The following is a 55,624-nucleotide window of genomic DNA, read 5'->3' on the forward strand; positions in this document are numbered from 1 at the left end:
CAGCAGCGCCACACCGGCCACCACGGGCGGCAGCACCAGCGGCAGCAGCACCAGCGGACGCACCCAGGGCAGCAGGCGCGCCCGACCCCGGGCCATCAGCACCCCCAGAGGGATCCCGCAGACCAGACACAGCCCGGTGGCCGCCGTAGCCGTCTGGACGCTGAGCAGCAGGGCCTCCCGCGTGGTGGGGGAGGACAGCAGCTCCGGCACGGCCGGCAGGTCGGCTTCGACCAGGAGGGAGAGCACGGGAAGGGTCAGCAGCACGGCGCCGACGACGGCGGGCAGCCACAGCAGGCCGGGGAGAGCGCTCGTGCGTCGCACCATGGAGGGCTCAGTCGAGGCTCGAGGCCTCGGCGGCGGGGGGCGGAAGGAAACCTGCCTCCTCGAACGCGGTGCGCCCGGACTCTCCCACCAGCAGCGTGAACAGCTGCTCGGCGGCCTCCTGCTCCTGAGGCTCGGCGGCGACCGCGGCCCAGATCTGGGTGTCGTTGTGCGGGAAGTCCGGGATCTCGAAGACCTCGACCTCGTCGTCGGCGGCCTCGGCGTCGGTGAGGTAGGCGAAGCCGGCGTCGACCTCGCCCATGCGGACCTTCGTCATCACAGAGGCCACCGAGGTCTCCTCGGTGTCGGCGTGTACGTCCACGCCGAGCTCCTCCTGCATGGTGCGGGCCAGCTCCCCGCAAGGGACGTCCTCGGCGCAGGTCGCGGTGGTCAGCTCGGCGGCGTGGGCGATGAAGTCGTCGAAGCTGTCGATCTCGCCGGGGTTGTCCGCCGGCACCACCAGAGCCAGCCGGTTGGTGGCCAGCGGATAGGCGTCACCGGCGACCGCGCCGTCGTCCACCAGGTCCGCCATGTGGGTGCGCGAGGCCGTGATGACGATGTCGAAGGCGCGTCCCGAGCGGATCTGCGAGACCAGCGTGGAGGTGCCACCGTACTCGGACCTCAGGGTCACGCTGGCGCCGCGGGAGCGCAGGTCCTGGTCCACGCGCCGCAGCGCCGGCTCCACCGACGCCGCAGCGAGCACCGTGACCTCGGTGGTCGGAGTGGCAGGAGGTTCGGCTTCGGTGTCATCGTCGGAGCAGGCGGTGAGCACGAAGGCGGCGATGAAGCACACCAGCAGCGCCAGGGCGATCACTCCGCGCATGCGGTGGAACCAGGAGCCTGGTCGCATCAGTCGAGCTCCCAGCAGGAGTCCACGATGCCGGTGACTCCGCGGTGCTCGGTGCGCAGATCGGTGCGGAAATACTGGCTCCTGTCGGAGGAGTCGCTGCCCTCATGCGGGCCGATGGTGACGGTCTTGGCCCCGACGACGGCGTAGGTGTCGTCGAGGACCTGGACCATGCACTGCACGGTGGCGTCGAAGTCCTTGGTGACCTCATAGTCCACCGAGGCCTCGGTGTCCGAATGGATGATGTACCCGACATCCTTGGAGGTCATCTGCCCCACGGTGTTGCCGACGGTGAAGTACACGGCCACCGCCAGGGCGGCCGCCAGGGCCGCCACGATGAGCCACGTGCGGGTCCGGGCGGTCAGGGGGCGCTTGGCGGTGCCGTAGCGCTCGGCGAGGCTGGGGGAGGCGGGCGTGTGACTCATCGGGATTATTCTAGTGCGTCAGGGAGTTCTGATGCGTGGAGGGGTGAGGGCTCCCGCGCAGATTCGGGCGTCCCCGCTCAGTGCTGAGGACCTGCACCCCGACCACCTGTACCCCGACCACCGACACGGAGACCGACTGTGACCCCGACCCCAGACCATCCGGCTGACACCCTCTCTGCCTCGACGCCCGTGATCCGTCGGGACGCGGCGACGGTGAAGCCGCCGCGCGGACTGCGGGACGCCGTCGACCCACATGCCGAGGCGCCCCATGAGCATGTGCCACGGTCGAAAGGGCTCCGGATGCTGGCGGTGCACGCCCACCCGGATGACGAGTCCTCCAAGGGCGCGGCGATGATGGCCGCTTATGTGGACGCCGGCGCCGAGGTCGTGGTCGCCACGGCCACCGGAGGGGAGCGGGGGGACCTGCTCAACGAGGCGGCCGGGGAGCTGCAGCAGTGCCACCGGGACCTGACCGGCGTGCGTCGGCAGGAGATGCGTGAGGCCGCTGAGGCGCTGGGCATCGACCACGTGTGGTTGGGCTTCGAGGACTCGGGCCTGCCGGAGGGCGACCCGATGCCCCCTCTGCCGGCGGGGTCCTTCGCGACGCTGCCGCTGGAGCAGGCCGCCTACCCGCTGGTCCGGCTCGTCCGCCGTTTCCGCCCCCATGTGATCATCAGCTATGACGAGTCCGGCGGCTACCCGCACCCGGACCACATCATGTCCCACAAGATCTCGGTGGAGGCGTATCACGCCGCCGGAGACGCCCAGCGCTACCCGGATGCGGGCGAGCCGTGGGAGCCGCAGAAGCTCTACTATGACCGGGCCTTCAACCCCGGCCGGTTCCGGGCGATCCACGAGGCCCTCGTGGAGGCCGGCTACGAGTCCCCCTACGGGGAGCGGATCGCTCGCTACGACGACGACGGCGGCATACCCTGGCTGACCAAGCACGAGGTGACCACCCAGGTGCCGGTGGGCGACTACCTGGAGCTGCGCGACCGTGCCCTGCGCGCCCACCGCACGCAGGTGGAGCCGGACGGATTCTTCTTCGCCACGCCCAACGACTTCCTGCGCAAGGTGTGGCCCTACGACGACTATGTGCTCATCGACTCCCGGGTGGAGACGCAGCTGCCCGAGCACGACCTGTTCGCCGGGATCCGCTGACCTGCGCCGTGTGCTTTCGTTTTCTACACGGCGTAGACTTGGCCCTCGGACAAGCGACAGACTTCAGATCAGAGGCGAGAGACTCCCGTGCATCCTTTCCCTGCACTGACGAACTGGTGGCCCGGTGGGGGCGGCGGTGACACGCCTGACCTGCGCCCGGGCCTCGAGGAGTCTGACATCACCCCCGGCATCGAGGGGTTCCTGTTCACCGCGCTGATCGTCGTGCTGCTCATCGTGGTCGTCCGTGATCTGGCCAAGCGCATGCGCCGGATGAAGTACCGCTCCCAGGTGGAGGCGGAGCTGTCCGGGGAGGAGCCCGAGTTCCCCGGGGAGATCGTCCCCGCCGAGATCTCCGAGGCTCAGCAGCGGGCCCGAGACGCCGCGGCCGCCGACCGGTTCGGCACCGCGCAGCCCGCCGAGGACACCCCGGCCGAGGCCGACGACGAGCGTCCGGGCACCGAGACCGCCCGCTGATCCCTAGACTGGCGTCATGACTGACGCCTCATCCTCCCCGGCCCCTGTCACCCTGCCTTACGGAGAATGGCCCTCGACGATCACGGCGGAGCAGCTCGCCGTGGGCGGAAACCGGGTCTCCGCGCCGTCCCTGGTGGGACGGCATCTGTGGTGGACCGAGGGGATCGCGGCCGAGGCCGGGCGGCAGGCGATCGTGAGGACGGCGTCGCCGGTGACGGCCTCCTCCGATGGTGCCGCCGAGACAGTGACGGTGCTGCCGGCCCCCTACAATGCCCGGTCCCGGGTCCATGAGTACGGTGGTTCTTCCTGGCTGGCCTTCGACGACGGCGGCGACGCGCCGCTGATCCTGTTCGTGAACTTCGCCGACCAGCGCATCCACCGCTTCCGGGAGGGGGAGGACCCCACCCCGCTGAGCCCGATCGGAGAGACGGTCGCCTCCGCCGGCGGGCCCTCGCTGCGCTGGGCGCAGCCGATCCACGTGCACGGTCCCGACGGCGACGAGGTCTGGTGGATCTGTGAAGACCACACCCGCGGCTCGGGCATCGAACGGTACGTCGCCAGCGTCCCGCTGGACGGCTCCGCCGCCGACGACGCCGCCCGGGTGCGGCAGGTGACGCCGTCGTCGCGCTTCGTGGCCCACCCGCGCGTCTCGCCCGACGGTGCCCGGATGGCCTGGATCTCCTGGGAGCACCCGCAGATGCCCTGGGACGGCACCCAGCTGCACGTGGGACGGCTGGAGGCCGGCGTCGTCGTCGAGGACACCGTGGCCGACGGCGATACGGAGACCTCCGTGCTGCAGCCCGAATGGCGGGACGCCGAGCGGCTGATCTACCTGTGCGACCGCACGGGATGGTGGAACCCGTGGACCCTCACCGTGGGTGCGGACCCGGAGCCGGTGCTGCCGGCGGGGGAGGCCGCGGCCCAGGAGTTCGCCGGGCCCCTGTGGCAGCTGGGCCAGCGCTGGCTGACGCCGCTGGATGCCGACACCGCCCTGGTGGTCCACGGCACCGCCGTCGACCGCCTGGGCGTCCTGGACATCCCCACCGGGACGGTGACGCAGCTGGACCTGCCGCATACCCTCATCACGGGCGTGGTGCATCGCGAGGACGGGCTGCTGGCCTTCGCCGGGATGTCGCCGCAGCACTTCTCCGGGGTCCACGCCGCCGAGTTGGTGCGTCCTTCCGCGGGCGACGGGGACTGGCGCGTGGACGGTGTGCACACGGTGCGCTCCTCCCGGGACGACGCGCCGGACCCGGGGCTGCTGCCCGTGCCGGAGCCGATCACCGTGACCTCCGAGGAGGGGCAGGACATCCACGCGGTGCTCTATCGTCCGCGGAACACCGGGGCGCAGGCGCCGGAGGGCGAGCGGCCCCCGTTCATCGCCCAGGTCCATGGCGGGCCGACGGGGCAGGCCGCCGTCGGGCTGTCCCTGGCGATCGCCTACTACACCTCCCGCGGCATCGGCGTGGTGGACATCAACTACGGCGGATCCACCGGCTTCGGGCGCGCGTACCGGGAGCGGCTGAAGGGGCAGTGGGGTGTGGTCGACGTCGAGGACACCGCCGCGGTGATGCGCCACCTGGAGAGAGAAGGCATCGCCGACGGGCGGCGGCTCGGCATCGAGGGCGGCAGCGCCGGAGGGTGGACCACGCTGGCCTGCCTGACCCGCACCGACGTGTTCGCCGCCGGGGTCTCCAGCTTCGGAGTGGCCGACGCCGTCGCCCTGGCTCAGGACACCCATGACTTCGAGTCCCGCTACCTGGACGGGCTCATCGGCCGGTACCCGGAGGATGAGCACATCTACGTGGAGCGGGCCCCGCTGAACCATGTGGACTCGCTGTCCTGCCCGGTGCTCCTCCTCCAGGGCGACGAGGACCCGATCGTGCCGCCCAACCAGGCGGAGATGTTCCGTGACGCGCTCGCGGCCAAGGGCATCCCGCACGCCTACCTGCTCTTCGAGGGCGAGCAGCACGGGTTCCGGAAGGCGGAGAACATCATCGCCGCCCTGGAGGCCTCCCTGAGCTTCTACGGCCAGGTCTTCGGCTTCGAGCCTCCGGGCGTGCCGCGCCTGGAGCTCACCCGCTGAGGGTCGGTCGGGGTCTCCCGTCGAGTGGGGAATTTCTCGTGGTGGGAGAGCTGCGTCGCGCGTCGTATCACGAGTTTCTCCCCGACAGATTGCCGCCGCCGGGCCTCACCCTGGCGCACCCCGGGCCCTCAGCGCTCCCCGGACCTGCTGCGCCGCTCGTCTGAATCCATCCCGCAGATCGCTGCGGTCGAACCGCAGCACGAGCCACCCGTCGGCGAAGAACGCATTGTCCCGCACATGATCGGAGCGGTGCTGTTCTGGCGTGTAGTGGGTGGCTCCCTCGTACTGGATGGCGATCCGCCACTCGGGATAGCCCAGGTCCGCACGCGGGGAACCGGGGACCTCGGCGGCGGCCGGCACCTGGAGCTGCGGCTCGGGGAGACCCTCCCGGATGAGGGCCAGTCGGAGAAGGGTCTCCGGGGGAGAGTCTGACCCTTCACGGATCCACCGCAGCGCGGCCCTGGCGCGTCGCAGTCCAGGTGTTCCTGAGGCGACGTCGACGATGTCATCCAGCTGGTCACGTCCGGTGTGAGGCAGGCTGCGGCCTTCGTACCGGAGATACGGGGTGCGCACCAGCTGGTCTCCGAGCACCACCAGCTGCCGGATCGAACAGTCTGCGGCGAGCTCGATCCAGTTCCGGGCCGGTGAGCTCAGCATATGAGCTCCTTCGAGGACGACGTCCTGGTCCCGCACTGCGCACCGGTGTCCGACGACGCCTCGTCTCTGCACCCGCGTGTCGCGGGAGGCATGGCTGCTGAGGTGGACGGCGGTCTCCTGCGCCAGCCGAGGTGGGAGCCACAGGCCTCGCAGTTGGGCCGCCGTCGTATGGGACACCCAGGTTCCGGGAGTGTCTCGGACCAGCGCGGAGGCGGCGATCAGATGGCGGCGATCCGGGGCAGTCTCCTCCACGAGGGTCCGTGTCGCGTAGACCCCCGGCAGCAGCTTCACCACGTCGAGCCGGCGGAGCCTGTCATCGGGGACTCCGAGGGACCGGGCAGTCCTCCGGGTGAAAGCGGAGTGGAGGAGGTCGTCAGGGAGCGGACGTCGTCGGGGCATGCGACGAGTCTGCCGCGACCGGCCGATCACGCGTCGGCGTTTTCCACAGGGTGCGTCAGACGGACTGAGACGGGACGGCCAGGTCTCGCTCGGGTGGGGAATTCCTCGAGGTGCAGAGCCCGCACAGGAGCATGGACCTCGAAGAATTCCCCACCAGCCGAAGGGGCAGGCTCAGCGGGCGGGGTGCGCCGCCTCAGCCTCAGCTCGGTCGACGGCGGCTGCCTCCACCTCGTCCCCGTCCTCCTCGGTGTCGTCGTCGAACGGCACTCCTGTGCGGCGGGCGGAGTAGAGCTCCATGTCGATCAGGCCCTCCCGCTTGGCGACGATCGTGGGCACCAGCGCCTGGCCGGCCACGTTGAGGGCGGTGCGGCCCATGTCCACGATCGGCTCGACGGCCAGCAGCAGGCCCACGCCCTCCAGCGGCAGTCCGAGGGTGGACAGGGTCAGGGTGAGCATGACGGTCGCGCCGGTGGTGCCGGCGGTGGCGGCGGAGCCGATCACCGAGACGAACACGATGAGCACGTACTGGGTGATGGTCAGGTCGAGTCCGAAGAACTGGGCCACGAACAGCGCGGCGATCGCCGGGTAGAGGGCCGCGCAGCCGTCCATCTTGCTCACCGCCCCCAGCGGCACGGCGAACGAGGCGTACGCGCGGGGCACCCCGAGGTTCCGCTCGGTGACCCGCTGGGTCAGCGGCATGGTGCCCACTGAGGAGCGGGAGACGAAGCCCAGCTGCACGGCCGGCCAGACGCCGGTGAAGTACTGCTTGGCCGAGAGGCCGTTGGCCCGCACCAGCACGGGGTAGACCAGGAAGAACACGATGGCCAGACCCACGTACATGCACAGCACGAACACGCCCAGCGAGGACAGCGCGTCCCAGCCGTAGGTGGCCACGGCCCGGGCGATGAGCGCCAGGGTGCCGATCGGCGCCAGCCGGATGATCCACCACAGCACCTTCTGGATGATCGCCAGCACCGACGAGGTCACGTCCAGGAAGGGCTGGGCCTTCCTGCCCAGCAGCATGGCGGCGATGCCGATGGCGATGGAGATGACCAGCACCTGCAGCACGTTGAAGGTCAGCCCGGTGCTGATGGTGCCGTCGTCGGCCAGGGAGGAGTTCGCGGTGAGGCCCATGAAGTTGGCCGGCACGAGGGATTCGAGGAACCCGATCCAGGAGCCCTGGCGTCCGGGCTCCGCGGCGGCGTCGGCGGTGACGCCGGTGTGCTGGCCGGGCTGGCCGATCACGCCGATCGCGATCCCGATGAGCACCGAGATGAACGCGGTGATGGCGAACCACAGCAGCGTCTGGCCGGCGAGCCGTGCGGCGTTGGTGACCTCGCGCAGCTGGGCGATGGAGGTCACCACGGCGGTGAACACCAGCGGCACGACGGCGGCGGTCAGCAGGGACACGTAGATGCCGCCGACCTCGGTGACGGTGGCCGTCAGCCAGTTCGGGTCCTCCTCGGTGCCGCCCATGCCGCGGGCGAGGAACCCGACGGCCAGCCCCAGGATGAGGGCGGCCAGGATCTGGTTGCCGAAGGACGTCATCCAGGCGGGCAGCCGCCTGGCCGGTGGCGAGTCGGACGTCGTCTCTGCGGACTGCGCAGGTGCAGACATGGGGGTGCTCCGTTCCAAGGTCGTTCCGGACTCCGGGTCCGGGGTGGTCTCACGTCAGGCGGCAGGCGTCTGCCGCGGCACGGAGGGAGGAACGGGGCGCTTGTCCGCACTATTCCGCGTATGTCGCCAGGTTACGGAGGCGTGGTGGCGGTCACGGGGACCGCTGAGGACCTCGGGGCGGACCGACGACGGCGGCGGCGCCTCAGCCCAGGCCGGCCTCGGCGAGGAGCCGGCGTCGCCAGGCCTCGGTGGCGGCGATCTCGTTGAAGGTGAACAGGTGGAATCCGGCGATGTGCGCGCGGCTCTCCGGCAGGCCGCGCACCAGGCCCCGCACGAGGCCGTCGGGGCTGTAGCCGGCGGGGGAGAAGAACCTCCACAGCATGGTGCGCTGCTTCTTCAGGAAGTTCGCGGACTGCCCCAGGCCCAGGGAGGCGGAGATCCTCATGAGCTTCTGCCGACTGACGGGCCCGGGCATCCCCGCGTAGACCGGCAGCTCCACGCCGTCGGTCCGCAGCTGGGCGCCCCAGCGGAGGAAGGCGTCGGCGTCGAAGCAGATCTGGGTGAGGATCCTGTGGGCGTAGGGGGCTTTGTCCCGCATGGCCTGACGAACCTGCTCCGCGGACAGGCCGGCGTGCCCCTCGGGGTATCCGCCGATGCCGAGGTCCTTGAACAGGTGCGTGCGGTCCTGGAGGGCTCGCAGGACGTCCAGGGCTTCGGTAAACACACCGGCGGGCTGTCCGGCGTCGCCGGCGATGACGAACAGCCTGTCCACCCCGCCGGCCTCGAGGCGGGTGAGGATCTTGTCGAGCTCCTCGGGGCCGGTGATGAGCCGGGCCGCCAGATGCGGGGCCACGGTGTAGCCGGCCTGCCGCAGGGCGATCGACGTGGCGATGGTGGGTTCCAAACCCTTGCCGCCGGTGGCGGTGACGGTCAGCGGCACCTCGGTGGGCACATGGGCGCGGACCGTTCCCACGGTGGAGGAGAAGGGCATCACCTCGTAGCTGATGCCGGTGGCGAGCCGGGCGAGCACGGCGCGTTCGTCGTCGTTCCGGGTGAGGGGTCGCGCCATCGTCATCTCCTCGTGCGGGTCGGGCCTGGGGACCAGTATGGGGCCCGCGCCAGGTGGGCCGCCATCGACGCGGCCGCAGGCGCTGCGGGAGACTGGCGTCATGGGACATCGTCTGGCTGAGAGCCCTTCTCTGTACCTGCGTCAGCATGCCGAGAATCCGGTGGACTGGCACCCGTGGGGGCCGGAGCCCTTCGAGGAGGCCCGGCGTCGGGATGTGCCGGTGTTCCTCTCCATCGGCTATGCCGCCTGCCACTGGTGCCACGTGATGGCGGGGGAGTCCTTCGCGGACGAGGAGACCGCGGCGGTGCTGAACTCCCGTTTCGTGGCGGTGAAGGTGGACCGGGAGGAGCATCCGGACGTCGATGACGCCTATATGGCCGCCACCCAGACGCTGACCGGCCAGGGCGGGTGGCCGATGAGCGTGTTCACCCTGCCCGACGGGCGGGTCTTCCACGCCGGCACCTACTTCCCGCCGCTGCGGCGCGGCCGTGTGCCGGCCTTCCGGGAGGTGCTCGACGCCGTCCACGCGGCGTGGACGCAGCGCCGTCAGGAGGTGGAGGACTCGGCGGAGAAGATCGCCCAGGCGCTCGGTGCGCAGCGGCGACAGCAGTCGCAGATCGCGCTCAGCCCGGTCCTGGGCGACGAGGACGCCGACGGCGGCACCGCGGCGAGCCTTGAGAGCGCCTCCGACGAGTGGGTCGCGGATGCCCTGGCGACCCTGGCCGGTGAGGAGGACACCGTCCACGGCGGTTTCGGCGCCGCCCCGAAGTTCCCGCCCTCACCGCTGCTGGGGTTCCTGCTGGAGGAGTCCTTCTGGCGTTCTCGCCTCACGCACGAGCAGGACGAGATCGCCGGAGAGCTGGCGGTGCGCACCCTGGAGGCGATGGGTCGCTCCGCCCTGTTCGATCAGCTCGACGGCGGCTTCGCCCGGTATGCCACCGACCGTGCCTGGATGGTGCCGCACTTCGAGAAGATGCTGGCGGACAACGCCCAGCTGCTGGGGCATCTGGCACGGCTGAGCGTGCACCCGGCCGCCTCCGCGGCGCAGCGGCGCCGTGCCGAGCATCGGGCGCGGGCCACCATCGGGTGGCTGCGTCGCCGCATGGTCACTGCCGAAGGCCTGCTGGCATCCTCACTGGACGCGGACACGGTGGATGAGCAGGGCCGTCACGTCGAAGGCGGCACGTACCTGTTCAGCGATGCCGAGATCGTCGACGCCGCCCGTACCGCCGGGCTGGGCATGGACCAGGCTCGCCGGCTGGCCACGCTGAGCCGCGGCGCCCCGCCGGAGGGTGGCCACGTGGACGTCACCACCGGCCGCACCCTGCACTTCTCCGCCCCACTGAGCGCGGAGGACGAGCAGGACTGGGAGGCGGTGGCCGCCGAGCTGCTGCGGCGCCGGGATTCCCGACCCCAGCCGAGTCGGGACGAGAAAGTGGTGGCCTCCTGGAACGCGACGGCGGTCCGCTCCCTGGCCGAGGCCGCGATGCTGTGGGGCGAGGATGAGCCGCTGCACCTCGCCGAGGAGCTGGCCGAGTCGCTGTGGGGCCTGCATGTCCAGCACGGGGGCAGCGGCGTCTCCGGCGTCGCCCGGGTCTCCTACGGGGGTCGCACCGACGGCCGCCCGGGCACGGTGGCGGATCATGCCGAGGTGGCCTCAGCCTGCTTCGCCCTGAGCTCCGCCACGGGCCGGCGGTCCTGGCTGGACCGCGGCGTCGCGGTTCTGCGGGCTACCTTGGCCTCCTTCACCCGCCAGGGGGAGCAGGACTGGGAGGTGCTGGAGAACCTCGACGACGACGGACTGCTCACCGCCGCCCAGGCGGGCCCCAGCCTGGCCGGACCGTTGGACGGCCCCGAGCGGAGTGCGGTGGCCTGCCTGGCGGGCGCGCTGCAGACCGCCGAGGCCCTGGAGGTGCCGCTGGAGCTGCGGGCCACGGACCTGCTGCACCATGTGCGGCTGGTGGCGGCGAAGGCGCCGACGGTGGCGGGGGCGAGCCTGGTGGTGGCGCGCCGGGCCGCGCGGCGCTCGCCGGCGCTGCGGATGTTGGCCGCCGACGTCGACGACGCCCGGCAGGTGCGCCGGACGGCCGCGCTGGCGGGGATCCCGGTGGAGCCGGTGGAGCTGCCTGCGGATGCGCCTGCCGGAGGGCTTCAGCTCAGCGTGTGTCTCAATGCGCCCTCGGCGATGGTGTGTCTTCCGCCGGTGGGGACCGTGGAGGAGGCGTTGGAGGCGATCAGCCCAGCAGGGCGAACATGATGGCGATGTAGTGGCAGATGAACCCGATGAGCGTGCAGGCGTGGAAGAGCTCGTGGAAGCCGAACCACTGCACGGAGATGTTGGGGCGCTTCAGCGCGTAGAACACGGCCCCGGTGATGTAGGCGGCGCCGCCGGCGCAGATGAGGATCGCGGCTACGAGGTCGGCGGCGAAGAAGTCTCCCAGGAAGACGAGCGCGGCGAGCCCGAGGATCACGTAGACGGGGGTGTAGAGCCAGCGCGGCGCCGACGTCCAGAACAGTCGGAAGGCCACGCCGCCCAGTGCTCCGACCCACACGCCGATCATCAGGATGAGGTCCTTCGGGGCAGGCAGCAGCGCCAGGGTCAGGGGCGTGTATGTCCCGGCGATGATGAGCATGATGTTGGTGTGGTCTAGGCGTTTGAGCAGCAGCTTCGTGCGCGGGGACCAGCGGCCCAGGTGGTAGGTGGCGCTGACGGCGAAGAGCAGCAGCCCGGTGATCGCGTAGACCACGGAGGCGGCGCGCAGCGTCCCGGTGGGGGCCAGGGCGATGAGCACGATCCCGGCGGCCAGGGCGAGAGGGACCATGCCGGCGTGGAGCCAGCCGCGCATCTTCGGCTTCAGCGGCATCTCGGAGTCGAACAGGCGATCGACCGGTGCGACTCCGCCGCTGGGCTGCGCGCTGCCGGAGCCGTGTGCGCCGGCGGGCCGGTGGTGGTCGTCGACGCGTGCCCGGCGGGCGTCGAGGTCAGACTGCGGTGCCATGGAACCAGTCTAGTGACCCCAAGTGACCAATGGGTAACTTTGTGTCGAAGGGCTCATCTCGTGGGACAGGACGGCGTGCCGCGGCGCTGCCGAGTCTCAGGGATCTGCCGGTGACCCCTCGTCGAGGACCTCATGCATCAGGATGTGCTTGGCCGCACGGTCGGCCCGGAGCACCAAGCCTGCCATGACCGCCCCGAAGGCGGCGATGCAGGCTCCGGTGTACCACCCCTCCACGCCCGCCGGGAGCGGGCGTCCTGTGCTGTACAGCATGACGCCCACGGTCAGCGAGGCGGCGCTCGTGCCCACCGTGGCCCAGCTCCAGGGGAGCGCCGCCGCATGGGCGGTCTCCCAGGCGTTCTCTGATGCGGTCGTGGCCCAGGTGCGGATCCCGATGAGGTCGTTGCGCGGCCCGGAGCGGCCGGTGAAGCAGGCGACGACGATCAGCAGCGAGCAGTGGAGGAGAGCAGCGGGGGCGATGAGTGCTGTTCCGTCCATAGGGCGATGCTACCGGGTGGGCTCCTGCGGTGACCTGGGATGACGTGGGCGGATGGGCATCGGCGCCCTGCCGATCAGTGCTCCGCTTCCACGGGGACGTCCACCGCCCGCCACGGCTGGGACCACGGGCGTTCGGCATGCTCGCTGCGCCCGGGGACGTCGACGACCACCTCATCCTGGCCGGTCGTCGGCCACAGCACGGTGGCCACCGCCCAGGCGCCGACCTCGGCGTCGGCATCGTGGCCGAATCCCCGATCGCCGGCGATCACCCGCCAGGGGTCGCCGTGCTCGATGATGAACCCGTCCCTGTCGGAGCCTTCGACGTGCTCCGTGCTGCCGAGCTCCAGCGGGAACTGCCGCTCGTCCCCGACAAGAAGCGTCAGCGCGTCCACCTGATGTCCTGGGCTGTAGGGGTTGTCGTGCCCCTCGTGCATGCCCAGGTCCCCGAAGCTCAGTGCCCAGGCCAGCGGGCCGGCGTGCTCCTCGCCGTCGAAGGGTTCGGTCACCTCCACCCGCACACGGCCGACCAGCAGGTCGCCGGCGGGGCGGACCTCTTCCACGGTGACCTCCACCGCACCCCCGTGGGGGCCGCTGACAGTGATCGGCTCATCCGCGGTGCCCACCGGTCCGTCGGTGGGCGGGAGTTCGGTGACGTCGTCGTCGCCGCTCGTGTCGCCGTCGTCGGACTCCTCGGACGGGGAGTCGGCCGCGAGGCCAGGTGTGTAGTGCAGCTCCACCCGCCGGTTGAGGGCCCGACCCTGATCCGAGTCGTTGCTGGCCACCGGTTCGTGGAAGGCTCGGCCGTCGGTGCTGACGGTGAAGTCCTCCAGGTCGGTCAGCTCGCCGAGCCGCTGGTGCACCGCCTCGGCCCGATCCTCGGAGAGCTGCTGATTGTGCTCCAAGGAGCGTACGTCGTCGGTGTGACCGATGATCTCGAGCTCCCCGCCGTCAGCACGCTGGAGCTCTTCGGCGGTGGCCTGCAGGGCGGCGTCCGCGTCGTCGGTGAGCGTGTGCTCGTCGATGTCGAAGAGGATGTCGGAGTCCAGAGTGATCGTGGCCTCGTGGTCGGACTCGCGGATCTGGACGTCGCCGTCGGCGAGCTCCCGGTGGACCTGCAGGTTCCAGGTGGTCTCGTGGACCTCCACCAGCTCGCTCAGCGCATCCTGCACCGGAAGGTAGTCGGAGGTGTCCACCTCGTCGGCGTCGACGACCCCGACGTCTTCGATCAGCCCCAGGTAGGGCAGCAGCACAGCCGTGGCGTCGGTGCCGGGGTCGCGGTGGACCCCTGCCCAGCGGACCGGCCCGTCCCCGGCCCGAGCGCTGGCCTGTTCGACGTCCGCCAGGTGTTCCTCGGAGGTGCCGTCGGTCGCGTAGGCGGGGAAGGACAGCGTCATCGCCTCGGTGTCCACCACGCGCACCTCGTGAGGGTGCACGCCGTAGCGCTCCAGGTGGTACTCGCCGTCGGGGGACGTCACCTCATAGGTGATGAGTCCGTTGAGCAGTCCGTCCTCGTCCTCGCCGGTGGGGACACGGACGAAGGGGTGGACCACGACCCGCAGATCGACCTCCTCCATGGCGTCGAAGTTCCACACGGTCTGCTCCACCACCACCGGCTCCGTGAGGTCCGGCTCCTCGTCCTCCTCGTCGGCGTCGTCGGCGTCGTCAGGATCCTCGTTCGGTTCCTCGTTCGGTTCCTCGTTCGGTTCCGCGGTCGGCTCCTCGGTCGGCTCCGCTGGCGGCGGGGTGCTCTCGGGGCCGCAGCCCAGGGCCAGCAGGACGACGCCGACGACGGCGGCATGCCGCAGCGATCCGCCGCGGGACCGGGCAGACCTGGGCACCGGTTTCTCACGGTCACGGGGGTGGTCACTGCGCTGTGCCATGGGGATCAGCTGCTTCCGTCTGGTCGTCAGTCGTGAGTTCACTATCGCAAATACTCCACGGGGTGTCAACGGATCAGCCGTACTGGGCGGTACCGTGGTGGAGCACGAGACGGCGCTGACCGATGGAGGCCGCATGGGGCTGAGGAATCTGGCCTACAGCATGTACGAGTCACGGCTCAGCCGCGCCCTGCCCAGGGACAGGATGCCTCAGCACATCGGAGTGGTGGTGGACGGCAATCGCCGCTGGGCCAAGCTGGCCGGCACGCCGACCGCCGACGGGCATCTCGCCGGGGCCAACAAGATCGTGGAGTTCATCGACTGGTGCGCCGATCTGGGGATCCCGACGGTGACTCTGTACATGCTCTCCACCGACAACATGAACCGTTCCGCCGACGAGCTCGACCAGCTCATGGAGATCATCGGCGACACGCTGGACCGTCTCGCCGAGAGTCGCCCCGGCGGCCGTCCGGTCAGGGTCCACCCGGTGGGGGCTCTGGAGATGCTGCCCGAGCCGCTGGCCGCCCGGCTGCGTCAGCTGGGCGAGCGCAACGCCGCGGCAGCGGAGCCGGTGTCGGAGGCCTCCGGAGGCAGGGGCGACGACACCGATGCCGGCACCGGCACTGAGGCCGAGACTGTCACGACCCGCACCGGCAGCATCCGACGCATCGTGCGGCGGAGCCGGGAGCAGGCCCCGGTGGTGCATGTCAACGTCGCCGTCGGGTACGGGGGCCGACAGGAGATCGTGGATGCGGTCAAGGACCTGCTGCGTGATGCCGAGGCCGCGGGGCGGGGGCTCTCCGAGGTGGCTGAGGATCTGACGCCCGGATCCATCTCTCAGTGGCTGTATACCCGCGGGCAGCCTGATCCGGAGCTGATCATCCGCACCTCGGGGGAGCAGCGGCTCAGCGGCTTCCTGATGTGGCAGTCCGCCTATTCCGAGTTCTACTTCTGCGAGGCCCTGTGGCCGGACTTTCGCCGCGTGGACTTCGTCCGCGCCCTGCGTGACTACGCCCAGCGACAGCGCCGGTTCGGCAGCTGAGGGCCCGGCCGTGACGACGCCGTCGCACAGCGTTCACCGAATCGTCATGTGACACTCCGCACAGCTGACGCGCTCAGGCCCCACCCAGCCCCTAGTCTGGGGACTGTCAGGTATCTGACCGGGAAGGCCCACACATATGCCGAGTGGCAGCAGGGGTCGGTCCGGCCCCTGGTGGGGGTCGAACCGCAGCCAACGTCCGACCATCGATGCGGGAACACCTGAGGTTCCGTCGACGTGGACGTCCACGCTCCTGGTGAGCGCCGTGGACGACCGCACGGCGGGGCCTCTTCTCGTTTCCGGACTGGAGTAACCGTGGCCGTCACCACTGAAGTCCCAGCACCTGCCGAGCACTCGGCCGACTCTGTCGCCCAGGAGGTCGCCCAGAAGTCCTATGTGCTCGACACCTCGGTCCTGATCTCGGACCCGAAGGCGATCCTGCGGTTCGCCGAGCATGAGGTGATCATCCCCGTCGTCGTGATCTCCGAGTTGGAGAGCAAACGTCATGACTCCGATCTGGGCTACTATGCCCGGTCCGCTCTGCGGCTCCTGGACGACCTGCGCGTCGCCCACGGGGCGCTGAACCAGGCGATTCCGCTCAACGAGGAGGGCGGGCACCTGATCGTGGAGCTCAACCACATCTCCCTGGACGTCCTGCCCCACGGGTTCCGCGGCACGGACAACGACTCCCGCATCCTCGCGGTGGCGAAGAGCTTCGCCGATGAGGGCCGGGACGTCACCGTGGTCTCCAAGGACCTGCCGATGCGGGTCAAGGCCTCGGCCATGGGGCTCGAGGCCGATGAGTATCGGAACGAATGGGTGACCGACTCGGGATGGACCGGGCTGGCGGAGATCGCCGCCACCGAGCAGCAGGTCTCCGAGCTCTACGCCGGGGAGCGGATCGACCTCGAAGAGGCCTCCGACCTCCCGGCGAACACCGGGCTGATCATCTCCTCCGGCAGCGGCTCGGCGCTGGGCCGTGTCAAGGCCTCGGCCGGTGAGCCGTTGGCGGACGAGCCGCGGGCCACGCATGTGGAGGTCGTCCGCGGGGACCAGGAGGTCTTCGGCCTCCACGGCCGTTCCGCCGAGCAGCGGTTGGCCATCGACATGCTCATGGACCCGGAGGTCGGGATCGTCTCGATGGGGGGTCGCGCGGGGACGGGGAAGTCCGCGCTGGCCCTGTGCGCCGGATTGGAAGCGGTCCTGGAGCGCCGCGAGCACAGGAAGATCATCGTGTTCCGGCCGCTCTACGCCGTCGGCGGCCAGGAGCTGGGCTACCTGCCCGGCACCGAGGCGGAGAAGATGAACCCCTGGGGCCAGGCCGTCTACGACACCCTCGGAGCGCTGGTCAGTGAGAACGTCCTCGAGGAGGTGACCCACCGGGGCATGCTGGAGGTGCTGCCACTGACCCACATCCGGGGGCGATCACTCCATGATGCCTGGGTGATCGTGGACGAGGCCCAGTCGCTGGAGAAGAACGTGCTGCTCACCGTGATGAGCCGCATGGGCCAGAACTCCAAGATCGTGCTGACCCACGACGTCGCCCAGCGCGACAACCTGCGGGTGGGCCGGCACGACGGCGTCGCCGCCGTCGTCGAGCTGCTGAAGGGCAACCCGCTGTTCGGCCACGTCACCCTCACTCGGTCGGAGCGCTCACGGATCGCCGCGCTGGTCACCGAGGTGTTGGAGACTCCCTGAGAGGCGAACCCTCCCTCATCCGGATCAGGCCCGGGCCGCACGGTCGGCTCGGGCCTGCTTCGTGAAGAAGAACGCCACGACGACGCCGGCGACCGCCCCGGCCAGGTGTCCTTCCCAGGACACCCCCTGGCCTGAGGTGATCGGGAGCATGCCCAGTATCAGGGAGATGCCCTGGAAGAACAGCACGAACAGGGCGCAGACGACGGCGAGCACTCGGCGGGTCATCAGCCCATAGGCCACCAGGAACGCGGCGAACCCGTAGATGACCCCGGAGGCGCCCACCTGCAGCGGTGTGATGCAGGCGTCGAAGCCGTCGGGGTGGTTGCAGATCCAGTTGCTCGCCGGGCGTCCGATCAGCCAGAGCAGGGAGCCGGAGATCAGCCAGATGCTGGTCATCACCAGCAGGAAGCGCCGCACCAGCAGGGCGATGAGGCCGCCCAGCAGCAGCCAGGACATCGTGTTGCCCATGACATGTCCGAAGCCGCTGTGCAGCAGGGGAGTGAAGAGGATGCCGGAGAGCCCGTCCAGGGTCCGGGGCCGCAGCCCGAAACTGCGATTGAACCAGTCGCCGGCCGCGATGCTGATCAGCCAGACCGCCCACATCGCCAGCACCGGGACCACCACGGGCGCGAACGTGCGCACCAGGTGCCGCCGGGCGTCCTGCCACAGGGTGCCCCAAGAGTCGCGGCCCTGCGGCTCGCCCGCCGGTCCCCTCGACGCGGAGATGTCCCTCATGCTGCCTCGCTCCCTGAGCTCGCTGCCGGTCCCGTCACCGTCCTGACCTGGTCTCCATTGTAGGGAGCGAGGGTGACGGAAAGTCTCCTCGCTCAGCCCTCGGGCGTCGGTGCCGGCAGTTCCTCAAGTTCTCCTGGGTTCTCTGTCGCTGCTGCGGCAAGTTCTTCAGATGAGTACACCTCGTCGCCGCGGGCCTCGTCGGGTCGGGATCGGTACTGGGGTGCAGGCGGGGTCCATGTCCGTTGCCGTTGGTGGATCATCGCGTAGAACTCGTCGAGCGCCACCATGACCGAGTTGATGAAGGAATCCTTGCCCTTCGTGGTCTTCTGCAGGCCCAGGTGGCTCATGCGAGAGACGGTGAAGCTCGTGATCTCAGGGAAGTCAGCAGGGAGCGCCTCCTTGGGATCGTGTCGAAACTCCTCCAGGGGTGCCGCATGACGTCGGCGAGCTCCATGGGCTTCCACGACGACGTCTGACAGGTCGCCATCGAGCGGGCGGAGGAGCCAGTTGATCCTGGTGACGTTCCTGGCGTGTCCCGACGCCGGGAATGTCGTCGAGATGTGAACCTGTCGGGCTCTCAGGTCGCAACGGATGTCCACGTCGCTGATAGTCCCAGGAATACGGATCGTGGCGGAGAAACTAGCCTCATTCTCAAGCTCTGATGCCAGTTGGGCTGCCCGGGCGTTCAGATCGTCGCGCAGTTTCCGAGGCAGTCGCGGAGCGACGTCGACTCCCAGGCGCTGTCCGAGCTTGAGGCAGCTGTAGCGGATGAGTCCGTCGAAACGTGTGGCGACATCAAGTACCTCGGAATCGTTGCGACGGATGAGTCCTGTCTTCACACACTCCGTCACGCCGGTCCAGGAGGGGCCCATATCGGTGAACTCGAGTGCTCCGGAGTTCTCATGTTCGAGGTAATGGATGAGCTCGCCGAGAATCCACTGCTGTTCATTGTCTTCGATTCCACGGACTTCCCGCTCCATGATGGCGATAGAGATGAGTCGGACCCAGGAGAAATGGAAGACAGGAACAGCCCTGAGCTTTCTACCGTCGAGAGACAGCGGGTGTGCTCCCTGGATGGGCGGGATCTCGTTGGAGATGGTGATGACGGCGTCGAACCCGTTCTCCTTGGCCACTTCCATATAGCTTTCGACCTGGCCCTTCTCGAGAGGGTTCGCCTGGGTCTTGACCTCGACGAGAGCAGTCCAGACCGTCGTCCCCCGTGTGACGCGGATCAGTCCGTCGGGTCGCGGTGTCCGTTTGGACTTCTTGTCCTCGAAAGCGACTTCGACGAAACACTCGACGTTGGCGCGCACCCGGCCCAGCGGTGCTCCGCACTGCTTCAGCACGGCATGGGAGAAGCTGGGAACGATGCTCAACACAGCGAGCAAGGCTGAGGTGGCTCTGACTTCTTGATCGGTTGATCCCTTGATTCCGGATGTGGGAATCAGTCGTGCTTCACGCCATGCTTCGCCCATGATGGACCCCTCAGACAATTCAGTTCGTCTCACGGAGATAGTGATTCAGGGTACAGGCTTGACGATGTGGTGGACAGGGGTACGGAGGGCGCTCACGCGTCGAACGCTGTCCTGGGTTCAGACTGTCCCACGGAGGCCACCAGCTCGGTGGCGAGGTTCCGCAGCTTGACGTTCCGATTATTGGAAGCTCTCTGCAGGATCGTGAACGCTTCTCCCTGGCTGCACCGGTTCTGGGCCATGATCACGCCCACCGCTACGTCGATGACGGTCCTGGACTCCATCGCCCGGCGACGGTCTGCGGCCTCCTCGGCCTCTCGGGCGATCCTGACCGCCACGGACAAAGCTCGAGAGGCCAGCGCGGCGTGGTCACGGGCGCGCTCGACGTCTGCGTCTCCGAATCCGGACGGCTCCGGCGTGTAGAAGTTCATGGCCGCGGCCCCGGCCCCCTGCAAGGTGAGCGGCACGGCGAGGATGCTGCGGAGGCCCGTCTGACGCACAGCCTCCATGTAGGCGGGCCAGCGGGTCTCGTAGCGGACGTCCGGGACCCGGATGAGGGTCTCAGTACGCTGAGCGTCGAGGCAGGGCCCTTCGTCGAAACCCGCCTGGGTCTCATCGAGCGTCTTCGCGTGAGGGCTGCTCCACCCCACCACCACATTGCGACGATCCCGCTTCAACAGGACTCCGCATTCGGTGGCTCCCGGGACACCGACTTCGACGGCGGACAGGCGCGCCAGGTCGTGGAGGAAGCCGGACATATCGTCGTTCTCGGCCAGCAGGTCGTAGAGCCTCTCCGCCGGGGAGGCGGGGCGGTCGTCCGGTGTCATCGCAGGTCCTCTCGGCGTGGGGGTCCTTCCCGCGGGCGTCGGCGCAGATCCGCCCAATATAGGCCACGATGCGGCCAGCGGGAGCGTCTGACGGCCGGATACCCCTCGGCGGCCGACAGACCCTTCCAAAGAATGCATTCCCTATGATTCAGTGGTAGTCGGGTCTAGCAGCAGGCCCGTCTTCTGCACCGTCCGAGGAGTGGATGATGCACAGCCCTCTTGACATCGATGTCGCTCCCGACAGCCTGCGCGGGGCCCTGAGGGTCAGGGTCCGTGGAGCATTGACGGCGCGGACCGCGCCGCGGCTGATCACCTTCCTGGAGCGCCGTGCCCACCTGCCCGACAGTCCCGAGCTGGTCGTGAGCCTCTGCGGTCTCGACGAGGTCGACCCCGACGCCCGGAACCAGGTCATGGACCATGTGGCCGAGCACAACGCACGCGCTGACGTGCCCACGATCAGCCTGGACCTTCCGCTGCCCGACGACGCTCCCGCGCAGTGGGACGAGTCCTCGCCTGCGACGGAGTCGACCGGACGCCAGGGCACCACCGTGCGGGAGGTCATGGTGCCGATCGGTGCGACGATCTCCTGCACCCAGACGCTGCGGGAGGCCGCCGACCGGATGCCCGAGCAGGGATGCCTGGTGGTCCTGGGGCTGGCGCACCAGCCGCAGGGCGTGATTCCCCGCGACCGTCTCCACCGACTGAGACAGTCTGAAGCTCCGCAGTGGCGGCACAAGCTCTGCGCCTCCGCAGAGGAGGCCTTCGTCGGGGAGGTCTCGGTGGACTCGGCCCCGCCTCCCGACGGCGTCGCCGGACCGCTGGTGGTGCTCGACGGGGACGAGCCCGTCGGCGTCGTGTACGTCGAGACGGCCCGGGTGTCGGGATCACCGACGGGACGAGCTCGATGACGACCAGCTGCTGCCGATATGTGACGGCCCGGCGGAGCGGCCCACTGGTCTGACAGGACGGACCGTCCACAGGCCGGCGGTGACCGGTTCCACCGGCGAAGGGATCCTCCGTAGGCTGGAGAGGTGATCCTCTTCATCGGTGACCTCATGACCTCGGGGTCTGGTGCGGAATTCCTCGCCGGGGCGCTGCTGCTCCTGGGAGGTGCCATCTTCGCGGTGTGCGCGGTGGCGCTGAGCTTCATCGACCTGACCGAGCACCGCCTCCCGAACCGCATCCTCTACCCGTGGGCGGGGGTGACCACCGGGATCCTGATCTTGGTGGCCCTGCTGCTCGGTGATCTTCCCGGGCTGCTGCGCGGCGTGGCGGCAGGGCTGCTCTGGGGGTTCGTGTTCCTCCTGGTCCGACTCGTCCACCCGCCGTCCATCGGCATGGGGGATGTCAAGCTCGCAGTCGTGCTGGGCCTCTACACGGGCTTCCTCGGCTGGGTGACCGTCGCCGCCGCCGTCGTGCTCTCCTTCGTCCTGGCCGGGGTGGTGGCCATCATCCTGCTGATCACCCGCCAGGCCGATCGGCGGACCAGGATCGCCTTCGGCCCGTTCCTGATCATCGGCACGGCGCTGGCGCTGATCGGCAGCTGAGCGGCTACGCTGGCAGCCGATGGCACCCACACCTGACTTCATCCGTGACCTGCGTACCCACATCGGCACCGCTGATCTGTGGATCCCTGCCGTCCGGGGTGTGGTCGTGCGCCGGCACGACGGCGGCGCCCCGCTGCAGGAGCCGGAGGTGCTGCTGGTGAAGCGCAGCGACAACGGCGCGTGGACCGTCACCTCCGGGATCCTGGAGCCTGGCGAGCAGCCCGGCGAGGGCGCGGTCCGGGAGATCGAGGAGGAGACGGCGGTCGTCGCCCGTCCGGTGCGAGTGGCCGGGGTCTTCGCCACGCACCTGGTGCAGTACGGCAACGGCGACCGCTGCCGCTACCTGGACACCGTCCTGGAGATGGAGCCGGTCTCGGGCGATCCGCGGGTCAACGACGACGAGTCGGTGGAGGTCGGCTGGTACCCGGTCTCCGCCCTGCCGGAACCGCTGGCCGAGGATCAGCGGATGGTCATCGGGTGGGCGCTCGACGACGGCGCCCCGGCCCGGCTCCTCACCGGCTGAGCTCGGCGAAGACCTTCCCCGGATTCAGGATCCCGGCGGGGTCGAAGAGCTCCTTGATCTGCCGCTGCAGGGCGAACTGGTCGGCGCCGAGCTCGTCGACGAGCCACCGGCGCTTCAGCAGTCCCACACCATGCTCCCCGGTCAGCGTGCCGCCCATGGCCAGCGCCATCTCGAAGATCCGTCCGGCGGCCTCCCAGATCCGCTCCGGCACACGGTGGCCCTCGAAGGAGAACGTGGGGTGCAGGTTGCCGTCGCCGGCGTGGGCGGCGGTGGGGATGAGCACCCCGCAGTCCTGCTCGATGCGACGGATCTCGGCGAAGGCGTCCGCCATGCGGTCCAGCGGCACGGCCACGTCCTCGATCAACGGAGTGCCGCGGGCCTCCAGCGCCGGGAACATCTGCCGGCGCAGCCCGAAGAGACGCTGCGCCTCCGCCTGGTCGCGCGCCACCTGGACATGGCCCCCATGGGACTGCAGGATCGTCGCGCAGGCCTGCAGCTCGGCCGCGGCGGACTCTCCGTCGCACTGCAGCAGCAGGAACGCCTTGCCGCCCTGCGAGGGGTCCTCACCGGTGAAGGAGGTCAGGGCGTCCAGGCAGGGCCGATCCAACAGCTCCATGGCGGCCGGGATGTGACCCGCGTGGACCAGTGCCGAGGAGGCGGCCGCGGCGTCGACGATGCTGCTGAAGGTCGCCGTCAGGGTCGGGGTCTCCCCGCTCACCGCCGGACGCAGCTTCAGCGTGGCCTCCACGATGATCCCCAGCGTCCCCTCCGATCCGATCATCAGGGCGGTGAGGTCGTAGCCCGTGACGCCTTTGACGGTGCGGTGCCCGACGTCGAGCCGGCGCCCGTCGGCCAGCACCACGGTCAGTCCCAGCACGGACTCCCGGGTCACGCCGTATTTGGCGCACAGCAGACCGCCGGCGTTCATCGCGATGTTGCCGCCCACGGTGGAGATGTCCTTGCTGGCCGGGTCCGGGGACCACCAGAGACCGTGGGCGGCCAGCTGCTCGTCCAGTCGCCCGTTGATCACTCCGGCCTGCACGACGGCCAGCCGGTTCTGCGGGGAGATCTCCAGGACACGGTCCATCCGTTCCAGGCTCAGCACGATCTCCCCGTCCCCGGCGGTGGCGCCGCCGGCCAGTCCAGTGCCCGCTCCGCGGGTGACCACGGGTGTGGCGTGGCCGCTGGCGGTGCGGCACACCTGCTGGACGTCTTCGACGCTCTCGGCGTGGACCGCCGCCAGCGGCAGCCCCTCACCCACATGGCCGGACCGATCCGTGGACAGCGCCCGCAGGGCCGCCGGATCGGTGGTGACCCGTCCGGGCAGTGCGGCCTCGAGCTCGGCGACGACGGCTGCGGACATGACAGGGCCTCCTGGAGGGGCGAGTGGGGATCGGCGCGGTGGGGATCAGCCCGGCTGGGTCATGGACTTCACGTCGAGGGCCTCGTCCAGCTGCGCCTCGGTGAGCTCGCCGCGCTCCAGGTAGCCCAGCTCCACCACGGCCTCCCGGACCGTCACCTTGTTCTTGACCGCATGCTTGGCGATCTCGGCGGCGGCCTCGTAGCCGATGTGCTTGTTCAGCGGGGTGACCACCGAGGGGGAGGCGCCGGCGAGGAACGCACAGCGATCCTCGTTGGCGGTGAGCCCGGAGATCATCTTGTCCGCCATCACGTAGGAGGTGTTCTTCAGCAGGCGGATCGACTCCAGCAGGTTCGCCGCCATCACCGGGATGCCGACGTTGAGCTCGAAGGCCCCGTTGGTGGACGACAGCGCCACCGTGGTGTCGTTGCCGATCACCTGGGCGCACACCTGGATGGCGGACTCACAGATGACCGGGTTCACCTTGCCCGGCATGATCGAGGATCCCGGCTGCAGGTCCGGGATGGCGATCTCGCCGAGCCCGGTGTTGGGGCCCGAACCCATCCAGCGCAGGTCGTTGTTGATCTTGATCAGCGAGTAGGCGATGTTGCGCAGCTGACCGGAGGCCTCCACGAGCCCGTCCCGGTTCGCCTGCGCCTCGAAGTGGTCGCGAGCCTCGGTCAGGGGCAGGCCGGTGTCCTCGGCCAGGTGGGCGATGGCCTTCTCCGCGAAGCCCAGGGGGGTGTTGATGCCGGTGCCTACGGCGGTGCCGCCCAACGGGACCTCGGCCACGCGCGGCAGGGAGGACTCGATGCGCTCGATGCCGTAGCGGACCTGCGCCGCGTAGCCGGCGAACTCCTGGCCCAGGGTCACCGGGGTGGCATCCATCAGGTGGGTGCGGCCGGACTTCACGACGTCGGCGAACTCGGCGGCTTTGGCCTCCAGGGCCTCGGCCAGGTAGGCCAGGGCGGGCTTGAGGTCATTGATCAGCGCACCGGTGGCGGCCACGTGCACCGAGGTGGGGAAGACGTCATTCGAGGACTGCGAGGCGTTGACGTGGTCGTTGGGGTGGACCTCCTTGTCCGAGCCCTTCTCCTGCAGCGCCTGGTTGGCCAGGGTGGCCAGCACCTCGTTGGTGTTCATGTTGGAGGAGGTGCCGGAGCCGGTCTGGAACACGTCCACCGGGAAGTGCTCGTCCAGCTCACCGGAGGCCACCTTCTCGGCGGCGCCGGCGATGGCCTCGGCGAGCTCGCCGTCGAGCACGCCCAGCTCCTGGTTGGCCAGGGCGGCGGCCTTCTTCACTCGGGCCAGCGCCTCGATGTGGGCGCGCTCCAGGGTGCGTCCGGAGATGGGGAAGTTCTCCACGGCGCGCTGGGTCTGGGCCCGGTACAGCGCGTGGGCGGGCACCTTCACCTCTCCCATGGTGTCGCGCTCGATGCGATATTCGGTCTCAGCAGCAGAGTTCTGGGTCATGGGCCCATTCTATGGACGCCGGTGAGGCTCCGCGTCGAGCCGTCGCACTGTGAAGCGCGTCGTGTGATGCGCTCAGACTTCGCCGATGGTGCCGACCAGGTCCGCGCGTCCCTCGGCCAGCCGGTAGGTCACACCGATCACCGCGGTGCGGCCGTCCTGGACGGCCTCGTAGATGGCGCGGGAGTGCTCGGTGATCCGCGAGACCGTCTGCTTCACGTGCTCCTCCACGGTCTCGTTGACCGTGGTCAGTCCCTGGCGCTGGGCGGCCAGCACGGACGGCGTGATGCGCTCCACCAGGCTGCGCACGAATCCGGTGGGGGTGGTGGCCGAGGCGGCGGACTCCATGGCGGCGGTGACGGCGCCGCAGGAGTCATGGCCGAGCACCACGATCAGCGGGACCTCCAGCACGTCCACGCTGTACTCCAGGGACCCCAGAACCGCGTCGTCGATCACTTGGCCGGCGGTGCGGACCACGAACACGTCGCCCAGTCCGACGTCGAAGATGATCTCTGCGGCCAGCCGGGAGTCCGAGCAGCCGAAGATCACGGCCATCGGGTGCTGCCCGTCGGTCAACGAGCTGCGGCGGGCCGCGTTCTGGTTGGGGTGGGCGACCTCCCCGGAGACGAACCGGGCGTTGCCGGCCTGCAGGCGCTCCCAGACGTCGGCGGGGCTGGGGGTGGGGGAAGCACTGGCGGCGTCGGTCATGGTTCTCCTCTTGGGGTGGCTGAGGTGCTGGGCGGCAGGTGTTCTCAGACGAGGGTAGGGCGGATCACTGGTCTGTGTCGGAGTCCTCACCGTCGGCTTCGTCCCGCGGGTCTTCGCCCAGGGACGCCACCACGGCCTCCAGCGCGCGGTCGAACTCCTCCTCGGAGGCGTCGCCGCCGATGACCACAGTGGTGCCGTCGACGTCGTTCTCCTCCTCGGTGAGGACATAATAGGTGCGGTCACGGTCGCCGTCACGGACCTCGAACTCCAGGCCGTCCACGGTGTGTGTGCCGGCGGGGGACGCCTGCCGGGTCTCCTCGGCGATCCAGGTGGGATTGCCCTGGGCGGTCTGGGCGAAGCCGATGAAGTCCACTGCGTCGGTGGTGTAGCCGACCTCCCAGACGGGCACGCCGTGCTCCGGACGGGTCTCCCAGCGGGCGTAGTTCGCGGACCATCCCTCCGGCACCTCAGGGGCCAGGGGAGCGAAGGTGGCGACGTCGGCCACGTAGGCGGCCTCCTGGTGGACGTCCTCGTCCCGCTGGTAGGGCTCCACGTCCGGCTCCGGGTTCATCATGTAGAACGCGGCGACCGCCCCGACCGTCACGGCCATGGTGATGACCATCGCGATCATCGGCTGCGAGATCCGCTTCGACTGGGCGGGGGTCAGCTGGGGCTTGGGCGGGGTCGGGGCCTGGTCCTGTTCGCGTTCTGTCACCCGTCCATTGTCCCAAAGTTCTGCCGGTGCTCCGTCCACCTGTCCTTCAATGACGGGGCGGCAGCTCCTCGGCCAGCAGGGCATAGCCGACGCCGTCCCGCCACCCGAGGTCCCGGTGCAGCGACTCCCGGACCGTGGAGGTCTCGCGGCGCATGCCCAGGGCCTCCATGAGCCGCCAGGAGCCGGTGTTCTCGGCGAAGCAGCCGGCCTGCATCCTGCGGACACCCAGGTCAGCGACCAGCTCCATGAGAGCCCGTACCGCCTCCCGGGCGTATCCATGGGCCTGGTGCTGCGGAGCGAGGGTCCAGTCCAGTTCGACCTGCGTGCCCTGAGCGTGATCGGCGGCCTCCTGCTGGGCCCATCCGTCCTGCAGCCGCGCCCCCACATCGCCTACCAGCCCACCGTCGCTGCGGCGTCGCACGGTGAACTTGGAGCCCTGGGGCAGCCACCGGTCGCAGAGCTGCTCCGGGGCCTCGTACCGGCGGGACATCCAGTGGGTGGTCTCCGGCAGGCGCCAGTACTCCCAGACCTCGTCGAGGTCGGCGGCCGTGAACGGGCTCAGGGTCAGCCGCTCGGTGAGCACAGGGAACGCCGTGCCTCGGGCCGCGCAGAGCTCGTGGAAGGTGCGCTGAGAGGTCGTGTCCGCGGTCATAGGTGTCAGCCTAGCGCCGTACAGTGGTGCTGATGAGTCAGGATCAGCCCGACGACGCAGCACCCGCACCTGTGGGCAGGACCGGCCTGCAGTGGGGCACCTATCTGCGCAACACGCTGCTCGTCCTGGTGCTGCTGCTGATGCTCTGGCTGGCCTTCAACGTGCGGCTGCCGTCCGTGGACGAGCTGCGTGCGGACATGGAGAGCCTCGGCTGGGCGGCCTGGATCGTGTTCGTGCTGCTGTACGCGATCGTGGCCATGACTCCCATCCCGGTGACGATCATGGCGGTCACCGGAGGGCTGCTGTTCGGCATCGTGGAGGGCAGCGCCCTCTCGGTCATCGGCGTGTTCATCGGCTGCTGGGGCGCCTACTGGCTGGCCCGGGCGCTCGGACGCGCCACCGTGGTGAAGATGCTGGGCACCCACGCCGACACCGTGGAGCGGCATCTGGCCGACGCCGGGTTCCAAGCGGTGGCCACGCTGCGGCTCATGCCCGGCCTGCCGTACTGGCCGGTCAACTACGGCTCCGGCGCGTTCGGAGTCTCTCAGCGGGACTTCCTGGTGGCGGGGCTGATCTCCACCGTCCCGGGGCAGGTGTCCCTGGTCGCCGTCGGCGCGTTCATCTCCGAGCCGGGCGTGGTCCCGGCTGCGGTGGTGCTGTGCGCCTGGGCGGTGGTGGTCACCATGACCATCTGGGCGCTGCGCGCCTGGAAGGGCACCTCATCGCGCCCGCTGCCGGGTGACCGGTTCCGCCGACGCAGCTGAGGCCGCCTCGGCCCGGCGCACGACCTGCTCGGCGTGGCGGATCAGCGGCAGGTCCACCATCGCCCCGCGGAACCGGAAGGCGCCGCCGTGGTGGGGCACCTGCGCCAGGAGGGCGCGGGCGTGCTCCAGCTCCTCGGCCGTGGGCGCGTAGGCCTGCCGGATCAGCGGCACCTGGGACGGGTGGATGCAGGCCTTGGCCGCCCAGCCGCTGGCCACCGCGTCGGCGGCCTCCTCCGCCAGGCCCGTGACGTCGTCGATGTCCGCATAGATCGCGTCGATCCCGGCGGCGCCGTGGGTGGCGGCGGCGAGCAGCACCTGGGCGCGGGCCTGCCGGGCCACGTCCCGGTAGCGGCCGTCCGCGCGCCGGGAGGAGCTGCCTCCGAGGGAGGCGATGAGGTCTTCGGCGCCCCACATCACCGCCACCACCTGCGGGTGGGAGGCGATCTGCTCGGCCCGGGTGGCGCCTGCGGCGGTCTCGCACAGCGGGATCAGTCCGACCCCGGGCAGCGCCTCAGCGGCTGCGGCCACGTCCTGCGCGGACTCGGTCTTGGCGAGCATCACCAGCTCCACCGGGCTGCCGGCCAGCAGAGCGACGTCGGCGTGGAAGTCTCCGGTGTCAGCAGGGCTGATCCGCACCACCGTCCGGGCCCGCAGGTCCGCGCCCCCCGGGCCGGCCAGCGTATCCAGGTGCGCACGCAGGTGATCTCGAGCCGCGGGCTTGTCCGGCTCGGCGACGGCGTCCTCCAGGTCGAGGATCACCGCATCGGCCCGCTCGGCGGCCTTGGCGTAGCGTTCGGGACGATCGGCCGGGCAGAACAGCAGGGTGGGCCCGGCGGTGAACACCCGACCGCTGACCTCACGACGGCGGCTCATGCGGATCCTCCTGAGGTGCCTTCTGCTGTGCCGGACCGGTGGGCCTCCTCGGAGACCCAGAGCATCACGGAGCGGACGCATTCGGCCACCACGGTGCCCTCCTGGTTGCGGCCTCGATGCCGGATCCGGGCGATGCCCTGCCCGGGACGGGAGCCGGAGGGGCGCGTGTCCAGGATCTCCGACTCCGAGTACAGGGTGTCGCCGTGGAACAGCGGATGCGGGAACGAGACGGCCTCGAAGCCGAGGTTCGCCACGATGGTGCCCTGCGTCAGCTGCGCCACGGACGCGCCGACCAGCGTGGACAGGGTGAACATCGAGTTCACCAGGGGCCGGCCGAAGGGCTGCTGGGCGGCCCAGTGGGCGTCCAGGTGCAGGGACTGGGTGTTCATGGTCAGGGTGGTGAACCCGACGTTGTCCGCTTCGGTGACGGTGCGTCCCGGTGCGTGCCGGTACACCGCCCCGACCTCGATCTCGTCCAGGTAGAGCCCTCGCTGCTGGATGATCCGCTGCTCGCTCATGCGTCCAGCCCCAGGCTCCGGGCGATCAGCATCAGCTGCACCTCGGTGGTGCCCTCCCCGATCTCCAGGATCTTGGAGTCCCGGTAGTGCCGGGCGACGACGGACTCGTTGATGAACCCGTAGCCGCCGAACACCTGAGTGGCGTCGCGGGCGTTGTCCATGGCGGCCTCCCCGGCGATGAGCTTGGCGATGGCGGCCTCGGTCTTGAAGGGACGGCCCTCCAGCATGCGGGCCGCGGCGTCGTAGTAGGCCAGCCGGGCCGAGTGCGCCCGGGCCTGCATGCGGGCGATCTTGAAGGAGATCGCCTGGTTGGTGCCGATCGCGGCGCCGAAGGTCTCCCGTTCCTTGGCGTAGCGCGCCGCCTCGTCCACACAGCCCTGGGCCGCGCCGGTGGCCAGGGCGGCGATCGCGATCCGGCCCTCGTCCAGGATCCCCAGGAAGTTCGCGTAGCCGCGGCCGCGCTCGCCGAGCAGGTTCTCCTGCGGCACGCGGACCCCGGACAGGGTCAGCGGATGCGTGTCCGAGGCGTTCCAACCGACCTTGTCATAGGCGGGCTCTGCGGTGAACCCGGGAGTGTCGGTGGGCACCAGGATCGTGGAGATCTCCTTCTTGGTCCGGCCGTCGGGCAGCTGCTGCTCCCCGGTGACGGCGGTGACGGTGACCAGGGAGGTGATCGTGGTGCCGGAGTTGGTGATGAACTCCTTGGTGCCGTCGATGACCCACTCGTCGCCGTCGAGGACCGCCCGGGTGCGGGTGCCTCCGGCGTCGGAGCCCGCCTCGGACTCGGTGAGCCCGAACCCGGCCAGCCGTCGCCCGCTGGTCAGCTCCGGCAGCCAGCGCTGCTTCTGCGCCTCGGTGCCGAACCGGTGGATGGGCATGGCCCCCAGAGAGACGCCGGCCTCCAGGGTGATCGCTACCGACTGGTCCACCTTCGCCAGCTCCTCCAGCGCGAGGCACAGCGCGAAGTAGTCGCCGCCCTGCCCGCCGTGCTCCTCGGGGAACGGCAGTCCAAACAGCCCCATCTCACCCATCTGGGCGATCACCTCGTAGGGGAAGGAATGGTCGGCGTCGTGCGCCGCAGAGACGGGGGCGACCACCTCCTGGGTGAAGTCGCGGACGGCCTCCTTCAGGGCCTGATGCTCCTCGCTGAGCACATGGTCCATACGTAGATCCACTTCTCACTCCTCCTTCGTCACGGTCGCCAGCACCTGGCCGAGCGACACCTGCTCCCCGGCGGCGACGGCGAGGTTCGCCGTCCCGTCGAACGGGGCGAGCAGCCGATGCTCCATCTTCATGGCCTCGATCGTCACCAGCGGGTCCCCGGCGCGGACCGTGTCGCCGCTGGTCACGGCGACGGCGATCACGGTGCCGGGCAGCGGGGCGGTCACCTCGGGGGCGGCCTCGGTGAGCTCCGCCTCCCGCTGGGCGAGTGCGGTCAGGGTCTGGGTGGTCCGGTCGGCCACGGTCAGCCGTGCCGTGACCCCGTCGGCCCAGGCCCAGACGACGACCCCGGCGTCGGAGCGGTCTCCGCGGGCCAGGGCGACCGGCCTGCTGCGCCCGTGCCGGGTGAGCAGGTGGGTGCCCGGTCCGCCGTCGGGCGTGGCGGGGCCGTCCAGGGATGCTGTGCCGTCGAGGGGGACGGTGGTGGTCAGGGTGTGGCCGTCGGCACCGGCGTGGGTGACCAGCACCGAGGGCACGGCCTGCTCGGCGGCGCGCCAGCCGTCGCAGGCCCATCCTTCGCCAGGAACCGGCCGGGGCTGGGCGACCAGCAGGGCGGCGGCGGTGAGCAGATCGTCGTCCGGTCGGGGGAGTGCAAGGTCCGGCAGTCGCCGCGCGATCAGGGTGGTGTCCAGGCGTCCGGCCCGGACGTCGTCATCGTCGAGCAGGCCCCGCAGATAGGCCAGGTTGGTCTCCACTCCGAGGATGACCGTCTGTCCGAGCGCCCGGTGCAGACGGGACAGGGCCTGGGCCCGGTCCGCGGCGTGGGCGATGACCTTGGCCAGCATGGGGTCATAGTCGATGCCGACGGCCTGTCCGGCCCGCAGTCCGGTGTCCACACGGACCCCCTCGCCGGAGGGCTCGTGGAGTCGCAGCAGCGTCCCGGTGGCCGGGAGGAACCCGGCCTCGGGCTGCTCGGCGTACACCCGGGCTTCGACGGCGTGCCCGGTCAGCCTCACGTCCTCCTGGGTCAGCGCCAGGGGCTGACCGGCGGCGATCCGGATCTGCTGCTCCACCAGGTCCACCCCGGTGATCTCCTCGGTGACGGGGTGCTCCACCTGCAGCCGGGTGTTCATCTCCATGAAGAAGAACGTCCCGGGGTCCTCGTCGGAGACGAGGAACTCGACCGTGCCGGCCCCGCGGTAGTCCACGCTCCGGGCGGCCTGGCACGCCGCCTCGCCCAGCCGGGCCCGGATCTGCTCACCGTCCTCGGTGTCCAGCAGCAGGGGGGAGGGTGCCTCTTCGATCACCTTCTGATGACGGCGCTGCAGGGAGCATTCGCGTTCGCCCAGGTGGATGACGTCGCCGTGGGAGTCGGCGAGGACCTGGACCTCGATGTGCCGGGGGCTGCGGATCAGCTGCTCGATCATCAGCGAGTCGTCGCCGAAGGCCGCCTGGGCCACGCGGCGGGCCGCCGGCAGGGCCTCGGCCAGCTCCTCGGGGCGCTCCACGACCTGCATGCCTTTGCCGCCGCCGCCCGCCGAGGGCTTGATCAGCACCGGGTAGGTCATCCCGGCGGCGGCCTCGACCAGGGCGTCGTCGTCGAGGCCCGGGGCGGACACGCCGTCGACCAGCGGCACCCCGGCCGCGGCCACATGCTCCTTGGCCCGGATCTTGTCCCCCATGATCTCCAGCGCCTGCGCCCCGGGGCCGATGAAGACGACTCCGGCGGCCTCGCAGGCCCGCGCGAAGGAAGCGTTCTCGGAGAGGAAGCCGTAGCCGGGGTGGATGGCCTCGGCCCCGGTGGTGCGGGCGGCCTCGATCACGGCGTCGACGTCCAGATAAGAGGCGGAGGCCGCGGCGGGGCCGAGGCAGACCGAACGGTCAGCCATCCGCACGTGGGCGGCGTCGACGTCGGCCTCGGAATGCACGGCCACCGCGGTGATGCCCAGGCGATGCAGGGTGGAGATCACCCGACAGGCGATCTCTCCGCGGTTGGCCACCAGGACGGTGGTGAAGAGCTGGTCCATGCTGGCCTCCTACATCCTGAACAGGCCGAAGCCCGACGCCGGCAGCGGGGTCCGCGAGCAGACCTCCAGCGCCATGGAGAGCACCCGGCGGGTGTCGGCGGGGTCGATGATGCCGTCGTCCCAGAGCCGGGCGGTGGAATAGTACGGCTGTCCCTGGTCCTCGTAGGTCTGTCGGATCGGCGCCTTGAACGCGTCCTCCTCCTCGGGGCTCCAAGTCTCGCCTGCGGCCTCGAGCTGGTCGCGCTTCACGGTGGCCAGCACGGAAGCGGCCTGCTCGCCGCCCATCACGGAGATCCGCGCATTGGGCCACATGAACAGGAACCGGGGCGAGTAGGCGCGCCCGCACATGGAGTAGTTCCCGGCCCCGAACGAGCCCCCGATAACCACCGTGATCTTCGGGACCCGGGTGGTGGCCACGGCGGTGACCATCTTGGCGCCGTGCTTCGCGATTCCTCCGGCCTCGTAGTCACGGCCGACCATGAACCCGGAGATGTTCTGCAGGAACAGCAGAGGAATGCCCCGCTGGTCGCACAGCTCGATGAAGTGCGCGCCCTTCAGGGAGGACTCGGAGAACAGGATCCCGTTGTTCGCCACGATGCCGACGGGGTGCCCGTCCACGTGGGCGAATCCGGTGACCAAGGTGGTGCCGTAGTCGCGTTTGAACTCGTGGAAGGCGCCGTCGTCGACGATCCGGGCGATCACCTCGTGGACGTCGTAGGGCTGATTGACGTCCTGGGGAATGATGCCGTCCAGGTCACCCACGTCCAGCCGCGGGGGGCGGACCTCGGAGGCAGGCTCCCAGGCCCGCGGCGCGGGAGCGGGGAGGGTGGCGACGATGTCGCGGAGGATCTGGAGAGCGTGGTCGTCGTCCTCGGCGATGTGGTCCGCCACGCCGGACTCGGCGGTGTGGACCTTCGCGCCCCCGAGCTCCTCGGGCGTGACGACCTCTCCGGTGGCCGCCTTCACCAGCGGAGGCCCGCCCAGAAAGATGGTGCCCTGGTTCCGCACGATCACTGACTCGTCGCTCATGGCGGGCACATAGGCCCCGCCGGCGGTGCAGGAGCCCATGACCGCGGCGATCTGCGGGATGCCCTGCGCGGAGAGCTGGGCCTGGTGGTAGAAGATGCGGCCGAAGTGGTCCTCATCCGGGAACACCTCGTCCTGCAGCGGCAGATACGCCCCGCCCGAGTCCACCAGGTAGAGGCACGGCAGCCGGTTCTCCTGGGCGATCCGCTGAGCCCGCAGGTGCTTCTTCACCGTGACGGGGAAGTAGGTGCCGCCTTTGACGGTGGAATCGTTGCACACCACCATCACGGGCCGACCGTGGACCAGCCCGATGCCGGTGATGATTCCGGCGCCGGGGGAGGCGTCGTCGTACATGCCGTGGGCGGCCAGTGCGCCGATCTCCAGGAACGGGCTGCCGGCGTCGAGCAGCCGGTCCACGCGCTCGCGGGGGAGCAGTTTGCCGCGCTGCTGATGCCGACGTCGTGACGCCTCGGAGCCGCCGAGAGCGGTGCGACGCAGGGTCTGGTGCAGCTGGTCGCGCAGTTCGCGGTTCCGGCGGGCGTTGGCCGCGAAGGTCTCGTCCCGGGGGTCCACGGCGGTGGAGAGGGTGTGCGAGATGCCCCGTGGCTCCACGTCTTCCTCCTGGTGTCCTGCAGTTGGGTGTCCAGCAGTTCGGTGTCCAGCAGATCCGGTGCCGGTCAGGTCCGACGTCCGGTAGATTTGGGTGAACGACGGTTCACTGAAAACGACTCTAGTGGCGGTGATCACATGATGTCCATCCCGGACGGCGGGTTGGGCGGGGCGTCGGACCCGCCGCGGACCCGCCGCCAGCAGGAGAAGGATCGACGGCGGCGCGATCTGCTCGAGGCGGCGGGCCGGCTGTTCGGCACCCGGGGCTTCGCCTCAGTGGCGCTGGATGACATCGGCAGTGAGGCAGGGGTGACCGGGCAGGCGATCTACCGGCATTTCAAGGGCAAGCGGGACATGCTGGGCCAGCTGCTGCTCGAGGTCAGTCAGGAGCTGCTGGAGGGAGGCAGAGCGCTGGGGGCGGATGCGGGTGACCCCGAGGGGCGGCTCCGGCGACTCATCGCCTTCCAGGTGCGCTTCGCATTGCGCAGCCCGGAGGTCATCCGGGTTCAGGAGCAGGAGCTGGGGCGGCTGGCGGACGGCGATCGCCGGCGGATCCGTCGCATGCAGCGTGAGTACATGGACATCTGGGTGGATGCCGTCGGTGCCCTCCATCCTGCGGCGGGATCGGAGGAGTTGGGCCTCCGCGTCCACGGACTCTTCGGCCTGATCAACTCCACCGCGCACTCGCTGAAGCATGTCCACGGCCGGGCGCCTTCGGCCGAGACGCTGGAGATCGGAGCCCGCGCGCTCGAGGTGATGGCGCAGGCCGCTGCGGAGGTGGAGATGCCGCGCTGAGCGGCGGCGTCAGACGTGTTGTGACATCCGCCACTGTCCTGCTAGCTTCGAGTTTGTCGGCATTCACTGAAATCCACGAAGCGGAGAGCAGATGAGCCCGAGCCATGACACCTCTGAGCATCACCGCCACGGTGTAGCGCAGCGGACCGGTGTGCTGAGGTCCGCCCACGACGTCGGCCCGGCCGAGCCGCCGCTGCTGGAGTCCACGATCGGCGCGAACCTCCGCGAGACGACGCAGCGATTCGCCGAGCGGGAGGCGCTGGTGGATCTGTCCGCTGAGAGGCGCTGGACATACGCCGAGTTCCGGCGCGACGTCCGACGGCTGGCCACAGGACTGCACCGGGCAGGCGTCCGGACGGGCCAGCGGGTCGGGATCTGGAGCCCCAACCGCTGGGAATGGACGCTGACCCAGTACGCCACCGCTGAGCTCGGCGCGATCTTGGTGACCATCAATCCGTCCTACCGTCAGCACGAGCTGACATATGTGCTCCAGCAGGCCGGCATCACCGCCGCTGTCGCCTCCGATGAGTTCCGGGGTCAGGACTATCCGGGCATGTTGGCCAGCGCGGAGGAGGAGCTCGGCGCATTGGAGCTCAGCGTCATCATGGGGTCCCCGGAGTGGGAGTAGCTGCTGGCGGCGGAGCCGGACGATGAGCTGCTCGACGCCGTCGCGGCGGAGCTGACGCCCGATGACCCGATCAACATCCAGTACACCTCTGGCACCACCGGCTTCCCCAAGGGTGCCACGCTGAGCCACCGCAACATCCTCAACAACGGCTTCTTCGTGGGGGAGATCTGCCGATACACCGAACTGGACCGAATCTGCATCCCCGTGCCCTTCTACCACTGCTTCGGCATGGTCATGGGCAACCTGGGCGCCACCACCCATGGCGCGACGATGGTCATCCCTGCCCCGGCGTTCGACGCCCGGAGGACGCTGCAGGCGGTGCAGGACGAACGGTGCACGAGCCTCTATGGGGTGCCGACGATGTTCATCGCCGAACTCGGCCTGGAGGACCTGGGAGGCTTCGACCTGAGCAGCCTGCGCACCGGCATCATGGCTGGCTCACCGTGCCCGGAGGAGATCATGCGCCAGGTCATCGACGTGATGCACATGGAGGAGGTCACCATCTGCTACGGGATGACCGAGACCTCCCCGGTCTCTCTGCAGACCCGGACGGATGACGAGCTGGAGCGTCGGGTGGGGACCGTGGGCCGAGTGGTGCCCCATGCGGAGGTCAAAGTGGTGGATCCCGTCACGGGGGAGACTCTGCCCGTGGACAGCGACGGGGAGCTCTGCACCCGTGGGTATCTCGTGATGCAGGGCTACTGGGACCAGCCGGAGAAGACCGCCGAGGTCGTGGATCCCCACGGGTGGATGCGCACAGGAGATATGGCGCGCATGGATGCGGAAGGGTACGTGCAGATCACCGGACGGATGAAGGACATGGTGATCCGAGGCGGGGAGAACATCTACCCTCGCGAGATCGAGGAGTTCCTCTACACCCACCCCGACATCGTGGACGCCCAGGTCATCGGTGTGCCCGACGAACGGTACGGGGAGGAGCTGATGGCCTGGGTGCGGCTGCGCGACGGGGCCGCACGGCTCACCGCGGCAGCTCTGCGTGAGTTCTGTGACGGACGCTTGGCGCGCTACAAGATTCCCCGGTATGTGACGGTGGTGGACGAGTTCCCCACCACCGTGACCGGGAAGGTGCGGAAGGTGCAGATGCGGGAAGAAGCCCTCGACCTGCTCGCCACCCCTGGAGCGGTCGACGACGCGCGCGCCGGCTGAGGGCGGCACCTGGGTGGGTGCCGTCCTCAGCTGGTGATCCGTGCCGGTGTGGTGTGGGTGGTGGCGCGGTGTGTCAGTGAACCGCCCTGGGTTCTGTTCCGGTCTTTATGCGGGTGCCCGGGCGGGCTCGTGTGATTGATAGTAGGCGGCCTCGGCCTCTGCTGGGGTGCCCGTCTCTGCCGCCCCTGCCGGGACGCTCTACCCGGCTGCCCTCTCGCGGGGGTCCTTCCCCGGCTCCTCCTGGTGTTGCTCAGTCTTCCGGCACCCTCTGACACATCCCGGAGGAGCGGGACCAGCCGGCCAAAACGCACGGTCAGGTCCGACTCCCGGCGCCGGCCCGCCACTGAGCCCGGCCAGGCATCCGAACCCCGCCCGGACGACGCGTCTCACATGCGCACCAGAGTCTCGTCAGCAGATCCTTACACGTCATACGCGTGGGAACCCGCTGGTAACCGCGGTCCCGGTCACACCCCCGCGATATCATCGAGGCACCGACAGCAACGGGCGGCGATGAGGCCGTCCACGGCGAGACGAACAGGTGGCTGACGACGTGTCCAACGTGTCCGAGACTGAAACGACGACCCCCGCACCGAGCGCCGGGAGCCAGCAGAGCTACTCGCACCTCTCGCCGCGGCTGGCGGTGGGGGACTCTGAGCCGGATCGCAACCTCGCCCTCGAACTCGTCCGCGTGACCGAGGCGGCCGCCATCGCGGGCGGCGCCTGGGTCGGCCGAGGTGACAAGAACGGTGCCGACGGTGCCGCTGTCGACGCCATGCGCTCCCTGCTCGACACCGTGAACCTCAACGGAGTGGTGGTCATCGGAGAGGGAGAGAAGGACGAAGCCCCGATGCTCTTCAACGGTGAGCGGGTCGGCAACGGCGCCGGTCCCGAAGCCGACGTCGCCGTGGACCCCATCGACGGCACCCGTCTGACGGCACTGGGCTACAACAACGCGCTGGCCGTTCTGGCGGTCGCGGAGCGCGGCTCCATGTTCGACCCCTCCGCGGTGTTCTACATGGACAAGCTCGTCACGGGCCCCGAGGCGGCCGACGTGGTGGACCTCCGCCTGCCCGTGAAGCAGAACCTGCACCTCATCGCCAAGGCCAAGGGCAAGAGGATCAACCAGCTCAACGTGTGCGTGCTGGATCGGCCCCGCCACGCGAAGCTCGTGGAGGAGATCCGGGACGCCGGCGCCCGCACCCGCTTCATCATGGACGGCGACGTCGCCGGCGGCATCGCCGCAGCCCGAGAAGGCTCGGGTGTGGATGCGCTCATGGGGATCGGCGGCACGCCGGAGGGCATCGTGACCGCCTGCGCGATCCGCGCGATCGGCGGCGTGATCCAGGGGCGCCTGGCTCCGACCGACGAAGCCGAGCGGGAGGCCGCCGCCGCGGCCGGCCACGACGTCGACGACATCCTCACCACTGATCAGCTCGTCACCTCGGACAACTGCTACTTCGCCGCCACGGGGATCACCGACGGCGATCTGCTCCGGGGGGTCCGCTACGAGGGGGATCGGGTCACCACCCAGTCCATCGTCATGCGCGCCAAGTCCGGGACGGTTCGCACCGTGGAGGCGGAGCACCAGGCTCGGAAATGGGAGTCCTACACCCGCGCGTGATGACGGCGCCCCTCGCGGTCCTCCACGCCCCTGGTCAGCCAGCCCTTCCGGCTCCGTCCGTCATGTACTAGCGTGACCCGCGTCATGAAGCGCCGACGGACTCCGTGAGTGGTCACCGCCGGCGCCCTGGGGTTCTTTGAGGCGCCTGGAGACGGGCGGAGAGGGGCGAACTGTGGTCGGACGTCGGAGGTTCGGAGCGGGAGCAGCACTCGGGCTGGGAGCGTTGCTCCTGACCACGGCGGGGTCCGGCGTCGCGTCGGCCCAGGGGTCGCCGCCCGTGGATGACGTGATGGGCAACGCCCACGAACGGGCCCGGAGTGTGGTGGAGGCACTTGAGGTTCCGGCAGCGGACAGGATTGCGGCCACCGAGTACTGGACGCCTCGGCGCATGGCGCAGGCGCGTCCGCCCGTGCCGCATGTGGCGGAGAACGCTCAGGCCCGGATCCGCGATGTCTTCTCCGGCGCGCACTCCGGGACCCCGCGGACGGTCTCGTCGGCTGCGCCGTCGCCGCTGGTGGTGGCGGCAGGATCGCAGAGCAGCCTCGGTGACCCCTCGTCCGTTCCACACGTGGGCAAGGTCTTCTTCTCGACGCCGTCTGGGGACAAGGTCTGCTCGGCCAACCTGGTGGCATCCGAGAACCGCTCCACCGTGGCGACCGCCGGGCACTGCCTGCACGACGGCGCCGGGGGAGGCTTCGCGGAGAGGTTCGTGTTCGCCCCGGCCTATGACGAGGGTGAGTCGGAGCATGGAGTCTGGGCGGCGACCGAGCTGGTGGCCTCCCAGCAGTGGGTGCAGACCAGCGACCTGGAGCACGACTATGCCTTCGCCGTGGTCGAGGAGAAGAACGGCAGGACCGTCCAGGACGAGGTCGGCGCGTCCTCTCCCATCACGTTCAACGAGTCCCGTGGGCTCGACTACATCGCTTACGGGTATCCCGCTGCGGCGCCGTATGACGGGCAGACGCTGCGCCGGTGCGAGGGAACGGCCAGCGATGACCCCGCCGGCCGCAGCACCCAAGGCATCGACTGCGACATGACCGGCGGGGCCTCCGGCGGTCCATGGTTCCTCTCAGGGGGCGAGCAGAACTCTGTGAACTCGTATAAGTACGACGCCGACCCCGACTCCATGTATGGACCGTACTTCGGTGACGGGGCTGAGCAGCTCTACGACCACGCCTCGTCGAAGTGACGGCGGCTCCCACCTCCTGCCGGGGCGCTCGATGCATTCTGCAGGGCTCTGACCTGGAGTGATGATTCCTGACGCCGCATCCGCGGTGTCAGGGCCCTGCTCATGTGACTGTGGAGTTACTTTCTTCCCGCAACCTCTTCACAGATGTGAATCACGTTGCTACCGTGTCGTAGGTCACGGCCAGAGATCCGGCCGTGATGATTCCATGACACTCCTGAAAGGGGAGAACAAGCATGAGCATCAGGCGAATCATGAGCCTGGGCGGTGTCCTCGGACTGAGCGCTGCCGCACTGGTGACGGCGACCCCCGTCGCGGCAGACTCCACGACATACCCGGGGCAGGGGGCGGGCCCGGACCAGGCAGAGGTCGAGGCCGTGCCGGACGCAGAGCAGGAGGCCGCGGAAGAGTACTGGACTCCTGAGCGCATGGCCGAGGCCGAGCCGGTGGAGACGGAGCTCATCGACGAGATCGACGGGGCCAGCCTGCAAGACGTCTTCAGTGACATCGAAGCGGCGAACCCGCGCACGGTGTCCCCGCACCGCAGCCAGTTGCAGAACCCGGCCGACAGCCCGCATATCGGCAAGGTCTTCTTCTCCACCAACCAGGGCGACTTCGTCTGCTCCGCCAACATCGTGGCCTCGGCGAACCAGTCCACGGTGGCCACCGCGGGGCACTGCCTGCACGACGGAAACGGCGGCCAGTTCGCGCGCAACTTCGTCTTCGCCCCTGCCTACGACTACGGCGAGTCCGAGCACGGCGTGTGGGCCGCAGAAGAGCTGGTGACCTCCGCCGAGTGGGCGAACCGCGGCGACTTCGAGCATGACTACGCCTTCGCGGTCCTCGAGACCAAGGGCGGCACCACCGTGCAGCAGCAGGTGGGGGCGGCGTCGCCGATCGCCTTCAACCAGCCGCGTGGCCAGTACTACAGCGCCTACGGCTACCCGGCCGCCGCGCCCTTCAACGGCCAGGAGCTCCACAGCTGCCACGGCACCGCCACGAACGACCCGATGGGCAGCAGCACTCAGGGCATCCCGTGCAACATGACCGGCGGCTCCTCCGGCGGCCCCTGGTTCCTCGGTCAGGGGACCGGCGGGGCCCAGAACTCTGTGAACTCCTACGGGTACACCTTCCTGCCGGACGTGATGTTCGGGCCGTACTTCGGCTCCGGGGCAGAGCAGCTCTATGACTACGCCTCCACGCGCTGAGGACGGCGTATCATCGGGGCTCAGGCCCTGAGGAGAGGATGACACGATGACGACCGTCGAGGGACACCTCAGCTCATCACCCGGCGACGACGCCGAGGAGGAGGCGCCCTCGGCGGTCGTCTCACATCGCCCGGAGCAGGACCCGGAGCAGGTCCGCGCCTACTGGACCGAGAAGCGACGCCGGGCCGCCCGCCCCCGACCGATGACGCTCCAGGGTGACAGGAAGAAGGACGACGGGGAGTCCACGGATCAGAGCGCCGACGACGGCACTGCACCGGGTGAGGCGACGAACACCTCCGACTGACCCTCGGAGGTCAGCACAGCTCGCTCGCCAGCGGTCAGGAGGACGGACTCGCCGGCGCCCACTGCGATCTCTGAAGCGTCGCTCCGAAGCAGGACCTCGCCGCGGAGGCACAGCACGACGGCGGGACCGTCCTGGGGAGCCCAGGTCGCGGTGTCGCCGTCGTCCAGCTCCAGACGGTCCAGTCGGAACTCCTCGCACGGCGGGGCGTAGCGGTGCCACCGCTCCGAGATCGGTTCGGGCGTGCACCACGGAAGCGGCAGCACGGCAGGGGTCGTGACCGCCAGCAGCTCATCGACGTCCACCGGCTTGGCGGTGAGCCCGCCGCGCAGCACGTTGTCGGAGCTGGCCATGATCTCCACCGCCACTCCGTGCAGGTAGGCGTGCAGGTTTCCGGCGGGCAGGTACAGGGCCTCACCGGGGGAGAGGTCCACCCGGTTCAGCAGCAGGGTGACGATCACCCCGGGGTCGCCCGGGAAGGCGCCGCCGGCGCGCCGGAGCGTGTCCACCGCCCCGTCGCAGAGCGCAGAGCCAGGGCGCACGGACTCCAGGGCGGGCACCACGAGGTCTGCGGCCTGCGCGAAGCCGCCGTGCGCGTCCCGCAGGATCAGCTCCAGGGCCTCTGCCAGGCGCTCGGCCTCCAACAGAGTCCGCAGCTGATTCAGCGCCTCGTCCACTCGTGCGGTGTCCGCCGGGCCCTCCGATCCCGTGCCCGCGGTGCGGAGCAGGTCCGCCACGGCGGCGACGTCGGCGGCGGCCTCGGGGCCGGGCCGGAATCCGCACAGGGCCGAGAAGTGCTCGACCGCCACCACCAGCTCAGGCTTGTGGTGGGCGTCCACATAGCGGCGACTTGGGGAGTCCAGCGGAACCCCGGCGGCCTCCTCCGCCGCGTAGCCGGCCCGGGCCCGTTCGGCGGTGGGGTGGGTCTGGATGGACAGGGGCTGTTCTGCCGCCAGCACCTTGAACAGGAAGGGGAGCTCCGGGAGGTCACCGAGCATCTCCGGACGGTGTGCCGGGAGATGGTCGAGGCTGATCCGGGCGCCGTCGAGGAGCACCTCGGACGGCGCGGCCGGGTGGGCGCCCATCCACAGTTCGGCCTGCGGCCCGTCGGCGGGCATGCCGAAGAGCCGCGGGAAGGCGGTGGCGGAGCCCCAGGCGTAGTGCCGCACGGGGTTGGTCATCCTGAGCATCGCGAGAACATTACCAGCGGGGAGGCCATGATCCGTCCGATTCCGGGCCTCGTCCAGGGAACTGTGGTCAACCTCCCAGGAAGCCGCCCGGCGCGGCCGCCCCTGTCCTCAGCGCAGCGGCGTGCACTCGTAGTTGCTGGACGCCGCCTGCTCCAGGACTCCCGTCTGTCCGGCGTCCTGCAGGTCGCGCAGGTACTCCGCCGTCAGCGGGGAGCCGTCCGGTTGGGTCGGCATCTCGACCTCGTTGTCCTCGATGGACGGTTCGTCGTCCTCCGCGGCGTCGCGGGTCTCCACCGACGCCGGCACCGTGCCTGAGGCGGAGGCGCCGCCGCTCGGAGATCCGGTCCCGGGGGAGAACGTCACCGTGCCCACGGTGGTGCCGACGGCTCCGAGGGAGCCGAACCAGCCGCCGTCGTCCTCTTCGTTCTCGATCAGTTCGTCCACCCGCTGGTGGATCTGGTCGAAGTCAGGGTAGGTGGAGAACTGCTCCCCGGCGGTGCCGAAGTCGGGGGCGCCCAACACCAGGCGCTGCGGCTCGCGCTCCTTGGCGTCCACCGCGAGGTCGAGGAAGGAGCCGAGCTGGTGCTGCGGCAGGTTGGTCTCCACCACCTGCTCGCCGGCGTCCATGATCTCGGTGAACCGGGTCAGCAGGGTCTGCGGATTGAACTGGGCGATCATCGCCTGTTGGATGCACTGCTGGCGCTGGATGCGGTTGTAGTCCGAGGAGAAGGTCCGGGACCGGGCGTAGGCCAGGGCGTCCTTGCCGCTGAACGTGTATTCGCCCGGGCCCCACCAGTTGTCGCCCCAGGTGCCGTCCGGACGCGGGCCCCGGTAGGGGACCCAGCCGCCGGAGTCGACGGTGACCCCACCCATCGCGTCGATGAGCTGGGCGAAACCGTCCATGTCCACCATCACGTAGCCCTTGACCTCGAGGTCCAGGATGCCCGAGGCGGCGTCCATCATGGCCTCGGCGCCCGGGTCCTCGGCGTCGGGGTAGAGGTCCTGGTGCTGGTTCATCACATCCGTGTACAGGAAGTTGATGATGCATTCGTTGCCGCAGCTGTACCCGTCCGGATACACATCCCACAGCGGGGAGTCGTCGCTGAACTGCGCGTTCTGGAAGTTCCGCGGGATCGAGATGAGGATGGACTCGCCGGTGCGTTCGTTGACGCTGACCACGTGGATGGAGTCCGGGCGCAGGCCCTGGCGCCCCTCCCCGGCGTCGGCGCCGAGGAGCAGGAAGTTGTAGCGGCCGTCGACGGCGTCGATGGCCGGGCCGGAGCCGAAGATCCCGGAGAACGACTCGCGCGACTGGTTCACCAGATGCGCCCCGTACCCCAGCGAGCCGGAGGTCACCACCATCAGCACCACCGTGGCGACGGTGACGATCGGTTTCAGACCGGGAGCCAGGGTGGACAGGCGGAGCAGCCGGAAGGTGTCGATCCACAGCACGGCCCACCCGACGGCCAGCGCGACCAGCAGCACGGCGACCAGCCACATCACGAAGGGCCGCGTCATCAGGCCCAGCAGCAGTCCGCGCAGGGTGAAGAACATCACGACGCCGACCAGCACCACCGCCCACACGCTCACCGTGACGGCCAGCGCCTTGCGCCCGAAGCCGCGGTGCCCGGCTGCGATCTGCGCCGCGCCCGGGACGACCAGCGTCAGCGCGAGCAGCAGCACCGCCCGACGGGTGCGGTCGGTGACGGAACCGTTCTCCGGCCGCCGGACGACGTCCGGCTCGGTGGAGAAGCGGTGATAGGTGATGGTGGGGTCGCTCATCGCTCAGGAATGGGTGTGACGACGGCGGTACGTGGGCAGCTCGGCGGCCTCGTCGCGCAGGGCGGCGCCCTTCGCGTGGGCCTGTGCGGCGAGGTCGGCGGCGAACTCGACCAGCTGCTCCCGAAGTCGGGCGGCCAGTTCACCGTCCCCGGCGGCCAGGGTGCGCGCCGCCAGCAGACCGGCGTTGCGGGCGCCTCCCACGGAGACTGTGGCGACCGGGACGCCGGCGGGCATCTGGACGATCGACAGCAGCGAATCCATGCCGTCGAGATGCTTCAGCGGTACGGGGACCCCGATGACAGGAAGCGGGGTGACGGAGGCGAGCATGCCGGGCAGGTGCGCCGCACCCCCCGCTCCGGCGATGATCACCCGCAGGCCGCGCTGGTGGGCGGTGCGGCCGTAGTCGATCATCTCCTCGGCCATCCGGTGGGCGGAGACGACGTCGGCCTCGAATGGGATGCCGAACTCGTCGAGCGCCTCGGCGGCGGCCTTCATGGTGGGCCAGTCGGAGTTCGAACCCATCACGAGTCCGACCAGGGCGGTGGTGTCCTCGGCCATCGGTGCCGGTCCCTTCGTCAGGTGGTTCAGCGGTGGTCAGCGGTGGTCGTCAGTCGTCAGTGGTCGTCCCGGTGATGAGCGCGGCGGCGTGCAGCGCCCGGCTCTGCGCCCGGTCGAGCTCCGCGGCGGCGACGGCGACCTCCCCGGGCTCGGGGGCGAGCACCACATTGACGTGCCCGACCTTGCGGCCGGGGCGCGGCTCCTTGCCGTAGAGGTGGATCTTGGCCTCGGGGGCGTGCCGGCCGGCCTCGGGGACCCCGGCGTGCAGGTCTGAGGCGGAGGCGCCGAAGAGATTCTTCATCACAGTGCGGCCGCCCGGGCCGCCGATCGGGGCGGTGGAGCCCAGCGGGAGGCCGAGCACGGCCCGCAGGTGCTGCTCGAACTGACCGGTGACGGCGCCGTCCATGGACCAGTGCCCGGAGTTGTGGGGGCGCATGGCCAGCTCGTTGACGTAGACGCCGGCCCGCTCGCCGTCGGCGATCTCGAAGAGCTCGACGGCCAGCATCCCGGTCACGCCGAGCTTCTCCGCGATGAGTCGGGCGATGCTGGCCGCGTCCTCCATGTGGGTGGGGTGGGAGCGCGGGGCCGGGGCGACGACGATGTCACAGACGCCGTCGGTCTGGGTGGACTCCACCACCGGGTAGGCGCGGATCTCTCCGACGGCTGAGCGCGCCACCTGGGCGGAGAGCTCTCGGGTGAAAGGGATCTTCTCCTCGGCGAGCAGCCCGGTGCCCTGCTCCGCGGCGCGGTCGAACCAGTCCTGGGCGGCGGACGCTGAGGCGGAGGAGTCGATGATGCGCACACCCTTGCCGTCGTAGCCGCCGCGGGGGGTCTTCAGCACGACCGGCCAGCCGGTGTCGTCGCCGAAGTCGCGCAGCTCCGCGACAGTGTGCACCGCGGCCCAGTGCGGATTGGGCAGGCCGAGCTGCTCGACGGCGCGGCGCATGGCCAGTTTGTCCTGGGCGTAGAGCAGCGCCTCGGGTCCCGGATGCAGCGGGGTGCCCTGGGCGGTGAGGGCGTCGAGCACCTCGGCGGGCACATGTTCGTGGTCGAACGTGACGACGTCGACGTCGGCGGCGAAGGCCGTCACGTCCTCCACGCTGCGATAGTCGCCCAGTGTGGTGCGGGGGATGACCTGGGCGGCGGAGGCCTCGGCGCTGCCCGCCAGCAGGCGCAGCTCGACGCCGAGCTCGACGGCGGCCGGCGCCATCATGCGGGCCAGCTGCCCGTCGCCGAGGACGCCGACGCGGGGTGCGTCGCCGCGGGCCGCGGCGGACAGGTGGGGCGCGGTGTCAGGGGTGGGGGCTTCGGCTGCAGTCACAGTCCCTCATTATGGAGCATCGGGGGCGCGGCGTCGGTGATGGGACACGCACGCAAGGATCGCGGGGCCGCCGAGCAGGGGCCCGCTCGGCGTCGTGATTCTCCTCATACCGGGGGCATCCGCCAGGAAGCTCGCAGGGGACGTCCAGACGAGTCCGTACACTGGACGTCGGCAGGACGCCGCGGCCTCAGGGTCTGCCGGCCTGCCGTGTTCCCCCGTTTCCGCTGATGGAGTCTCCCCGGTCCATGATCTCCCGTCTCTATGTCCGCATCCGTGACCTGTTCCTCGCCGTGTGGCGGGAGGTCGCGAAGTTCGGCGTCGTCGGCGGTGTGGCCTTCGTGATCGACTCCGCTGTGTTCCTGTGGCTGCTCAGCGGCCCTCTCGACGACTCGCAGCTCAAGGCGAAGGTCGTCGCCGGGGCTGTGGCCACCCTGTTCTCCTGGGTGGCCAACCGGTACTGGACCTTCCGGCACAGCCGCACCCGGGGCAAGATGCGGGAGCTGGTGATGTTCCTGCTGATGAACGCGATCGGGCTGGGCATCCAGACCGGCTGCGTGGGGGTGAGCAAGTATCTCCTCGGGATGGACTCCGTCACTCAGGTGTTCATCGCCGGGAACGTCATCGGGCTCGTGCTGGCCACAGCATTCCGTTTCTTCGCCTATAAGTTCTGGGTGTTCACCGGGGAGCCGGCGGAGCGTGAGGCCGGTCCGCACATGATCTCCGACCGGGAGCTGCTCACCGGCGAGATCCCGGTGGTCACCGGCTCGCACCGCACCACCGGCGAGGGCCTCAGCCGACCCCCTCGTTCCTGAGGATCGTCTCCCACTGCTGCGCGGGGATGCCCTCGGGGCCCGGCTGCACCAGCACGGCGGTGCGTCCCTGCGCCCACGCGCCGAGCAGCGCCGTCTCCGCGTCGTCGTCCCAGCGCACCGGGGTCCAGGTGCTCCAGCCCGCCGCGGCGTCGGCGACGTCGTGCAGCCCCTCCGCCGTGGAGCACAGCAGGTCCCGGGGCTCGCTCGGCACAGGCGGCAGCGCCACCTCCGGGAGTGCGCTCAGGAGCTGGTCCGGATGCTGGCGCACCTCAGCGGAGACGTCGAGCACCCACCCTGGCAGTGACGTGCCGACGGCGTCGGCGTAGGAGTCGTCCAGCAGGCCGGGGGACAGGGCGGCCAGCTCGGCGTCCCCCAGCGCCTCGGTGTCCGTCCAGTCCTCGGGGCGATCGGTGATGACCAACGCCGGTTCGCCGCCCGGGGAGCCCAACGTCACCCGACAGCCGAGGGCGCCGGCGGCGAGGACGGCGGCGCAGGCCTTCCAGTGGGGCGCGCAGTGGATCAGCACGTCGGTGCCGTCGTCGAGCTCGACCTCCTCGCGCAGCAGACCGACGAGCTTGACCGCCCAGTTCTGCAGCACCCGTCCAGAGAGCTCCACCCGGTCCCCGTCGGGGCCGTACCAGACGACAGAGGGTCGCGGGCGGCCCCCCAGAAGCTCGAACAGCGCTGGGAAGTCCCTGGGCGCTTCGTGTGAAAAGGTGCTCAAGCTGAGCGGAGCCATGGAGTCCTCCTGTTCCGCCACACCGATCCCACAGTGGTCTTTGTGCGGCGTGTCGGGCGTCATGACGCGGATCGAGGCCTGTGGAGAGCGGCCTCACACCACTTGACGGATGGTTACTTACGCCAGTGTAATTAGGGGGTGACGGCGGCCCCGCCGCATGGTCGTCACAGACACCGTCACATAATTGTCCCGCACACCACTGACACGGATCACAGGGGAGGCCCTCCATGGGGAACGCACAGCGGCTGAGCGACGAGCAGCACGAGCAGTCTCGCGCCGCCCAGCGACCCGCTCTGGACGTCCCCGCCGACTGGTTCGTGGATCCGGCCGATCCACAGGCCGCGGAGCGTCTGGAGCACGGCAAGGCCCTCGAGGATCAGGCCACGGCTTTCCTCGCCGCCCATGAGGAGGCGGAGAAGCAGTCCGAGGACGAGTCCCGCTCGGCACGGACCGTCGAGGCCCCGGTGGCGCTCAGTGAGGCTCCTTCCCGCCGCACTGACCGCGAGCCGGAGGTCGAGGCGCCGCGCACCGAGACCTGGATCGGCCTGCCCTCCCTCATCCCCGCCGAGCAGATCGAAGGCGAGCTGGCCTGGCAGGTGGACGCCCTCTGCGCCCAGACGGACCCGGAGGCGTTCTTCCCGGAGAAGGGCGGCTCCACCCGGGATGCGAAGAAGGTCTGCGCCGCCTGCCACGTCAAGCAGGAGTGCCTGGACTACGCCCTGGCCAATGACGAGCGCTTCGGCATCTGGGGAGGTCTCTCCGAGCGCGAACGCCGCAAGCTGCGGAAGCGAGCGATCTGATCGCCGCCACCCTGAGCCCGCGCATCGCCGCTGTCGTCCTGCACGGCGGCGGCGATTCCTCGTCTGAGGCCGGAGAGTCCCCGCAGGCACTGCAGGAGGCCATTGAGTCCCAGACGCGCGCGCCCGACCACGTGGTGGAGCTCTCCGCCGCAGGCTTCCGAGGACCTCAGGACCTCTCCCGATCCCTGCGCTCCCACCTGATCCGTGACCGGGCCACGGCGGCCCGCACCACCGGCCCCGGACCCGGCGGAAGCCGGGTGACCTCTCTGTGGCGGCAGCTGGAGCGTCGGCTGCCCGAGGGATTCTCCGACGCGGCCGACTGGCTGTGGATCCTCCCCGAGGACGCCGCCCCGGAGCCTGGAACTCTCGCGGCGCTCGAGGAGCGGCTGTTCACGGTCACCGACGAGGAGACCCACCCGGACATCCAGGTCGTCGGCGCCAAGCAGCTGGATCCGGGTGATCGCCTGGTGGACGTGGGGCTGTGGTCCGCCCGCTCCGGGGAGGTCATCCCGCTCAACGAGCCGAAGGAGCTCGACCAGGGCCAGTACGACGGCCGCGACGCCGTGCCCGCGGTGGCCGCCCACGGCATGCTGGTGCGCGCCTCGCTCTTCGGCGCCCTCGGCGGCTTCGACCCGACGCTCCCGGCCGACTACGCGGCGGCCCAGTTCTGCCGCCGCGCCCGCGAGACCGGGGTGCATGTCGTCGTCGCTCCGGACGCCCGGATCAGGCGGCTGGATCCTCCGCCGCGGACGGAGGTCCACCGTCTGGGCGGCATGCTGCATCTGCCGAGTCCTGCGCGGCGGGCCCAGGTCCGCCGACGGCTCGCCGAGGCGCCGGCGGCCGCCGTGCCGCTGCTGTGGCTGGGCCAGTGGCTGGCCGCCGTGCTGCGCGCCGTCGTCCTCACCGCGGTGAAGGCGCCGGATGCGGCCGTCGCCCAGCTGGCCGCCACGGTGGTCGCTCTGCTCGACCCCGCAACGATCCTCCATTCCCGGCGGTTCATCCGCCAGGGACGCCGGGCCGCAGGAGCGCCCCCGGCGTCGCAGCGGCGTCGGGTCGAGGGTGCCGCACGCCTGGATGCGGCCGCGCTGCGCGCCCATCGGCGGCGGCTGCCCACCGCGGAGACCGTCGCCCCGCAGCATTCGGGCTACGGCCTGGCGGGGGCACGGACCGCCGATGAGGACGACCATGACGCGCTGCTCGGCCAGGACTCCGCCCACGGCGAGTTCGATCAGATGCCGACCCGACGCTCCGGCGACCGACTGGGCCTGTTCCTCATGCTGCTGGGCCTGACCGGGATCTCCCTGCTGGTCTTCCGTGATCTGCTCACCGCCGAGGCGCTGACCGGTGGCGCGGCGTTGCCGGTGACGCCGTCCACGGCCGAGATCGCCGCGTCCACGGTCAGCCTCATCGCCCCGGAGGGTCTGGGCGCCCTGGCCGGCGCGGATCCTTTCGCTCTGGTCCTGCTGATCCTGTCTCTGCTCACCGGCGGCCACGCCTCCCTGGTGCTGGTGTGGCTGACGGTGCTGGCCCTGCCGCTGGCGGGGCTGACCGCCTGGCTGGCCTCGCGGCTGGTCACCGATCGGGCCACCGTACGGGTGGTCGCGGCGCTGCTCTGGGTGGGGGTGCCGAGCCTGCACATCGCGCTCGGTGAGGGCCGGGTGGGTGTCGTGCTGGTCCACGTGCTGCTGCCGCTGGTGCTGCTCGCAGCCGTCCGGGCTCTGGACCTGGACCCTTCCGGCCGCGGCTCCGGGCTGTACGCCGCCTCCTGGGAGCACGCGGCGGCCGCCGCGCTGCTGCTGGCCGTGGTCACCGCGGCGGCGCCGGTCCTGCTGGTGCTGGCGGTGCTGGTCTGCGTGGTGGGCGCGCTGGTGCTGCGCCGTCGGGGCCGGGTGCTGTGGCTGATGCCGCTGCCCTCGCTGGCTCTGGCCGCGCCGATGCTCGGCTCCGCCCTGCTGACCCGCCAGAACGTCGTGGCGGTGCTGCTCTCCGATCCGACCCGCCCGATCAGCGCCGCGGATGCGCCCCTGTGGCAGCAGCTGCTCGGCCACTCTCGACCCTTCGATCCGCTCGCCGGCCTGCAGGGGAGCGCCATCCCGGAGCTGTTCACCGGAGACCTGTGGAGCCTGCGGCTGGCGCTGATCGTCGGCGCTCCGCTGCTGCTGGTCGCCCTGCTGGGGATCGTCACCGCCACCGCGCGGAGCACCCATGCCCTCGTCGCGGGCGGGGTGCTGCTGGGCGCACTGGGGCTCTCTGCGGCGGCGTCCAGGCTGGCCGTCGCGGACGACGGCGTGGCCCTGATCTCCGCCGACGTCGGACCGCTGGTCACGGTGATGGCCTTCTGCCTGCTGATCGCCGCGGTCGGGTCCCTGGACCGGCTGCCGCGTGCGTTGCCCCGCTGGGGCGCCACGGCGGCCCCGGTGGCCGCCACACTGCTGGTCCTGGCGGTGGTGGCGTCCTTGGGCTCCTGGGCGGTGCCGCGGGCCCTTCCGTCGGCGCATCTGACCGGCGAGGCGCTGACCCCGGTGAGCCAGGACCTCGTGCAGATCGCCCCGGGGCAGGTGCGGCAGGTGCCCGCCACCGCGGCCGACCAGGGCACCGGGCCGGCGCAGCAGCGCACCTTGGTGCTCGACGCCGGCAGCGAGGGCGTGGTCGGCGAGCTCGTCTCCGGCCAGGGACGCATGCTGGACGCCCAACGCGCCGTGGTGACCGCCGGGGGTGTGCCGGACCGCCAGCTCAGTGCCGGGGACCGTCGGCTGGGGCAGCTGGTCGCCTCGCTGGTGACCCCCGGCTCCGGGGAAGTGGGTCCCCTGATGGAGGAGCTCGGGGTCGGGCATGTGCTGATCCGTTCCGTGGAGGACTCACCGTTGGTGGACGCCGTGGACACCGCCTCCGGCCTGATCGCAGTCGGCCCCACCGACCGTGGGCTGCTCTGGCGGGCCGAAGTCCCGGAGGACCGGGAGGTCCTCACCACGGAGGAGGTGGAGGGTGCCTCCACCTCCTGGGCCCGACTGGTGGACCAGTACGGGCAGACGGTCGCCCTGCTGCCTTCTCAGGGAGGACAGGTGGAGGTTGACCTCGAGGGACTCCGCGACGCTGAGGGTCAGCCCCTGGCGGCGGAGGAGGATCTGATGCTGCGGATGGCCACGGCGCAGGCCTCGGGCTGGACCGCACAGCTCAACGGGAAGGACCTGGAGCCGGCACCGGGCGGCACGTGGGCGCAGAGCTTCCACCTGCCTGCCGGAGAGGCCTCCGGTGTGCTGACCGCCTCGCATTCGAGTCCGTACCGGTGGCCGATGCTCGGCCTGGTGGGAGGGTTCCTGCTGCTGGTGGTGCTGATCGCCGTGCCGCTGCCCCGCGGGGCCCGACTGCTCCCGGTGGCCGGCGATGAGGAGCTCGCACGGATGGCCGGACGGCACACGGCCGGGCGATCCGCAGATGGACAACCTGCAGACGGACGAGGGGAGCGGCCATGAACGCGCGGACGGTCCGTCGCCACCTCCGTCAGGCGAAGAGACAACGCCGCCGCGAGGAGGCAGAGCAGCGTCGCCAGGCCGCCGGGCGCAGCCCCCGACCTCCCGGGTCGGGAGCGCGGGTGCTCGCCGTCGTCGTCGCGGCGGGCGTGGCAGGGATCGCGGTGGGATCGGCGGTGCAGGACCCGCGCGGGGAGACGTGGGAGCCGGCGCCGGTGGATGCGGCTGCGTTCCCGGCTGCGGGATCGGGCACGGCCCACGTCTGCCCGCCGATGCCGGGGCTGGCCGCCTCGCTGACCACCGACGGGCTGCTGCAGTACCGGCAGCGCGACGACTCCGCGCTCGGTCGCTTCCAAGCCCTGGTGCTCGCCGCCGACGACGCCGGCACCTTCCCGGCGGCCGCGTGGGCACAGCTGGGCGAGCGGTATCGGGTGAATACCACCGAGCTGACCGAAGCGGAGGAGACGGTCACCGGCGACGTGGTCTATGAGGTCCTCGGCGCGATGACCCGCACACCGTTCCTGGAGATCGAGGCGCTGCCCGAGGGAGCCTCCGGCGCCGCCGCCGCCCGGTACACCTACGCCGCCGACACCGGACCAGTGACCGGTCTGGCCACCCGGGACTGCACGGTCCCGCAGCGCTCCCACTGGTTCTTCGGCCCTGAGCTCGGCGCTGGGGCCACCGCCCTGCTGACCTTGGCCAATCCGTACGACCGGCCCGCCACCGTCGAGGTGGTCGGCTATGACACCGACGGGCACCGGGGCTCCTCGGGGACCCGGACTCTGGTGGTGCCGGGGGAGACGGTGCGCACCGTGAACCTCGCCGCCCTGGCGGGCACGGACGCCGAGCTGGGGATCTCCGTGGAGTCCTCCGGAGCCCCCGTGACCGCCCAGGTGCAGTCCTCGCGGGCGGTGGGCCTGACCGGTCAAGGGGTGGACTTCCTGCCGGGGATCTCCGCACCGGACACCGAGCACGTGATGCCGGGGGTCCCGGTGCCCGAGTCCACCGAGGAGGACCCCGCCGCTCGGCCCGCGGAGCTGTGGATCCACTCCGCCGGACAGTCCCGGACCACCCTGGAGCTGCAGGTCTACGGCGACGACGGCGTGGAGCTGCTGGACAACCCGGCCGTGTTCACCGTGGAGCCCGGCGAGGTGGACGCGGTCCCGCTGCAGGGGCTGGAGGCCGGGGTCTACGACGTCGTCCTCCGATCCGATGAGCCCACGTATGCGGCGGTGTCCAGCCACGTCGTGGCCGGAGGAGATAGCGACTCCGCGACGGACTTCTCCTGGCAGGCCTCCGCGGTGCCGCTGACCGAAGGCTCCGGGACGCTCATCCCGGATGTGGGTGAGTCCTCGCTGCGGCTCACCAGCCTGCAGGCGGAGGGCCAGGTGACCTATCGGCTGGTGGAGGCGGACGGCACATTCTCCGCGGCGGAAGAGGTGACCGTGCCTGCGGAGGGGGCATTGACCCTCGAGCCGGAGGACCTCGGCGACGCCGTCGCCGTCGTCGTGGAGGAGACTGCTCCGGGGCTGTATGCGGCGCTGACCACCCAGGATGAGGGAGGGCTCGCGCTGAGCACCGTAGACCTGCTGCGGGACCCGGACCGGACCGTGCCGGTGCGGCTGCGGCAGTGAGCGGCCCTGGGAGAGACCCGGAGGGTCCGTTTCCGCCGGTGCGCCTCCCGGTCGTTGTCCGTGACGTCGGCTAGGGTGGTGCACCGTGGATTCCTCGCGACGATGCACTCGAAGCGGCTGTGGGCGACCGGCGGTCGCCACGCTGACCTACAGCTATCAAGACTCCACGATCGTGGTGGGGCCGATGAGCGTGTACTCCGAGCCCCACACCTATGACCTGTGCAGCCACCACGCAGACACGGTGAACCCGCCGCGCGGCTGGGAAGTGGTGCGCTTGGACTACCCGTCGACGCCCGCGGAGCCGCCGGACGACCTGCTCGCCCTGGCGGATGCGGTCCGCCACCGTGACGACGACGCCGGCGCGCGTGCGGCCGGCCGGGCCACCTCCGGCGAGGACACCGGCTCCCACGCCCCGGGCACGCTGCCGACTCGGGAGAGCCGCACGCGCCTGGAACCGCCTACACCGGAGGCGGCCCTCACTCGGGGTCATCTGCGTCTGCTCAGGGACTGAGGTCCGCAGGGTCCCCCGAGCCCAGCGAGGCTGAGGCAGTTCGATTGACGTGCATGATCCGCACGTGGACACGCTCCGGTTCCACTTCCAGCGTCGCCGTGGCCGTTCGGACCACGGCGTCTGCCACCTCCGAGGCAGGACGTGTCCCGTCGGTGTGGCAGTCGATGTAGACCTCGCGGACGCCACCCCGGGAGACGACGTCGATCCCGGTGGCCCGCTCGTCAGTGTCCGGGCGCAGCAGTGACCGGGTCGCCGAGGCGAGGATCTGCCGAAACCCTGGCACCACCTGGGCGGCACCCGGAATCTGTTCCACCGCGGCCACGAGCCGCTGCTCAGCAGACAGATGATCTTCAGACGTCATGGATGTCCTCCACCTGGATGTCCAGCGATGTCAGATGGGAGCCGACCAACTCACCCACTGCCTGGGCGATGCGGCGCCGGAGCATGGCGTCGACGGCGGGCACGGAGATGTCATGCTGAATGGTCACCGAGACCTGCACGCTCAGAGCCGAAGGCCCGGGCGAGCCATCGGCGTCGTCCCCGGAGTCGTCGACGTCGACCCGCACACGACGGGCGACGAGGCCGGGCTCCTGGTCAGCAGCATCGCGGATGATCTTCCGGATCGTCGCGGTGAGCATCTCGAAGCGGTGGCCTGATGGGGTGGACAGTTCGGTCGTGGGTCCGAGCACCGATTCCCGCTGCACGATGTCCATGACGCGATTCCGCAGGGAGTCCAGCGTGCCGGTGATGTCGGAGTCGTCTTCGCGGAACTCGTCGATGACGCCCTGAAGCCGGTCATAGCTGGCGCCGAGGGCTGCCTCGTCGAGTCCGGGGTCGTCGGCGTCATGGCGTGGACGGTCGGTCATGCCCATCCCTCCATTCCCCTGACGATCGTCGCTCGGGCCCGGTGGATCCGGCCCCGGACGCTGCCTTCGGTGCTGTCCATCACCTGCGCGATCTCGGCATAGGACTGACCATGGACCTCGTACAGCAGCCACGCCAGCCGTTGCTCCGCGGGCAACGTGGTCAGCACCCTCTCCAAGTGGCGCACGGCCGCCCCGCGCTCCGCCGTCTCCTCCAGTGACGGGGCGGTGGCGACGACATCCGCGAAGTCGGCCGGATCCGCGGCCGCAGTGCGCTGCCGTTCCCTGCGGCGGATGACGTCGATGCAGGCGTTGCTGGTCAGCCGATAGATCCAGGTTCTGAACCGGTCGGTGTCCTCCAGGGTATCGAGTCGGCGCCAGACTGTCAGGAAGGTGTCCTGCACGATGTCCTCGGCCTCGGAGCGATCCCGCAGCATCCGCACCGCCAGACGCAGCAGGGGTGCCTCGTAGGCGTCCAGAAGCTGCTCGAAGGCAGCGACATCGCCGTCCTGCGCCCGTGCGACCACCGTGGGCTCGTCGACGAGCGCCGGAGGTTGGGGCGCCTGCCTGCTTCTCATGCGCATATGTTACCCCTGAGTCAGGCGTTGTGGGACGGCAGGGGTGCGGAGACGGCAACGGAAGAAATCTAAGAAATCTTCGCCAAAGACCGTGAGGATTCGCCCAGGCGGACGTCTCCACTGCTGTCAACGTCTCGCAGAACAGGCGGCGAGACCGCACACGAAGGAGAACCGCATGGCAGAGAACCGTCAGAGCGCCACCCCATCCGCCGTTGCTCAGAACAATTCGGGCAGCACGGGGAAGGCAGTGCAGGCTTCCCGGCCGGAGCAGCCCGCTGACAGCCCACTGGTCACCGCCTACGGCACCAC

The 55,624-nt window shown here is 70.2% G+C and carries 51 protein-coding genes and 1 pseudogene (2 of these 52 cut by a window edge); 22 read left to right on the forward strand and 30 right to left on the reverse strand.

Annotated elements, in window-relative coordinates; all coding sequences use genetic code 11:
- The 3 genes in view from Q7C18_RS14860 to Q7C18_RS14870 are tightly spaced (at most 7 nt apart) and all read right to left on the reverse strand, a layout consistent with a single transcriptional unit that may run on beyond the window.
- A protein-coding gene (locus Q7C18_RS14860) for an ABC transporter permease (protein ID WP_311026027.1) crosses the window boundary here: on the reverse strand, positions 1–324 show its beginning. The gene continues 477 nt to the left of window position 1, outside the view; the window shows 324 of its 801 coding nt (coding positions 1–324); it begins with the start codon at positions 322–324; its stop codon lies off the left edge, out of view.
- Between the two features lie 7 nt (positions 325–331).
- Positions 332–1,171 carry a molybdate ABC transporter substrate-binding protein gene (gene modA, locus Q7C18_RS14865; protein ID WP_311026028.1) on the reverse strand — a complete coding sequence of 280 codons (840 nt, stop codon included), beginning with the start codon at positions 1,169–1,171 and terminating at the stop codon, positions 332–334.
- Positions 1,171–1,593 carry a DUF4307 domain-containing protein gene (locus Q7C18_RS14870; protein WP_070160023.1) on the reverse strand — a complete coding sequence of 141 codons (423 nt, stop codon included), beginning with the start codon at positions 1,591–1,593 and terminating at the stop codon, positions 1,171–1,173. Before Q7C18_RS14870 ends, modA begins: the two co-directional genes overlap by 1 nt.
- A 300-nt stretch (positions 1,594–1,893) precedes the next feature.
- Between Q7C18_RS14870 and mca the strand changes: the two genes are divergently transcribed.
- The 3 genes from mca (at position 1,894) to Q7C18_RS14885 (ending at position 5,314) form a co-directional block, all read left to right on the forward strand.
- The gene (gene mca / locus Q7C18_RS14875; RefSeq protein ID WP_311026074.1) at positions 1,894–2,754 is read left to right on the forward strand and encodes a mycothiol conjugate amidase Mca; all 861 of its coding nucleotides are present in this window, start codon (positions 1,894–1,896) and stop codon (positions 2,752–2,754) included.
- An 87-nt stretch (positions 2,755–2,841) separates the two neighbouring features.
- Positions 2,842–3,228, forward strand: a complete 387-nt coding sequence (locus tag Q7C18_RS14880) for a hypothetical protein (protein ID WP_070160025.1) — start codon at positions 2,842–2,844, stop codon at positions 3,226–3,228.
- Between the two features lie 16 nt (positions 3,229–3,244).
- Entirely contained in the window at positions 3,245–5,314 is a 2,070-nt protein-coding gene (locus Q7C18_RS14885) for a prolyl oligopeptidase family serine peptidase (protein WP_311026029.1), read from the forward strand.
- Positions 5,315–5,419: 105 nt separating this feature from the next.
- Here Q7C18_RS14885 and Q7C18_RS14890 read toward each other — a convergent pair whose 3' ends face one another.
- The 3 genes from Q7C18_RS14890 to Q7C18_RS14900 form a co-directional block, all read right to left on the reverse strand.
- Positions 5,420–6,370 carry a hypothetical protein gene (locus tag Q7C18_RS14890; protein ID WP_311026030.1) on the reverse strand — a complete coding sequence of 317 codons (951 nt, stop codon included), beginning with the start codon at positions 6,368–6,370 and terminating at the stop codon, positions 5,420–5,422.
- Between the two features lie 171 nt (positions 6,371–6,541).
- A complete protein-coding gene (locus Q7C18_RS14895) occupies positions 6,542–7,987 on the reverse strand; it encodes a dicarboxylate/amino acid:cation symporter (protein WP_311026031.1) in 1,446 nt (481 codons plus the stop codon).
- A 202-nt stretch (positions 7,988–8,189) separates the two neighbouring features.
- Positions 8,190–9,056: a methylenetetrahydrofolate reductase gene (locus tag Q7C18_RS14900; RefSeq protein ID WP_311026032.1), complete on the reverse strand. Its 867-nt coding sequence runs from the start codon at positions 9,054–9,056 to the stop codon at positions 8,190–8,192.
- A gap of 100 nt (positions 9,057–9,156) precedes the next feature.
- Between Q7C18_RS14900 and Q7C18_RS14905 the strand changes: the two genes are divergently transcribed.
- Positions 9,157–11,313 (forward strand): DUF255 domain-containing protein, encoded by a 2,157-nt coding sequence (locus Q7C18_RS14905; RefSeq protein WP_311026033.1) that lies wholly within the window; start codon positions 9,157–9,159, stop codon positions 11,311–11,313.
- Here the strand turns inward: Q7C18_RS14905 and Q7C18_RS14910 are convergent.
- The 3 genes from Q7C18_RS14910 to Q7C18_RS14920 form a co-directional block, all read right to left on the reverse strand.
- A complete protein-coding gene (locus Q7C18_RS14910) occupies positions 11,291–11,920 on the reverse strand; it encodes a hemolysin III family protein (protein ID WP_311026075.1) in 630 nt (209 codons plus the stop codon). The genes Q7C18_RS14905 and Q7C18_RS14910 overlap by 23 nt on opposite strands.
- Before the next feature lie 231 nt (positions 11,921–12,151).
- Positions 12,152–12,550: an SdpI family protein gene (locus tag Q7C18_RS14915; protein WP_311026034.1), complete on the reverse strand. Its 399-nt coding sequence runs from the start codon at positions 12,548–12,550 to the stop codon at positions 12,152–12,154.
- Between the two features lie 74 nt (positions 12,551–12,624).
- Positions 12,625–14,430, reverse strand: a complete 1,806-nt coding sequence (locus tag Q7C18_RS14920; protein WP_311026035.1) for an OmpA family protein — start codon at positions 14,428–14,430, stop codon at positions 12,625–12,627.
- A gap of 133 nt (positions 14,431–14,563) precedes the next feature.
- On the opposite strand from Q7C18_RS14920, the gene uppS reads away from it, so the two are divergent.
- Together uppS and Q7C18_RS14930 are read left to right on the forward strand one after the other, a co-directional pair.
- Entirely contained in the window at positions 14,564–15,469 is a 906-nt protein-coding gene (gene uppS, locus Q7C18_RS14925) for a polyprenyl diphosphate synthase (RefSeq protein WP_311026036.1), read from the forward strand.
- A 393-nt stretch (positions 15,470–15,862) separates the two neighbouring features.
- Positions 15,863–17,164 (forward strand): PhoH family protein, encoded by a 1,302-nt coding sequence (locus Q7C18_RS14930; RefSeq protein ID WP_311026076.1) that lies wholly within the window; start codon positions 15,863–15,865, stop codon positions 17,162–17,164.
- A 24-nt stretch (positions 17,165–17,188) separates the two neighbouring features.
- Here the strand turns inward: Q7C18_RS14930 and Q7C18_RS14935 are convergent, their stop codons facing one another.
- The 3 genes from Q7C18_RS14935 to Q7C18_RS14945 all read right to left on the reverse strand — a co-directional run bounded on the left by Q7C18_RS14935 (position 17,189) and on the right by Q7C18_RS14945 (position 20,198).
- Positions 17,189–17,899, reverse strand: coding sequence for a rhomboid family intramembrane serine protease (locus Q7C18_RS14935; protein ID WP_083277691.1), 711 nt, complete (start codon positions 17,897–17,899; stop codon positions 17,189–17,191).
- Positions 17,900–17,991: 92 nt separating this feature from the next.
- Positions 17,992–19,374, reverse strand: a complete 1,383-nt coding sequence (locus Q7C18_RS14940) for a hypothetical protein (RefSeq protein WP_311026037.1) — start codon at positions 19,372–19,374, stop codon at positions 17,992–17,994.
- 92 nt (positions 19,375–19,466) lie between these two features.
- Positions 19,467–20,198 carry a GAF and ANTAR domain-containing protein gene (locus Q7C18_RS14945; protein ID WP_311026038.1) on the reverse strand — a complete coding sequence of 244 codons (732 nt, stop codon included), beginning with the start codon at positions 20,196–20,198 and terminating at the stop codon, positions 19,467–19,469.
- A 203-nt stretch (positions 20,199–20,401) separates the two neighbouring features.
- Here Q7C18_RS14945 and Q7C18_RS14950 point away from each other — a divergent pair, with 203 nt between their 5' ends.
- The 3 genes from Q7C18_RS14950 to Q7C18_RS14960 all read left to right on the forward strand — a co-directional run bounded on the left by Q7C18_RS14950 (position 20,402) and on the right by Q7C18_RS14960 (position 22,268).
- A complete protein-coding gene (locus Q7C18_RS14950; protein ID WP_311026039.1) occupies positions 20,402–21,106 on the forward strand; it encodes a hypothetical protein in 705 nt (234 codons plus the stop codon).
- Positions 21,107–21,229: 123 nt separating this feature from the next.
- Positions 21,230–21,745, forward strand: a complete 516-nt coding sequence (locus Q7C18_RS14955; RefSeq protein ID WP_237090101.1) for an A24 family peptidase — start codon at positions 21,230–21,232, stop codon at positions 21,743–21,745.
- A 19-nt stretch (positions 21,746–21,764) separates the two neighbouring features.
- Positions 21,765–22,268, forward strand: coding sequence for an NUDIX domain-containing protein (locus Q7C18_RS14960; protein WP_070161620.1), 504 nt, complete (start codon positions 21,765–21,767; stop codon positions 22,266–22,268).
- On the opposite strand, the gene Q7C18_RS14965 is transcribed toward Q7C18_RS14960, so the two are convergent.
- The 5 genes from Q7C18_RS14965 to Q7C18_RS14985 form a co-directional block, all read right to left on the reverse strand.
- Positions 22,258–23,631 carry an FAD-linked oxidase C-terminal domain-containing protein gene (locus Q7C18_RS14965; RefSeq protein ID WP_311026040.1) on the reverse strand — a complete coding sequence of 458 codons (1,374 nt, stop codon included), beginning with the start codon at positions 23,629–23,631 and terminating at the stop codon, positions 22,258–22,260. The genes Q7C18_RS14960 and Q7C18_RS14965 overlap by 11 nt on opposite strands.
- 45 nt (positions 23,632–23,676) lie before the next feature.
- Positions 23,677–25,101 carry a class II fumarate hydratase gene (locus tag Q7C18_RS14970; RefSeq protein WP_311026041.1) on the reverse strand — a complete coding sequence of 475 codons (1,425 nt, stop codon included), beginning with the start codon at positions 25,099–25,101 and terminating at the stop codon, positions 23,677–23,679.
- 72 nt (positions 25,102–25,173) lie between these two features.
- Positions 25,174–25,806: a carbonic anhydrase gene (locus Q7C18_RS14975; RefSeq protein ID WP_311026042.1), complete on the reverse strand. Its 633-nt coding sequence runs from the start codon at positions 25,804–25,806 to the stop codon at positions 25,174–25,176.
- A 64-nt stretch (positions 25,807–25,870) separates the two neighbouring features.
- A complete protein-coding gene (locus tag Q7C18_RS14980) occupies positions 25,871–26,521 on the reverse strand; it encodes a DUF4245 domain-containing protein (RefSeq protein WP_311026043.1) in 651 nt (216 codons plus the stop codon).
- 46 nt (positions 26,522–26,567) lie between these two features.
- Positions 26,568–27,173, reverse strand: coding sequence for a GNAT family N-acetyltransferase (locus tag Q7C18_RS14985; protein ID WP_311026044.1), 606 nt, complete (start codon positions 27,171–27,173; stop codon positions 26,568–26,570).
- A 32-nt stretch (positions 27,174–27,205) separates the two neighbouring features.
- Here Q7C18_RS14985 and Q7C18_RS14990 point away from each other — a divergent pair, with 32 nt between their 5' ends.
- The gene (locus Q7C18_RS14990; protein WP_311026045.1) at positions 27,206–27,937 is read left to right on the forward strand and encodes a TVP38/TMEM64 family protein; all 732 of its coding nucleotides are present in this window, start codon (positions 27,206–27,208) and stop codon (positions 27,935–27,937) included.
- Here Q7C18_RS14990 and Q7C18_RS14995 read toward each other — a convergent pair.
- The 5 genes from Q7C18_RS14995 to Q7C18_RS15015 are packed head-to-tail and all read right to left on the reverse strand — an operon-like array spanning position 27,893 to position 34,154.
- Positions 27,893–28,810, reverse strand: a complete 918-nt coding sequence (locus Q7C18_RS14995; RefSeq protein ID WP_311026046.1) for a CoA ester lyase — start codon at positions 28,808–28,810, stop codon at positions 27,893–27,895. The genes Q7C18_RS14990 and Q7C18_RS14995 overlap by 45 nt on opposite strands.
- Positions 28,807–29,328 (reverse strand): MaoC family dehydratase, encoded by a 522-nt coding sequence (locus Q7C18_RS15000; RefSeq protein ID WP_311026047.1) that lies wholly within the window; start codon positions 29,326–29,328, stop codon positions 28,807–28,809. The genes Q7C18_RS14995 and Q7C18_RS15000 overlap by 4 nt, the downstream gene beginning before the upstream one ends.
- Complete coding sequence (locus tag Q7C18_RS15005; RefSeq protein WP_311026077.1) at positions 29,325–30,491, reverse strand: acyl-CoA dehydrogenase family protein; 1,167 nt, start codon at positions 30,489–30,491, stop codon at positions 29,325–29,327. Before Q7C18_RS15005 ends, Q7C18_RS15000 begins: the two co-directional genes overlap by 4 nt.
- A gap of 15 nt (positions 30,492–30,506) precedes the next feature.
- The gene (locus Q7C18_RS15010) at positions 30,507–32,516 is read right to left on the reverse strand and encodes a biotin carboxylase N-terminal domain-containing protein (RefSeq protein ID WP_311026048.1); all 2,010 of its coding nucleotides are present in this window, start codon (positions 32,514–32,516) and stop codon (positions 30,507–30,509) included.
- A 9-nt stretch (positions 32,517–32,525) separates the two neighbouring features.
- Positions 32,526–34,154 carry a carboxyl transferase domain-containing protein gene (locus tag Q7C18_RS15015; RefSeq protein WP_396954380.1) on the reverse strand — a complete coding sequence of 543 codons (1,629 nt, stop codon included), beginning with the start codon at positions 34,152–34,154 and terminating at the stop codon, positions 32,526–32,528.
- A gap of 135 nt (positions 34,155–34,289) precedes the next feature.
- On the opposite strand from Q7C18_RS15015, the gene Q7C18_RS15020 reads away from it, so the two are divergent.
- The 6 genes and pseudogenes from Q7C18_RS15020 (at position 34,290) to Q7C18_RS15045 (ending at position 41,060) form a co-directional block, all read left to right on the forward strand.
- Positions 34,290–34,946, forward strand: coding sequence for a TetR/AcrR family transcriptional regulator (locus tag Q7C18_RS15020; protein ID WP_311026049.1), 657 nt, complete (start codon positions 34,290–34,292; stop codon positions 34,944–34,946).
- A 91-nt stretch (positions 34,947–35,037) separates the two neighbouring features.
- A pseudogene (locus Q7C18_RS15025) lies at positions 35,038–36,741 on the forward strand (AMP-binding protein).
- A 559-nt stretch (positions 36,742–37,300) separates the two neighbouring features.
- Positions 37,301–38,362 carry a class II fructose-bisphosphatase gene (gene glpX, locus Q7C18_RS15030; RefSeq protein WP_311026050.1) on the forward strand — a complete coding sequence of 354 codons (1,062 nt, stop codon included), beginning with the start codon at positions 37,301–37,303 and terminating at the stop codon, positions 38,360–38,362.
- A gap of 289 nt (positions 38,363–38,651) precedes the next feature.
- A complete protein-coding gene (locus Q7C18_RS15035; RefSeq protein WP_311026051.1) occupies positions 38,652–39,551 on the forward strand; it encodes a trypsin-like peptidase domain-containing protein in 900 nt (299 codons plus the stop codon).
- A gap of 233 nt (positions 39,552–39,784) precedes the next feature.
- Positions 39,785–40,756, forward strand: coding sequence for a trypsin-like serine protease (locus Q7C18_RS15040; RefSeq protein ID WP_311026052.1), 972 nt, complete (start codon positions 39,785–39,787; stop codon positions 40,754–40,756).
- A gap of 46 nt (positions 40,757–40,802) precedes the next feature.
- Positions 40,803–41,060 (forward strand): hypothetical protein, encoded by a 258-nt coding sequence (locus tag Q7C18_RS15045; protein WP_311026053.1) that lies wholly within the window; start codon positions 40,803–40,805, stop codon positions 41,058–41,060.
- Here the strand turns inward: Q7C18_RS15045 and manA are convergent.
- From manA to Q7C18_RS15065, 4 genes are all read right to left on the reverse strand, one after another.
- Positions 41,006–42,247, reverse strand: a complete 1,242-nt coding sequence (manA, locus tag Q7C18_RS15050) for a mannose-6-phosphate isomerase, class I (RefSeq protein ID WP_311026054.1) — start codon at positions 42,245–42,247, stop codon at positions 41,006–41,008. The genes Q7C18_RS15045 and manA overlap by 55 nt on opposite strands.
- A gap of 108 nt (positions 42,248–42,355) precedes the next feature.
- On the reverse strand, positions 42,356–44,029 hold the full coding sequence (locus Q7C18_RS15055; RefSeq protein ID WP_311026055.1) for an LCP family protein: 1,674 nt from the start codon (positions 44,027–44,029) through the stop codon (positions 42,356–42,358).
- A 3-nt stretch (positions 44,030–44,032) separates the two neighbouring features.
- Complete coding sequence (purE, locus tag Q7C18_RS15060; RefSeq protein WP_070162487.1) at positions 44,033–44,587, reverse strand: 5-(carboxyamino)imidazole ribonucleotide mutase; 555 nt, start codon at positions 44,585–44,587, stop codon at positions 44,033–44,035.
- A gap of 49 nt (positions 44,588–44,636) precedes the next feature.
- A complete protein-coding gene (locus Q7C18_RS15065) occupies positions 44,637–45,800 on the reverse strand; it encodes a 5-(carboxyamino)imidazole ribonucleotide synthase (RefSeq protein ID WP_311026079.1) in 1,164 nt (387 codons plus the stop codon).
- A 353-nt stretch (positions 45,801–46,153) separates the two neighbouring features.
- Between Q7C18_RS15065 and Q7C18_RS15070 the strand changes: the two genes are divergently transcribed.
- Positions 46,154–46,720, forward strand: a complete 567-nt coding sequence (locus tag Q7C18_RS15070) for a GtrA family protein (protein ID WP_070159172.1) — start codon at positions 46,154–46,156, stop codon at positions 46,718–46,720.
- On the opposite strand, the gene Q7C18_RS15075 is transcribed toward Q7C18_RS15070, so the two are convergent.
- Complete coding sequence (locus Q7C18_RS15075) at positions 46,698–47,459, reverse strand: TIGR03089 family protein (RefSeq protein ID WP_311026056.1); 762 nt, start codon at positions 47,457–47,459, stop codon at positions 46,698–46,700. The genes Q7C18_RS15070 and Q7C18_RS15075 overlap by 23 nt on opposite strands.
- A gap of 227 nt (positions 47,460–47,686) precedes the next feature.
- On the opposite strand from Q7C18_RS15075, the gene Q7C18_RS15080 reads away from it, so the two are divergent.
- The 4 genes from Q7C18_RS15080 (at position 47,687) to Q7C18_RS15095 (ending at position 53,874) form a co-directional block, all read left to right on the forward strand.
- The gene (locus Q7C18_RS15080; RefSeq protein WP_311026057.1) at positions 47,687–48,259 is read left to right on the forward strand and encodes a WhiB family transcriptional regulator; all 573 of its coding nucleotides are present in this window, start codon (positions 47,687–47,689) and stop codon (positions 48,257–48,259) included.
- Positions 48,260–48,390: 131 nt separating this feature from the next.
- A complete protein-coding gene (locus tag Q7C18_RS15085) occupies positions 48,391–51,732 on the forward strand; it encodes a hypothetical protein (protein WP_311026058.1) in 3,342 nt (1,113 codons plus the stop codon).
- A complete protein-coding gene (locus tag Q7C18_RS15090; protein ID WP_311026059.1) occupies positions 51,729–53,363 on the forward strand; it encodes a DUF5719 family protein in 1,635 nt (544 codons plus the stop codon). Before Q7C18_RS15085 ends, Q7C18_RS15090 begins: the two co-directional genes overlap by 4 nt.
- A gap of 85 nt (positions 53,364–53,448) precedes the next feature.
- Complete coding sequence (locus tag Q7C18_RS15095) at positions 53,449–53,874, forward strand: DUF3499 domain-containing protein (protein WP_311026060.1); 426 nt, start codon at positions 53,449–53,451, stop codon at positions 53,872–53,874.
- Here Q7C18_RS15095 and Q7C18_RS15100 read toward each other — a convergent pair.
- The 3 genes from Q7C18_RS15100 to Q7C18_RS15110 are packed head-to-tail and all read right to left on the reverse strand — an operon-like array spanning position 53,864 to position 55,315.
- Positions 53,864–54,235: a hypothetical protein gene (locus tag Q7C18_RS15100; RefSeq protein WP_311026061.1), complete on the reverse strand. Its 372-nt coding sequence runs from the start codon at positions 54,233–54,235 to the stop codon at positions 53,864–53,866. The two genes, Q7C18_RS15095 and Q7C18_RS15100, sit on opposite strands and share 11 nt — an antisense overlap.
- A complete protein-coding gene (locus Q7C18_RS15105; RefSeq protein ID WP_311026062.1) occupies positions 54,225–54,740 on the reverse strand; it encodes a hypothetical protein in 516 nt (171 codons plus the stop codon). The genes Q7C18_RS15100 and Q7C18_RS15105 overlap by 11 nt, the downstream gene beginning before the upstream one ends.
- Positions 54,737–55,315 carry an RNA polymerase sigma factor gene (locus tag Q7C18_RS15110; protein ID WP_311026063.1) on the reverse strand — a complete coding sequence of 193 codons (579 nt, stop codon included), beginning with the start codon at positions 55,313–55,315 and terminating at the stop codon, positions 54,737–54,739. Before Q7C18_RS15110 ends, Q7C18_RS15105 begins: the two co-directional genes overlap by 4 nt.
- 175 nt (positions 55,316–55,490) lie before the next feature.
- Here Q7C18_RS15110 and Q7C18_RS15115 point away from each other — a divergent pair, with 175 nt between their 5' ends.
- Positions 55,491–55,624, forward strand: partial view of an Asp23/Gls24 family envelope stress response protein gene (locus Q7C18_RS15115; RefSeq protein ID WP_311026064.1) — the beginning only. The gene runs 367 nt beyond the window's last position; the window shows 134 of its 501 coding nt (coding positions 1–134); it begins with the start codon at positions 55,491–55,493; the stop codon falls past the right edge of the window.

Source organism: Nesterenkonia sp. CL21, from assembly GCF_031705515.1.
Lineage (GTDB): Bacteria > Actinomycetota > Actinomycetes > Actinomycetales > Micrococcaceae > Nesterenkonia > Nesterenkonia aethiopica.

What these genes read in the sequence shown, in the direction of transcription:
- uppS (WP_311026036.1), top strand. Translation starts at nt 14,564, where the DNA reads ATGGGGCTGAGGAATCTGGCCTACAGCATGTACGAGTCACGGCTCAGC.
- Q7C18_RS15035 (WP_311026051.1), top strand. Translation starts at nt 38,652, where the DNA reads ATGGGCAACGCCCACGAACGGGCCCGGAGTGTGGTGGAGGCACTTGAG.
- Q7C18_RS15090 (WP_311026059.1), top strand. Translation starts at nt 51,729, where the DNA reads ATGAACGCGCGGACGGTCCGTCGCCACCTCCGTCAGGCGAAGAGACAA.
- mca (WP_311026074.1), top strand. Translation starts at nt 1,894, where the DNA reads ATGCTGGCGGTGCACGCCCACCCGGATGACGAGTCCTCCAAGGGCGCG.
- Q7C18_RS15105 (WP_311026062.1), bottom strand. Translation starts at nt 54,740, where the DNA reads ATGACCGACCGTCCACGCCATGACGCCGACGACCCCGGACTCGACGAG.
- Q7C18_RS14900 (WP_311026032.1), bottom strand. Translation starts at nt 9,056, where the DNA reads ATGGCGCGACCCCTCACCCGGAACGACGACGAACGCGCCGTGCTCGCC.
- Q7C18_RS15005 (WP_311026077.1), bottom strand. Translation starts at nt 30,491, where the DNA reads ATGGACCATGTGCTCAGCGAGGAGCATCAGGCCCTGAAGGAGGCCGTC.
- Q7C18_RS15075 (WP_311026056.1), bottom strand. Translation starts at nt 47,459, where the DNA reads ATGGCTCCGCTCAGCTTGAGCACCTTTTCACACGAAGCGCCCAGGGAC.
- Q7C18_RS15070 (WP_070159172.1), top strand. Translation starts at nt 46,154, where the DNA reads ATGATCTCCCGTCTCTATGTCCGCATCCGTGACCTGTTCCTCGCCGTG.
- Q7C18_RS14945 (WP_311026038.1), bottom strand. Translation starts at nt 20,198, where the DNA reads ATGACACCGGACGACCGCCCCGCCTCCCCGGCGGAGAGGCTCTACGAC.
- Q7C18_RS14935 (WP_083277691.1), bottom strand. Translation starts at nt 17,899, where the DNA reads ATGAGGGACATCTCCGCGTCGAGGGGACCGGCGGGCGAGCCGCAGGGC.
- Q7C18_RS14990 (WP_311026045.1), top strand. Translation starts at nt 27,206, where the DNA reads ATGAGTCAGGATCAGCCCGACGACGCAGCACCCGCACCTGTGGGCAGG.
- Q7C18_RS14905 (WP_311026033.1), top strand. Translation starts at nt 9,157, where the DNA reads ATGGGACATCGTCTGGCTGAGAGCCCTTCTCTGTACCTGCGTCAGCAT.
- Q7C18_RS15010 (WP_311026048.1), bottom strand. Translation starts at nt 32,516, where the DNA reads ATGGACCAGCTCTTCACCACCGTCCTGGTGGCCAACCGCGGAGAGATC.
- Q7C18_RS15000 (WP_311026047.1), bottom strand. Translation starts at nt 29,328, where the DNA reads ATGAGCGAGCAGCGGATCATCCAGCAGCGAGGGCTCTACCTGGACGAG.
- Q7C18_RS14910 (WP_311026075.1), bottom strand. Translation starts at nt 11,920, where the DNA reads ATGCCGCTGAAGCCGAAGATGCGCGGCTGGCTCCACGCCGGCATGGTC.
- Q7C18_RS14985 (WP_311026044.1), bottom strand. Translation starts at nt 27,173, where the DNA reads ATGACCGCGGACACGACCTCTCAGCGCACCTTCCACGAGCTCTGCGCG.
- Q7C18_RS15045 (WP_311026053.1), top strand. Translation starts at nt 40,803, where the DNA reads ATGACGACCGTCGAGGGACACCTCAGCTCATCACCCGGCGACGACGCC.
- Q7C18_RS14920 (WP_311026035.1), bottom strand. Translation starts at nt 14,430, where the DNA reads ATGGCACAGCGCAGTGACCACCCCCGTGACCGTGAGAAACCGGTGCCC.
- Q7C18_RS14975 (WP_311026042.1), bottom strand. Translation starts at nt 25,806, where the DNA reads ATGACCGACGCCGCCAGTGCTTCCCCCACCCCCAGCCCCGCCGACGTC.
- modA (WP_311026028.1), bottom strand. Translation starts at nt 1,171, where the DNA reads ATGCGACCAGGCTCCTGGTTCCACCGCATGCGCGGAGTGATCGCCCTG.
- Q7C18_RS14870 (WP_070160023.1), bottom strand. Translation starts at nt 1,593, where the DNA reads ATGAGTCACACGCCCGCCTCCCCCAGCCTCGCCGAGCGCTACGGCACC.
- Q7C18_RS14950 (WP_311026039.1), top strand. Translation starts at nt 20,402, where the DNA reads ATGATGCACAGCCCTCTTGACATCGATGTCGCTCCCGACAGCCTGCGC.
- Q7C18_RS15080 (WP_311026057.1), top strand. Translation starts at nt 47,687, where the DNA reads ATGGGGAACGCACAGCGGCTGAGCGACGAGCAGCACGAGCAGTCTCGC.
- Q7C18_RS14890 (WP_311026030.1), bottom strand. Translation starts at nt 6,370, where the DNA reads ATGCCCCGACGACGTCCGCTCCCTGACGACCTCCTCCACTCCGCTTTC.
- Q7C18_RS14970 (WP_311026041.1), bottom strand. Translation starts at nt 25,101, where the DNA reads ATGACCCAGAACTCTGCTGCTGAGACCGAATATCGCATCGAGCGCGAC.
- Q7C18_RS15055 (WP_311026055.1), bottom strand. Translation starts at nt 44,029, where the DNA reads ATGAGCGACCCCACCATCACCTATCACCGCTTCTCCACCGAGCCGGAC.
- Q7C18_RS14915 (WP_311026034.1), bottom strand. Translation starts at nt 12,550, where the DNA reads ATGGACGGAACAGCACTCATCGCCCCCGCTGCTCTCCTCCACTGCTCG.
- Q7C18_RS14965 (WP_311026040.1), bottom strand. Translation starts at nt 23,631, where the DNA reads ATGTCCGCAGCCGTCGTCGCCGAGCTCGAGGCCGCACTGCCCGGACGG.
- Q7C18_RS14940 (WP_311026037.1), bottom strand. Translation starts at nt 19,374, where the DNA reads ATGGGCGAAGCATGGCGTGAAGCACGACTGATTCCCACATCCGGAATC.
- manA (WP_311026054.1), bottom strand. Translation starts at nt 42,247, where the DNA reads ATGCTCAGGATGACCAACCCCGTGCGGCACTACGCCTGGGGCTCCGCC.
- Q7C18_RS14885 (WP_311026029.1), top strand. Translation starts at nt 3,245, where the DNA reads ATGACTGACGCCTCATCCTCCCCGGCCCCTGTCACCCTGCCTTACGGA.
- Q7C18_RS15020 (WP_311026049.1), top strand. Translation starts at nt 34,290, where the DNA reads ATGATGTCCATCCCGGACGGCGGGTTGGGCGGGGCGTCGGACCCGCCG.
- Q7C18_RS15110 (WP_311026063.1), bottom strand. Translation starts at nt 55,315, where the DNA reads ATGAGAAGCAGGCAGGCGCCCCAACCTCCGGCGCTCGTCGACGAGCCC.
- Q7C18_RS14995 (WP_311026046.1), bottom strand. Translation starts at nt 28,810, where the DNA reads ATGAGCCGCCGTCGTGAGGTCAGCGGTCGGGTGTTCACCGCCGGGCCC.
- Q7C18_RS14960 (WP_070161620.1), top strand. Translation starts at nt 21,765, where the DNA reads ATGGCACCCACACCTGACTTCATCCGTGACCTGCGTACCCACATCGGC.
- Q7C18_RS15040 (WP_311026052.1), top strand. Translation starts at nt 39,785, where the DNA reads ATGAGCATCAGGCGAATCATGAGCCTGGGCGGTGTCCTCGGACTGAGC.
- Q7C18_RS15065 (WP_311026079.1), bottom strand. Translation starts at nt 45,800, where the DNA reads ATGATGGCGCCGGCCGCCGTCGAGCTCGGCGTCGAGCTGCGCCTGCTG.
- purE (WP_070162487.1), bottom strand. Translation starts at nt 44,587, where the DNA reads ATGGCCGAGGACACCACCGCCCTGGTCGGACTCGTGATGGGTTCGAAC.
- Q7C18_RS14895 (WP_311026031.1), bottom strand. Translation starts at nt 7,987, where the DNA reads ATGTCTGCACCTGCGCAGTCCGCAGAGACGACGTCCGACTCGCCACCG.
- Q7C18_RS15100 (WP_311026061.1), bottom strand. Translation starts at nt 54,235, where the DNA reads ATGACGTCTGAAGATCATCTGTCTGCTGAGCAGCGGCTCGTGGCCGCG.